This window comes from Nonomuraea sp. NPDC050663, assembly GCF_044456985.1.
GTDB lineage: Bacteria > Actinomycetota > Actinomycetes > Streptosporangiales > Streptosporangiaceae > Nonomuraea.
This window is the reverse complement of record NZ_JBITGL010000025.1, coordinates 1-56,460: the sequence shown is the minus strand read 5'-3', so window position 1 is coordinate 56,460 and position 56,460 is coordinate 1. Positions and strand designations below refer to the sequence as shown.

52 protein-coding genes and 4 pseudogenes (1 of these 56 only partly in view) are annotated in these 56,460 nt (G+C 68.0%); 13 read left to right on the top strand and 43 right to left on the bottom strand.

From position 1 onward, the window contains the following. Positions 1–810 carry the 3' portion of an ATP-dependent nuclease gene (locus tag ACIBH1_RS44745; RefSeq protein ID WP_397320203.1) on the top strand. It extends 1,125 nt beyond the left edge of the window, so 810 of the gene's 1,935 nt are visible here — the last part of the coding sequence; its start codon lies beyond the left edge, outside the window; it ends in the stop codon at positions 808–810. 109 nt (positions 811–919) lie between these two features. Here the strand turns inward: ACIBH1_RS44745 and ssb are convergent. The 21 genes and pseudogenes from ssb to ACIBH1_RS44640 form a co-directional block, all read right to left on the bottom strand. Next, positions 920–1,419 (bottom strand): annotated as a pseudogene (gene ssb / locus ACIBH1_RS44740) (single-stranded DNA-binding protein). 162 nt (positions 1,420–1,581) lie between these two features. Beyond that, on the bottom strand, positions 1,582–1,905 hold the full coding sequence (locus ACIBH1_RS44735; protein ID WP_397320202.1) for a single-stranded DNA-binding protein: 324 nt from the start codon (positions 1,903–1,905) through the stop codon (positions 1,582–1,584). Between the two features lie 77 nt (positions 1,906–1,982). Further along, entirely contained in the window at positions 1,983–3,026 is a 1,044-nt protein-coding gene (locus ACIBH1_RS44730; RefSeq protein WP_397320200.1) for a hypothetical protein, read from the bottom strand. Beyond that, positions 3,023–3,883 carry a hypothetical protein gene (locus ACIBH1_RS44725; protein ID WP_397320199.1) on the bottom strand — a complete coding sequence of 287 codons (861 nt, stop codon included), beginning with the start codon at positions 3,881–3,883 and terminating at the stop codon, positions 3,023–3,025. The genes ACIBH1_RS44730 and ACIBH1_RS44725 overlap by 4 nt, the downstream gene beginning before the upstream one ends. A 159-nt stretch (positions 3,884–4,042) precedes the next feature. Continuing rightward, a complete protein-coding gene (locus ACIBH1_RS44720; protein WP_397320198.1) occupies positions 4,043–4,951 on the bottom strand; it encodes a hypothetical protein in 909 nt (302 codons plus the stop codon). Positions 4,952–5,022: 71 nt separating this feature from the next. Next, a complete protein-coding gene (locus tag ACIBH1_RS44715) occupies positions 5,023–5,430 on the bottom strand; it encodes a hypothetical protein (protein ID WP_397320197.1) in 408 nt (135 codons plus the stop codon). Positions 5,431–5,962: 532 nt separating this feature from the next. Then, positions 5,963–6,106, bottom strand: coding sequence for a hypothetical protein (locus ACIBH1_RS44710; RefSeq protein WP_397320196.1), 144 nt, complete (start codon positions 6,104–6,106; stop codon positions 5,963–5,965). A gap of 148 nt (positions 6,107–6,254) precedes the next feature. After that, positions 6,255–6,509, bottom strand: a complete 255-nt coding sequence (locus ACIBH1_RS44705; RefSeq protein ID WP_397320195.1) for a hypothetical protein — start codon at positions 6,507–6,509, stop codon at positions 6,255–6,257. Positions 6,510–6,885: 376 nt separating this feature from the next. Beyond that, a complete protein-coding gene (locus tag ACIBH1_RS44700) occupies positions 6,886–7,980 on the bottom strand; it encodes a DUF3560 domain-containing protein (protein ID WP_397320194.1) in 1,095 nt (364 codons plus the stop codon). Positions 7,981–8,115: 135 nt separating this feature from the next. Further along, a complete protein-coding gene (locus ACIBH1_RS44695; protein WP_397320193.1) occupies positions 8,116–8,538 on the bottom strand; it encodes a hypothetical protein in 423 nt (140 codons plus the stop codon). A gap of 278 nt (positions 8,539–8,816) precedes the next feature. Continuing rightward, positions 8,817–9,035, bottom strand: a complete 219-nt coding sequence (locus tag ACIBH1_RS44690) for a hypothetical protein (RefSeq protein WP_397320192.1) — start codon at positions 9,033–9,035, stop codon at positions 8,817–8,819. An 86-nt stretch (positions 9,036–9,121) separates the two neighbouring features. Continuing rightward, positions 9,122–10,408, bottom strand: a complete 1,287-nt coding sequence (locus ACIBH1_RS44685; protein WP_397320191.1) for a hypothetical protein — start codon at positions 10,406–10,408, stop codon at positions 9,122–9,124. Continuing rightward, positions 10,375–11,406: a hypothetical protein gene (locus ACIBH1_RS44680; RefSeq protein ID WP_397320190.1), complete on the bottom strand. Its 1,032-nt coding sequence runs from the start codon at positions 11,404–11,406 to the stop codon at positions 10,375–10,377. Before ACIBH1_RS44680 ends, ACIBH1_RS44685 begins: the two co-directional genes overlap by 34 nt. Beyond that, positions 11,403–11,978, bottom strand: a complete 576-nt coding sequence (locus ACIBH1_RS44675) for a hypothetical protein (RefSeq protein WP_397320189.1) — start codon at positions 11,976–11,978, stop codon at positions 11,403–11,405. The genes ACIBH1_RS44680 and ACIBH1_RS44675 overlap by 4 nt, the downstream gene beginning before the upstream one ends. Before the next feature lie 134 nt (positions 11,979–12,112). Continuing rightward, positions 12,113–12,610: a hypothetical protein gene (locus tag ACIBH1_RS44670; RefSeq protein WP_397320188.1), complete on the bottom strand. Its 498-nt coding sequence runs from the start codon at positions 12,608–12,610 to the stop codon at positions 12,113–12,115. Positions 12,611–12,629: 19 nt separating this feature from the next. Then, a complete protein-coding gene (locus ACIBH1_RS44665) occupies positions 12,630–13,763 on the bottom strand; it encodes a DUF932 domain-containing protein (protein ID WP_397320187.1) in 1,134 nt (377 codons plus the stop codon). Between the two features lie 192 nt (positions 13,764–13,955). Further along, positions 13,956–14,288 (bottom strand): hypothetical protein, encoded by a 333-nt coding sequence (locus ACIBH1_RS44660; RefSeq protein WP_397320186.1) that lies wholly within the window; start codon positions 14,286–14,288, stop codon positions 13,956–13,958. 561 nt (positions 14,289–14,849) lie between these two features. Beyond that, entirely contained in the window at positions 14,850–15,182 is a 333-nt protein-coding gene (locus ACIBH1_RS44655) for a hypothetical protein (protein ID WP_397320186.1), read from the bottom strand. 17 nt (positions 15,183–15,199) lie between these two features. Continuing rightward, positions 15,200–17,176, bottom strand: a complete 1,977-nt coding sequence (locus tag ACIBH1_RS44650; protein WP_397320185.1) for a hypothetical protein — start codon at positions 17,174–17,176, stop codon at positions 15,200–15,202. A 156-nt stretch (positions 17,177–17,332) separates the two neighbouring features. Then, positions 17,333–17,740: a hypothetical protein gene (locus ACIBH1_RS44645; protein WP_397320184.1), complete on the bottom strand. Its 408-nt coding sequence runs from the start codon at positions 17,738–17,740 to the stop codon at positions 17,333–17,335. 154 nt (positions 17,741–17,894) lie between these two features. Continuing rightward, positions 17,895–18,380: a hypothetical protein gene (locus tag ACIBH1_RS44640; protein ID WP_397320183.1), complete on the bottom strand. Its 486-nt coding sequence runs from the start codon at positions 18,378–18,380 to the stop codon at positions 17,895–17,897. A gap of 547 nt (positions 18,381–18,927) precedes the next feature. Between ACIBH1_RS44640 and ACIBH1_RS44635 the strand changes: the two genes are divergently transcribed. Continuing rightward, on the top strand, positions 18,928–19,326 hold the full coding sequence (locus ACIBH1_RS44635; protein ID WP_397320182.1) for a recombinase family protein: 399 nt from the start codon (positions 18,928–18,930) through the stop codon (positions 19,324–19,326). A gap of 124 nt (positions 19,327–19,450) precedes the next feature. On the opposite strand, the gene ACIBH1_RS44630 is transcribed toward ACIBH1_RS44635, so the two are convergent. Then, the gene (locus tag ACIBH1_RS44630) at positions 19,451–21,604 is read right to left on the bottom strand and encodes a hypothetical protein (protein ID WP_397320181.1); all 2,154 of its coding nucleotides are present in this window, start codon (positions 21,602–21,604) and stop codon (positions 19,451–19,453) included. A 117-nt stretch (positions 21,605–21,721) separates the two neighbouring features. Beyond that, a pseudogene (locus tag ACIBH1_RS44625) lies at positions 21,722–22,162 on the bottom strand (IS630 family transposase); the annotation flags it as partial. Between ACIBH1_RS44625 and ACIBH1_RS44620 the strand changes: the two are divergent. Beyond that, positions 22,067–22,339, top strand: coding sequence for a hypothetical protein (locus tag ACIBH1_RS44620; protein ID WP_397320180.1), 273 nt, complete (start codon positions 22,067–22,069; stop codon positions 22,337–22,339). The pseudogene ACIBH1_RS44625 and the gene ACIBH1_RS44620 overlap by 96 nt on opposite strands. Before the next feature lie 560 nt (positions 22,340–22,899). Here ACIBH1_RS44620 and ACIBH1_RS44615 read toward each other — a convergent pair. The 6 genes from ACIBH1_RS44615 to ACIBH1_RS44590 all read right to left on the bottom strand — a co-directional run bounded on the left by ACIBH1_RS44615 (position 22,900) and on the right by ACIBH1_RS44590 (position 35,762). Then, complete coding sequence (locus ACIBH1_RS44615) at positions 22,900–23,130, bottom strand: hypothetical protein (protein ID WP_397320179.1); 231 nt, start codon at positions 23,128–23,130, stop codon at positions 22,900–22,902. Beyond that, complete coding sequence (locus ACIBH1_RS44610) at positions 23,130–23,387, bottom strand: hypothetical protein (protein WP_397320178.1); 258 nt, start codon at positions 23,385–23,387, stop codon at positions 23,130–23,132. The genes ACIBH1_RS44615 and ACIBH1_RS44610 overlap by 1 nt, the downstream gene beginning before the upstream one ends. 1,139 nt (positions 23,388–24,526) lie before the next feature. Next, positions 24,527–25,051 (bottom strand): DUF4265 domain-containing protein, encoded by a 525-nt coding sequence (locus tag ACIBH1_RS44605; protein ID WP_397320177.1) that lies wholly within the window; start codon positions 25,049–25,051, stop codon positions 24,527–24,529. 402 nt (positions 25,052–25,453) lie between these two features. Continuing rightward, entirely contained in the window at positions 25,454–25,723 is a 270-nt protein-coding gene (locus ACIBH1_RS44600) for a hypothetical protein (RefSeq protein WP_397320176.1), read from the bottom strand. Between the two features lie 14 nt (positions 25,724–25,737). Continuing rightward, positions 25,738–31,923: an RHS repeat-associated core domain-containing protein gene (locus tag ACIBH1_RS44595; protein ID WP_397320175.1), complete on the bottom strand. Its 6,186-nt coding sequence runs from the start codon at positions 31,921–31,923 to the stop codon at positions 25,738–25,740. 467 nt (positions 31,924–32,390) lie between these two features. Continuing rightward, positions 32,391–35,762, bottom strand: a complete 3,372-nt coding sequence (locus ACIBH1_RS44590) for a DNRLRE domain-containing protein (protein ID WP_397320174.1) — start codon at positions 35,760–35,762, stop codon at positions 32,391–32,393. Between the two features lie 417 nt (positions 35,763–36,179). Between ACIBH1_RS44590 and ACIBH1_RS44585 the strand changes: the two genes are divergently transcribed. The 3 genes from ACIBH1_RS44585 to ACIBH1_RS44575 all read left to right on the top strand — a co-directional run bounded on the left by ACIBH1_RS44585 (position 36,180) and on the right by ACIBH1_RS44575 (position 38,608). Continuing rightward, entirely contained in the window at positions 36,180–36,935 is a 756-nt protein-coding gene (locus tag ACIBH1_RS44585) for a hypothetical protein (RefSeq protein WP_397320173.1), read from the top strand. Between the two features lie 53 nt (positions 36,936–36,988). Beyond that, positions 36,989–37,798 (top strand): hypothetical protein, encoded by an 810-nt coding sequence (locus tag ACIBH1_RS44580; protein ID WP_397320172.1) that lies wholly within the window; start codon positions 36,989–36,991, stop codon positions 37,796–37,798. 234 nt (positions 37,799–38,032) lie between these two features. Then, the gene (locus ACIBH1_RS44575; protein WP_397320171.1) at positions 38,033–38,608 is read left to right on the top strand and encodes a class F sortase; all 576 of its coding nucleotides are present in this window, start codon (positions 38,033–38,035) and stop codon (positions 38,606–38,608) included. Between the two features lie 50 nt (positions 38,609–38,658). On the opposite strand, the gene ACIBH1_RS44570 is transcribed toward ACIBH1_RS44575, so the two are convergent. After that, a complete protein-coding gene (locus ACIBH1_RS44570; protein ID WP_397320170.1) occupies positions 38,659–38,907 on the bottom strand; it encodes a hypothetical protein in 249 nt (82 codons plus the stop codon). Then, entirely contained in the window at positions 38,904–39,212 is a 309-nt protein-coding gene (locus ACIBH1_RS44565) for a DUF6247 family protein (RefSeq protein ID WP_397320169.1), read from the bottom strand. The genes ACIBH1_RS44570 and ACIBH1_RS44565 overlap by 4 nt, the downstream gene beginning before the upstream one ends. A gap of 199 nt (positions 39,213–39,411) precedes the next feature. On the opposite strand from ACIBH1_RS44565, the pseudogene yidD reads away from it, so the two are divergent. Both yidD and yidC read left to right on the top strand, forming a co-directional pair. Beyond that, positions 39,412–39,598 (top strand): annotated as a pseudogene (gene yidD / locus ACIBH1_RS44560) (membrane protein insertion efficiency factor YidD); the annotation flags it as partial. Between the two features lie 112 nt (positions 39,599–39,710). Then, entirely contained in the window at positions 39,711–40,544 is an 834-nt protein-coding gene (gene yidC, locus ACIBH1_RS44555) for a membrane protein insertase YidC (RefSeq protein ID WP_397320168.1), read from the top strand. Between the two features lie 394 nt (positions 40,545–40,938). On the opposite strand, the gene ACIBH1_RS44550 is transcribed toward yidC, so the two are convergent. Then, entirely contained in the window at positions 40,939–41,097 is a 159-nt protein-coding gene (locus tag ACIBH1_RS44550; RefSeq protein WP_397320167.1) for a hypothetical protein, read from the bottom strand. A gap of 209 nt (positions 41,098–41,306) precedes the next feature. On the opposite strand from ACIBH1_RS44550, the gene ACIBH1_RS44545 reads away from it, so the two are divergent. Then, a complete protein-coding gene (locus tag ACIBH1_RS44545; protein ID WP_397320166.1) occupies positions 41,307–41,777 on the top strand; it encodes a hypothetical protein in 471 nt (156 codons plus the stop codon). 262 nt (positions 41,778–42,039) lie between these two features. On the opposite strand, the gene ACIBH1_RS44540 is transcribed toward ACIBH1_RS44545, so the two are convergent. Continuing rightward, positions 42,040–42,468: a hypothetical protein gene (locus ACIBH1_RS44540; RefSeq protein ID WP_397320165.1), complete on the bottom strand. Its 429-nt coding sequence runs from the start codon at positions 42,466–42,468 to the stop codon at positions 42,040–42,042. A gap of 1 nt (position 42,469) precedes the next feature. Beyond that, entirely contained in the window at positions 42,470–43,729 is a 1,260-nt protein-coding gene (locus ACIBH1_RS44535; RefSeq protein WP_397320164.1) for a hypothetical protein, read from the bottom strand. Between ACIBH1_RS44535 and ACIBH1_RS44530 the strand changes: the two genes are divergently transcribed. Further along, positions 43,728–44,120, top strand: coding sequence for a hypothetical protein (locus ACIBH1_RS44530; protein ID WP_397320163.1), 393 nt, complete (start codon positions 43,728–43,730; stop codon positions 44,118–44,120). The genes ACIBH1_RS44535 and ACIBH1_RS44530 overlap by 2 nt on opposite strands. Here the strand turns inward: ACIBH1_RS44530 and ACIBH1_RS44525 are convergent. Next, positions 44,087–44,332: a hypothetical protein gene (locus ACIBH1_RS44525; protein ID WP_397320162.1), complete on the bottom strand. Its 246-nt coding sequence runs from the start codon at positions 44,330–44,332 to the stop codon at positions 44,087–44,089. The genes ACIBH1_RS44530 and ACIBH1_RS44525 overlap by 34 nt on opposite strands. After that, entirely contained in the window at positions 44,329–44,664 is a 336-nt protein-coding gene (locus ACIBH1_RS44520) for a hypothetical protein (RefSeq protein WP_397320161.1), read from the bottom strand. The genes ACIBH1_RS44525 and ACIBH1_RS44520 overlap by 4 nt, the downstream gene beginning before the upstream one ends. Positions 44,665–44,918: 254 nt before the next feature. Between ACIBH1_RS44520 and ACIBH1_RS44515 the strand changes: the two genes are divergently transcribed. Both ACIBH1_RS44515 and ACIBH1_RS44510 read left to right on the top strand, forming a co-directional pair. Further along, positions 44,919–45,692, top strand: coding sequence for a GntR family transcriptional regulator (locus ACIBH1_RS44515; RefSeq protein ID WP_397320160.1), 774 nt, complete (start codon positions 44,919–44,921; stop codon positions 45,690–45,692). A 172-nt stretch (positions 45,693–45,864) separates the two neighbouring features. Further along, positions 45,865–48,093, top strand: a complete 2,229-nt coding sequence (locus tag ACIBH1_RS44510) for a hypothetical protein (RefSeq protein WP_397320159.1) — start codon at positions 45,865–45,867, stop codon at positions 48,091–48,093. Positions 48,094–48,103: 10 nt separating this feature from the next. On the opposite strand, the gene ACIBH1_RS44505 is transcribed toward ACIBH1_RS44510, so the two are convergent. Together ACIBH1_RS44505 and ACIBH1_RS44500 are read right to left on the bottom strand one after the other, a co-directional pair. Continuing rightward, positions 48,104–48,286, bottom strand: a complete 183-nt coding sequence (locus tag ACIBH1_RS44505; RefSeq protein WP_397320158.1) for a hypothetical protein — start codon at positions 48,284–48,286, stop codon at positions 48,104–48,106. A 56-nt stretch (positions 48,287–48,342) separates the two neighbouring features. Continuing rightward, positions 48,343–48,555, bottom strand: coding sequence for a hypothetical protein (locus ACIBH1_RS44500; protein WP_397320157.1), 213 nt, complete (start codon positions 48,553–48,555; stop codon positions 48,343–48,345). A 103-nt stretch (positions 48,556–48,658) separates the two neighbouring features. On the opposite strand from ACIBH1_RS44500, the gene ACIBH1_RS44495 reads away from it, so the two are divergent. Next, positions 48,659–52,231: an NACHT domain-containing protein gene (locus ACIBH1_RS44495; RefSeq protein WP_397320156.1), complete on the top strand. Its 3,573-nt coding sequence runs from the start codon at positions 48,659–48,661 to the stop codon at positions 52,229–52,231. Between the two features lie 215 nt (positions 52,232–52,446). Here ACIBH1_RS44495 and ACIBH1_RS44490 read toward each other — a convergent pair whose 3' ends face one another. The 5 genes and pseudogenes from ACIBH1_RS44490 to ACIBH1_RS44470 all read right to left on the bottom strand — a co-directional run bounded on the left by ACIBH1_RS44490 (position 52,447) and on the right by ACIBH1_RS44470 (position 55,925). Continuing rightward, on the bottom strand, positions 52,447–52,620 hold the full coding sequence (locus tag ACIBH1_RS44490) for a hypothetical protein (protein ID WP_397320155.1): 174 nt from the start codon (positions 52,618–52,620) through the stop codon (positions 52,447–52,449). 788 nt (positions 52,621–53,408) lie between these two features. Further along, positions 53,409–53,560: pseudogene (locus ACIBH1_RS44485) on the bottom strand (TerC family protein); the annotation flags it as partial. Between the two features lie 61 nt (positions 53,561–53,621). Then, entirely contained in the window at positions 53,622–53,897 is a 276-nt protein-coding gene (locus tag ACIBH1_RS44480) for a hypothetical protein (protein WP_397320154.1), read from the bottom strand. Between the two features lie 52 nt (positions 53,898–53,949). After that, complete coding sequence (locus ACIBH1_RS44475; RefSeq protein WP_397320153.1) at positions 53,950–54,093, bottom strand: hypothetical protein; 144 nt, start codon at positions 54,091–54,093, stop codon at positions 53,950–53,952. Beyond that, positions 54,093–55,925 carry a peptidoglycan-binding protein gene (locus ACIBH1_RS44470; RefSeq protein WP_397320152.1) on the bottom strand — a complete coding sequence of 611 codons (1,833 nt, stop codon included), beginning with the start codon at positions 55,923–55,925 and terminating at the stop codon, positions 54,093–54,095. The genes ACIBH1_RS44475 and ACIBH1_RS44470 overlap by 1 nt, the downstream gene beginning before the upstream one ends. Positions 55,926–56,460: the final 535 nt, after the last annotated feature.

Here is a 56,460-nt window from a genome sequence, read left to right as displayed (position 1 = left end):
GATGAGCGCCTGGCATCCCGGCACCAGGTCCTCTACACCACGCACTCGCCGTTCATGGTCTCGTCCGACCACCTGCACCGCGTGCGCACCGTCGTCGACCATGACAAGGTCGGCACGAAGATATCCTCCGAGATCTTTGAGGCCGACGACGACACCGTCTTCCCTTTGCTGACCGCCATGGGCATCGAGATGAGCCAGACGCTGTTCGTCGGCGAGCACACGCTGCTCCTCGAAGGCCCGAGCGACCTGATCTATCTCGACGTCCTGTCCGACCTGGCCCAAGGCCAGGGGCAGGACGGGCTCGATCCCCGCTGGGTGAAGACGCCGATTGGCGGCTCCGGCAAGTTGTCCACCTTCGTCACCTTGCTCGGCGCGAACAAGCTCCACGTCGCTGTCCTAGTCGACTCCAGCACCAAGGACGTCGGGGCCGTCCAGCGCCTGCGGGCCAACGGCCAGCTCGCCGCCAACGGCCTCGTCGAGATCAGGGAGTTCACCGGCACCGCCGACGCCGACATCGAAGACCTCTTCGATCCGGACTTCTACCTCACTCTGGTCAACCAAGCCTACGACCAGCAGCTGACGAGCCCAATCACCACTGCGGACCTTAACCCCCGCGACCCTCGCATCGTCCGGCAGGTCGAGGACTACTTCCGTCAGAACAACATCGCTGGCGGCAAGCTGGACCACTTCAAGCCGGCGGCCGTCCTGCTCCGTCAGCAGAAGGACATCCTGGCTCAGCACCCGATCGATCAGGCCACCCTCGGCCGCGCGGCACAATTGTTCACCCGGCTAAACAAGCTCCTGCCCTGACATCCGGGGCCGGGGGCCGCGGCCCCCGGAAGGCGGTGTTCTATCGCGCGGCCGCTGCTTCATTCGGAAACGGGTCTGGGCCCGCACAGCGGGCCCAGACCCTGGATGATCAGAACGTCGGTTCCTGCCCGCCGAAACCCGTACCGGCACCAGCCATGGCCAGCTCCTGGTGCTCCTCGCCCTCGCCGTTCCATGGGTCGGAGGCGTTATCCCAGGATTCGGCCGGGTGCGGAACCTTCTCCCGCGTGACCCGGTTGACCATGGCGGTCGCGAACTTCAGCGAGACACCAGCGTCTTCGACGATAACCTCGATGACCCACCGTTTGACCCCCTGCTTGTCCTCATAGCTGCGCTGCTGGAGACGTCCAGTGACCAGCACGCGGGTTCCTTGGAGGCTGACTCGGCGATGTGCTCGGCGAGTTCACGGAAGGCGGAGCACCGCATGAACACGGTGTCGCCGTCGGCCATCTTGCCGGTCGCCTTGTTGAGCACGCGGCGAGTGGACGCCACGGTGAAGGCCGCGATGACGGTGCCCTGCTCACTTAATTTGAGCTCGGGGTCGTCGACCAGGTTGCCAACGATGGTGATAGTGGTGTCTCCGATGGCCATGCTGAAGCTCCTTCGCGAGCTGACAGGAATAGGGATTGATCGAAAGAAGATCGCGAATCCGAGAGGCGTGAATGATCACAGGGACGCGGGTCCTGCAGGAGGAAGTTGGTCCGCCTGCGTTGAAGACATGTCCGCGACGCATCGCCGCAGGACCACACGTGATCAGTTCAAAGAACTCTGCATAATGACCGTCTCGGCGGCGTTTTCGCCCTGGTCGCGCCAGATGTTGCAGGTCAGGAAGAGGCTGTCGCCGTCCTTCCAGTCATTGGTGGCGCGGTCGAAGAAGCGGGGGTTGGACGCGACGCGGATGCGGGCGACGGCGGTGCCGGCCAGGGTGTCCTGGGCGAGGCGAAGGACAACCTTGAGATCGTCAACGGCGGTGACGGCCAACGGCTCGATCGTCTGGTCGCCGTCGTTGGGGGCGCTGGCGGCGGCGATGGCCAGGACCTGGTCGGTGGTCAGCCTCATCGGGGCGAGATGGATCATGGCTTGAGTCCTTTCGAACCAGTGGTCAGGGGAAGGCTCGGCTCGCCACATCAGCGAGCCGGGGACGAAGGAAGGGGTCAGGCGGCGGCCTCGGCGGCCCGGGCGGTGGGGATCTCGCCTCGACGGCAGCCGAACGGGGAGCAGCCGGGCGGGTCGTCGTCGAAGTCGTCGAGGTCGACCAGGCGGCCATCGATGGTGCTGTCCAGGCGCGGGGCGGCGGTCAGGTCGAGCTCGCCTTGACGTTCGCGCCATTCGCCCCGGGTGATGCGTTCGAGGTTGGCGTCGGCGAGCGGGACCCGGCTGCGGTGCACGAAGGCCTGGCCGCGCAGCGGGGTGGGGGAGCCGGGGTGGCCGTGCCGGATGCGTTCGTCGAACTCGCACGCATCGGCCCACTCGGCGGGCTGGCCTGCTTTCATGGCCCGCCAGCGGGCGTTGCCGCTCAGCGGGCAGCCCACGCACGCCGATTTGGCGACGTCGGGGCGGCCGTGCTTGGCCAGCAGGTGCTGGCAGCCCTGCCGGGTCAGGCCCATGGTGATGAGGGGTGTGTCGTATTCGGCGTAGGCGGGGGCGTCGTCGTTGATGCGTTCGGCTCGGGTGGGTTCGTCGTGGCTGAAGCCGATGATCTGGGTGGCTCGGCGGCCTGCGGGGACGCGTCCGACCTTGCCGTCGGCGTGGATGCGGGCGCCGAGCGAGGCCCTGACAAGCCGCTCGATGGGGCGGACCTTTCGGTCGCGGGTGCAGGCACGCCGGATGACGGAGTGGGCGCCGCCGGGGTGGAGGACGTGCAGGGGCAGCGAGAGGTAGGGGCCGTCGGTGCGCAGGGCGTCGTCGCGGACGTTGCCGGCGCTGACACTGATGAGCGGGACATCGATGGGCTGGGCGAGTTCGCGCTCGATCCAGGCGAGGTTGTCGTAGACGGCTGCTGGTTCCCAGCCGGTGTCGGCGAAGACCATCGCGTCGGGGCGTTCGATCTGTTCCAGGGCCGCCATCAGGGCCAGGGCTGTGGATTGCACGCCGGCGCCGATGTTGAGGAACAGCAACCGGCGGCGGGCAGCGGTGTCGCGCAGGCGTTCCAGGGTGCTGGCGGAGCCGCTCATCCCTGCGGGAGCGGTGCTGGTCATCGGGGTTCACCATCGGCGGCCGCGGGAGTCGTCGACGGATCGGGCTGCTCGGCGACATTGCTGGGTGCGGCGCCGAGTGCAGCGCCGGGTTGGCCACCGGGTTCGACGGCAGTCGGTGATACGGCCGCCGCTGCGGGAGCGGAGGAGGGGGAGGGTGCGCGGTAGGGGTAGGGGTGGGAGAGGAGACGGCGCAGCCTGAGCAGTTCAGCGCGCTGGAGGGCGAGGTGCTGCTCGGCCTCGGCGAGGGCTTGTTCGGCGGCTTCGATGCGGCGGTGCTGCTGGCCGATGAGGTTGCCGGTGGCGATGGCGTGGCGGGCGGCGGCCAGGCGGAGCTGGTCGGCGCCGGGCCGTTGCAGCCAGTGCACGGCCAGGACCGCCAGGATGGCGGCCGCCAACCGGCCCGTGCCGTACGGCACTTCGACGACTTCGCTCGCGGTCGCCGGGTCCTGGCGCCAGATGGTCGCCCCCAGGGTGTAGGGCGTGCTGGTGCTGCCGCCGGATTGGGCGGCGGCCAGGTCGACGAAGCTGTGGCAGACCAGGGTGACGGTCGAGTAGAGCACCGGCCGGTTGGCGCGGTGCCGGGCGTCGTGGAAGTGAGCTGGGGGCAGGTCGCCGTAGCTGACCTTCACGCGGGTGATCGCGGCGGGGTCGGGGTTGTCGGGGAAGTCGGGTTCGATGATGAACACCCCGCGCACGCGCAGGCCGTTGACCTGGCAGCGCAGGCGGCCGGTGGCCAGGTCGGGGCGGGCTCGGACCTCGAGCGTTCCGTACGGGCCCGCGTTGAGGGTGAAGGTCTCACACGCGGAGGGGCTGGACGGGCCGGAAGGGCTGGTTGAGCTGAGGGGAGTCGATGCCATGGGGAAGGGGTCCTTCGAACAGGAGAAGGCCACCCCGGGCGCGCAGGCTCGGGGTGGCCTTGAACGGGTTCCTCACTGGGGCTTGCCGGGTGAGGAGGGACGGATCAGGTGGCCGGGATCGGCGGGATCAAGTGGGATCGGGTGGGATCGGCGCGCTGCTCAGGCCGCGTTGGCGGGATCCCCGTCGCCGGGGTGGCGTCGGTTCGCGGTGGTGCTGGTGTAGGTGATCCCGAGGTCGGGATGAAGCCGGATTGTGGTGGCGCAGGCGAGGCAGGCGAAGCGTTCGCGTTCGAACACGGTCTGCTGGAGCTCGATCGCCACGGTGCTGTCGTCGAGGAGGGTCAGGCCGTTGCGGCGGGTGGCGGTGTCGATCTCGGCGATGGTGTCGGCCTGGCCGCAGCGGGGGCAGATCAGCTGCGCGGCCTGGACGGTGGCCAGCGGCGGCAGGCCGGAGGTCAGGGCGCGCATGCGGATGAGGGCTTGGCTGGGGCCGTAGCGGGTGAGCAGCGCGGTGACGGCTTGGCTGATGTCTTGGTGGTAGGGCTGCAGTTCGGCCAGGTGGTCGGTGTCGAGGCCGGCGTGGTCGACGTAGGCGTCGATGCCGGCGCGGCCGATGGTCGTGGTGGCCGCGTCGAGCAGCAGCTGGTTGCGGTAGGTGATGAGGTCATGAAGGACGGCGCGGACGTGGTCGCGGCTGGAGCGTTCGTCCTGGTCGGTGACGCTGGTCATGGGCAGGTGCTCGGTGGCCAGGCGGAGCACTCCGGCCTGCGCGATGAGGATGAAGGTCCAGTTGTTGTCGTCGCTGGTGTCGGCCAGGGCGAGCGTCGACAGCGGGTTGCCGCCCTGGCTGCCCGGTCGCTGGCCGGGGTGCCAGCCGGGTCGCTGGCCGGAATTCTGGCCCGGGCGGGACGGGGGTGGGGTGTCGAGAGCCTGCTGAGCCTCGGCGAGCAGGTTCGCCAGGTCGGCGAAGTCTTCGATGGTGATGTCGCCGACGCGGGCGAAGATCGCCTCCCATTGCGGGCCGGTGAGCTGGATGGGGCTGATGTCGAGGGGGTGGCCGGTGAACATGCTGATCTCCAGAGGGGTCGCGAAAGGCGGGGACGGAGGATGGTTCGAGCCCCTGCGGTTGTGTGGGGTGGTCAGCGGGTGGGGAAGCTGGGGGCCGCGATCGTGATGCGTGTGCGCATCCGGCGGGGTCCGATGACCCAGGCGAACTTGTGTTTGCCGCTGTGCGGGACCTGCCGGGCGCCGGCTTCCCGCAGTGCTTGGGTGAGCCAGTCGCGGCGGGTTTGGCCGCAGCGTCTGGGGGTGGCGCCGGAGGCGATGAGCAGCCGCTCGGTGGAGCCCGCGGAGCGTTCGCCGGTGCGGATCTTCTGCAGCCCGCGCTCGGACAGGACGGTCGCGTCGGGGAGCATCCATTCCAGGCGAGGTCTGGTGCGGCCGAGGTGGAGGCCGTTGTGGGCGCGGTAGATGGTGCCGCGGTGACCGGGGAAGATCATCTGTCCGTCGGCGGCGAACCGGGCGACGGGGTCGGCGTAGGCGAGCACGCCGCGGATGCCCTGGGCGGCGGCGAGCCGGAAGAGCTCGCCGAGCGTCCAGGTTTCGGCGTTGGCCGGGACCTCGTCCAGCAGGACGAACGGCCCAAGACGACCGATTGCACGCCGGGTTCCAGGCTGGGCAGGACGTTGGTGAGGCTGGCGTAGCTGGTGGGTCCGTAGAAGGCGGCCGCGCCGACCAGCCGCGCAACGGCAGGATCGGCTGGGCCGGCTGGGTCGGCGTGATCGTAGAGGCCGAACATGGAGTGGGTGATCCCGCGCAGGCGGGTGCGGGGAACCGACCCGCTGTAGTGGTGGCGGGTGATGAACGCCTTGCCGGCGGCTTCGTCGACGGGCTCGACCGAGTACCGCTCTTTGCGGAAGGCGCCGGCTCGGGCGATCTGCCAGCTGAAGGAGCGATCACGCCAGCGCTGGCACCGGGTGGAGTCCGGGTCGAACTCCAAGGCCTGCTGGATGAAGCGGCGCGGTTGCCCGGACCGGGGCGCGGCTGTCGGCGCGGCTGTCGGCGGCTTGGGGTGGGGTGTCATGTCGCGTGGCTGTCGGCCAGCGCGGTGAGGGCGTGGATGAGCGCGGCGCGGCGGCGGGCGCCCAGTTGCGGGATGTCGCGCAGCGTCTCGGGCGTGTAGGAGGCGAGGCCTTCCAGGGTGGAGATGCCGTGGTCGGCCAACGGCTTGAGAACGAACCGGGACAGGGTTTGGCAGGGCGGTCGTGAGCGGGGTGGACAGGGGCAGCCCGGTGACGGCGATGAGGTCGGCCAGGGAGGTGGTCGCCGTTTCGTGGTCGAGCATCTCGGTGGCTTCGATCCAGCCGCGACCTCACTCGGCGACCTGGTCGCGGGCGTGCTGGCGGGGTGCTGCGCAGCCGGGAGCGGCGTCTGTGGTCGGTGCGCAGAGCGTGCACGGGCTGCCAGGGGTGTAGATGATGAAGGGGCCGTCGTGGCTGTGGCGGGCCAGGTAGGCGTAGCCGTGGTCGGGCAGCGGCTGCAGGTGCTCGGCGCGGTAGTCGCAGCCGGTGTAGTACTCGATCTCGGTGACCCGGTAGCACCTGTTGCGTGTGTAGCCCTGGAGCACGGCCAGGTGTGGCGGTCCGTCGCGATCGACCAGGACGGGTTCGCCGCGGTGCAGGTGCAGGGGGCGAGGTCGGCGGTGGCGACGCGGAGCAGGGCCTCCTCGTCGTCGAGCAGGACCGAGATGGCCTGGTGGGAGCCGTCGTCGGCGTCGTGGATCAGCCAGGCGATGCCGAGAGTGCCGTCGCTGACGCCGTACGGGGCGCCGGTGGTGATGCGGACGCGGTCGTGTTGGCGGATGGTCATGATGGCCATCGGGGAAGTCCCTTTCGTGAGGTGCGGCGAGGGTGCGGCGATGAGGCCCCGGGGGGGCGGGCTGCGACGCGCCGAGGCCGGCCGGGGCGTCGGCGCGGCCGGGCAGCCCGCGCCGGACGTGAAGGTCAGGAGGGCGGCTCGGCGTTCAGGAGTTCGGCCATGTCGATCGCGCTGCGGCGACCCTGGAGCTGGTGGTAGGGCAGCCGCTCGGTGCGGGTGGACGGCTGCCCGTCCTGGTCACGGGCGTTGGCCCGGCTCATGACCTGCTGGCCGGGCTCCAGGTGGCCCCAGGCGATGGTCACCGTCTTGGAGTTGGCTCGCGTCACTTCGAACCAGGTCCCGAGGAACAGGGCGTAGTCGCCCGCGGCGAAGTCGGCCTGTCGCCAGATCTTGACGCCGTCGGCTTCGGCCTGGTCGACGGTCTCCTTCCAATAGGCGATCTTGCCGGTCAGGATCTGCTGGTCGGTGAGCAGCTGGTCGCGGTAGCTGCCGGTGGCGGGCTGGGGCCGCAGCAGCGGACGGCCGTCGACCATGACCGCCTGGCCGTCGTCGTCGGTGGCCAGCTGCGGATGAGCGGTGCCGTCCAGCTGGCGGGTGACGCGGGCCAGCTGCGCCTGCAGCCGCTCGATGCGGCGCACGGTGGTGTTGGGGTGGTTGCGGTGGCGTTCCAGATGCTCGGCGGCGCGGTGGCGGGCGACCCAGTAGCGGGCCTTGTCGCTTTCGGCGAAAGCCTTGCGGGTGTGCCGATCGCTGCGCTCGTAGGCGTTCTCGTGGGCTCGCTGGCTGTGGTGGCCTGCCAGGATCGGCTGGTCGGGTGGATAGCCGGCGATGGCCTTGGCGGCCTTGTCGTGGTGGGTTTCGGCTCGCCGGTGGGCGTTGATGGCGCGGGTGCGGTAGGCGGCGGCCCGGGCTTGCGCGCGCTGGTTGAGCTCGGCTTCGGCCTGGTGCGGTGATCGGGTGCCGGTGTCCAGCTTGGTGTGGAAGGCCAAGCCTTCGGCGCGCAGCCGCTGTTCGATCTCAGCGATGCGGGCCTGGTGCTTGGAGGGGTGCTGGTCGCGCGAGCGGGGCAGGTACCACGCTCCGGTGGCGTCGTTGTAGGTGATGTGGTCGGACCAGCGCAGGCCCAGGCCGCCGCGGCGGCGGCCGAACAGGTGCGCGTGGTGGGGTTCGGTGCCGACGACGATGAGGCCGTAGGCGGGGGAGGCGTGAATGGTGATCATCGGGGTGTCTCCGGACGCGGACGTGACAGGGCCCGGCCCTGCGTGAAGTGCAGGCCGGGCCACGGGGAGGACAGCAGGAAGGGACCGCAGGCAGGTAGGCGGGCAGCGCGCCAGGGCGACGGGTCGGCGGGGGCGTCAGCGGAGGCTCAGGCCGGTGGTGGGGGCGGTCAGGTCGACCATGTCGAGGCAGCGCGTGATCAGGGACGGGTGTCCGTCGGGGATCAGCTCGCTGTAGAGCTCTTCATGGAGATCCAGGTAGGTGTGCAGGACGGCGGGGTCGCCTGCAGCCCAATCGGGCACCGGGCCGGTGAAGGTCAGGCAGTGCCGTACCTCTTCGACGACGTACAGCTCCGCGGTGACCTCGACGGTCGGGGCGGGCACGTCGGTCGGGTACGGGCAGGCGCGGGCCTGGCCGGGGGCGTGCTGGTGGGGGGTGGCCAGCGGCTGCCTGCAGGTGTGGCAGCGGGCAGTGCGAGGCGGGCCGATGAACTCGGGCCGAGTGGCGGGCGGCTGAATGGCCGTGTCGCTGGCCGTGTCGCTGGGAGTGTCGCTGGTCATGTCGGTACGTGCCTTCCTACGGAGCGAGGGCGCCCAGCTGCCAGGAGGGCGCGCTCGGCGTGGTGATGGCCAGGCATTGCAGGGCGGCTTGCAGCCGGGCGTCCCACAGCATCTGGTGGGTGATCAGGTCGGTGAGCGGTAGGTCGGCGAGGCCTTCGTGGGCGGTCCGCGTGGTCTCGTGAGCGGCCAGGACCCAATGCGGGGCGGGGTGGCTGCCGTAGGCGACGAACCGGATCTGCCAGCGGTCGGTGACGGCCTGGTGGATGCGGGTCAGCCGGTCATGGATGTCGTCTGACTGGGTGCGGAGGCGGGCAGCGGACAGCGGGCTGAGGCGGATGGCGGCCTGGTCGTCGAAGGTGAGCTCGGGGGTGGTCCGGGTCGTACCAGGTCAGGTCGGGGTGGCCGGCCGCGGTGGTGGGCAGGTGCCAGCGGCCGGGGCCGCCCAGGTCGATGCCGTAGCTGAGAACGGCGATGCCGTCGAGGGCGCGGATCATCACAGGTGCTCCTTCCGGAGAACGGGGTGAAGCGGGGTAAGCGGGGTGGGCCGCAGGAGGCCGTGACCTGGCAGAGGTCGAGCGGGTCATCAACTCCCGTCGAGTTCGTCGGGGTCGTCGGGGTCGATGACGACGACCTCGACGCTGAAGTCGTCACCGTCGACGGCGAATCCGGTGGCCTGACTGTCCAGGAGTCTGGCCAGGAACGGCTGGAGCGTGTGGACGTCGGCGCGGCGCAGCGAGGTTGCGGTGGCTGCGGTGAACGCGGCGTGCAGGTCGGCCGTGGTGCTCGGCCACGCCCGGATGATGTCGGCGCGCAGACGCTCGGCCAGGCGCTCGGCGGCGTCACCAGAGGCGCCGGAGACACCGGCGGGGGTCGTGGCATCGGCGACGGCCTGGGTGCCGTGCTGGGTGCTGTGCTGGCGGGTCTGTTTGAGGCTCTGGCCGACGAGGTTGAGCACGGCCGCCAGGTGGTCGGTGAGGTGCCCGGCGCGCTTGGCCTGCCACCACAGTGCCCGCACGTCGTCGTCGGTACGGCAGGCGGCCAGCTGGGCCAGGTAGTCAGGCCGGACCGGACCGGATGCGGGGTCTTGCGCGCCGGCAGAGTCCTTGGGCGCGAGCCCCGGTGTGCCGCCCGCGCCGCCCGTGCCGCCTGGTGCGTTGGTGGGTGTGGTGGTGGCGGGGAGTTCGGGGGTTGCCGGCCGGCCGGGCGGCAGTTCGGACGCGGGGGGCTTGGCGAGGGCAGCCGAGGGGCTGCCGGACAGGACCTGGCGCGGTGTCTGGCCTTCGATCGACAGGTGCGGCACGACGAAGGTGACCGGCTTGCCGTCCTGCAGTGTGGTGCCCTTGACGATGGTCAGCTGGGCTTCGGTGTAGCGGCCGAGCTGCTCGGCCATGGCGACGCGCTGGGGCAGGTTGGCCGCGGCGGTCCAGCTCTTGGTGGCCAGCAGCCACAGACCGAGGCTGGGCACGTCCGCCAGCAGGACCGACAAACGGGTCTTGATCTCGCAACGCTGATGGTTGGCGGCCTTGCACAGGCACGGCCGCCCGGATTTCCACTCGATGGTGTCGCCATCGCAGCGGCGCACCCAGGTGGTGAGCCCGCCTTGCGGGACGATCACTTGGAGGCTGGTGGCGGGGGTGATGACCTGCCAGCGGTCGCTGCCTCGGGTCATCGGGACGACGGTTCCGCCGTACAGGTCGGCGACGGCTTCGATCATCGTCTTGGAAGGGCTGGACAGGCGGAAGGTGAACAACTTCACCGGAAGCACGCCGTCGCCGTGGGGGATGCTGTCACCGAGCCGGATGTGGCCGTCGGGCAGGTTGGCGCGCTGTTCACGCTTCATGCGCGCCCAGAGGTTGGGGTGGACAGGCATGTGAGGTCGGCCTCCTTCCAGAAGTGATCGCCGACGGCGTCGGCGGTGGGGGGCTGGACGGGCTTGATGCCGCGCAGGTTCTGCCGGTGCAGGTAAGTGGCGACCGGGAGCAGGCAGCGGAAGGCGGCGTAGGCGTCTGCGTCGGCGGGCACGGGGATGAACCCGTAGGCGCCGGTGGCGCGCAGATTGAGGATCGCGGCGCCGGCGAAGACCGGGACCGGGTACTCGTGTCCGGCGTGGTGGCCTTCGGCTGCGCCGTAGCGGCACTCGGGCGGGCAGGCCAGGGCGGTGGTGGCGTTGCGCAGCGCGGCCAGTTGCAGAGGTTGTTCGGGCCACAGGCTGGAGGCCGGGTGCTTGGTGGAGGTTTTCAGGTCTACCAGCCACAGCCCCGGCAGGGTGGGCAGCGGGTGGGGAGGCAGCTTCTTGGGCCGGAACCTGGGCACCAGCGGAGAGAAGGGGTTGTCGAAGCGCAGGGTGACCCACAGGTCGCTGGTGCCGGCGTAGCCGATCTCCCGGTTGAGCATCGTGGTCTCGGCGACCAGGACGTCGGTGGCGAGGTCGACGCGGAAGTCGGACAGCCAGGCGCGGTAGGCGGCCAGGAAGGGTTCAGCTTCGGGGTCGTGGGGGACAGGCGCGCCGAGGTTGACCGCTTGGGCCAGACGGTGCACGCGGCTGCCGAGTTCGCGGCGGCGCTCCCATTCCTCGCGGTAGGAGAGCTTGGCCCGGGTGACGAAGCCGGCGAGCTCGTCGGGGTCGTCGGCGGCGCGCACGGCTTCGGGCAGGTGCTGGGCGAACCAGGTCGCGGTGTAGAAGGCGGCTGCGGGGGCCAGAGCGTGCTTGGCCAGGCTGGACAGGGCGTTGGTCACGGAGATGAGCGGCCGCCCGGGGTGGGCGGGGTCGCCGTAGAAGCGGCCGTGGGCGGTGGCGACGGCGCGCTGCGGGGCGGATTCGTCGTCGAGTTCGGCGGTGTTCGGCATGGGCGCCGGGGGCGGGGTCATCGGCTGGTGTAGGGGCAGACGGGCTCGTCCTGGCAGACGTCGCTGTCAGGTCGCGGCTGGCCGGGCGGCGTCGGCGGCCCGTAGACCAGGTGTTCGTCGACCACGACACGCAGCAGGTCGTCGGCGCCGGGCTGGTAGATGTCGTAGGTGTCGATGGTGACCATCGGGCCGCCGTCGAGCGCCTGGTGGACATGGACGACGATCTGCCGGGTTTCGACCCGGCCGACTGGCCAGCCGTGACTGTCGACGATGCGGGAGGCCTCGACCGGGTCGAGGAGCGGTGGCCGCAGGGGACGGCCTGTCCGGGTGAGCACGTCGGCGACGTGGGCGAGGATCTCGGGTCGCCAGTCGCAGTGCTCGCCGCCGAGGATCGCACGAATGGCGTCCAGGGCCTGGTCGTCGGTCAGGCGATCGGCATGGCCGCCAGCGCGGGTGGGATGCGGCGGCGCGTCAGCGGCCGCCGGTACAGACGGGGGACCGGGCCGGGCACCGGGCTGAGTACCGTGCTGGGGGTCGTGCTGGGGGTCGTGCTGGGGCTGGCTGGGTGTGGTCAGGTCGGACAGACACACCACGAATACCTCCAGAGGTCGAGGATCAGGCGTCAGGGGATCGGGGGCATGGACGGGACCCCGCAGCCGTGCGTGGAGTGGGCTGCGGGGTTGAACAGCAGGAGTTGGGTCTGTACGGCAGGTGCGGTATCAGGGAGTCAGAAGGGAGGCTCCGCGCCAGGTTCGGGTTCGGGGCCGCGCTCGTTTGGGCTGGCGGTGCCGCGCAGGATCACGCTGATGGCGTTGAGCTGGACCTGTGCGTCCGCGGTCACCGTGTGGCTGGCGAGCGGGAGCAGGTCCTCGGCTCGAACCCAGAACGGCTGGTCGGGCAGGAAGGGCGGGGACGCCTGGCCGGGTAGGAATAGGTGGGCCGTGTCGGCGTTACCGCTGGTCTGGCTGGTCTCGGTCTGGTTGGTCTCGGGATGGCTGGCGCGGTCGAGGCGGTAGATCACGTGGACGCGGTACAGGTAGCCGGTCCAGCTCTGGCCGCCGATCTGGACGAGCTCGGTGTCACGTTCGGCGATGACGCACGGGCGAGGGGTGGCGTCGCCGGTCCACCAAGCCTGGTCACCGATGTGCAGAAGCGTGTTCCAGCGGGCGTCCTGGATCGGGTTGGACTCCTGGCCGGGCTCGTCCGGGTCGATGCAGTCCATCATCAGTCGATCAAGTCCGCCGTCAGACGCCGGCGGCGGCCAGCTGCAGCGCCTGGAGCGCGTCGGCTTCCATCGCGTAGCGGGCGTCGGGGTTGGGCAGGGTCTGGGCGACGCTGGTGACGGCGTGCATGACGCCGCCGGCGGTGAGCTGGCCGCCGCGGATGAAGTGAGCCAGGATCTCGTCCTGGGTTTCCTGGCTGTAGGCCAGCTTCTTGGCGACGCGCTCGATGGTGGCGGGGGCATGAGTGGCCAGGGCACCGGCCTGCTGCTCCATCTCGGTGATCTTCGCTTCGACGTAGGAGCGCGACAGGAACGTCGTCACGGCGTCACGGGTCTTGGCGGCGATCAGCTCGAGATTCTTGCGCTGGGTGTCGTGGCTCCACTGGATCTGGCCTTCGTCCAGGCGGCCGCCGAGGTGGACGTTGCGCAGCGCGTCAGCGGTGAAGGTGGCGCCGTTGTCGCACACGCTGAAGATCAGGCGCGGGGTCACGGAGAAGGCGCCGCAGCCGGTCTCGGAGTTGCTGACGACGAACCCGGCGAAGACGAGCGGGTTGGCGGTGCCTTCGGCGCCGGTGAAGGGGGAGCGGTAACCGGACATCAGGCGGGGGGCGTGCACGGCGATCTGCTCGCAGGCGATGCGCACGTACATGCGCCGCTCGGTCAGGTCGCATCCGGCGATGTTGACCGGCACCTCAGCGGTGCGGATGCCATCCAGGATGGAGGTGAGTACGTCGAGGTTGTCGATGATGCGGTAGGAGTCCGACAGCAGCGCTCGGGCGACGCCGTTGCCGTCCTCGCCGCGCAGGGTGCGGATCAGGAAGCGGCGGGGGTCGTCGGCGAGCCAGCCGTTGAGGTTGGCGTCGTAGAGGGCGAGGCGCTCCTCGCGCAGGCGGCGCAGGTAGGTTCGGGGGATCTTGAGCTTCTCGGCCAAGCCGTCGTCGCAGACGGCGGTGGGCCGGAACATGCCGGACTGGCTGACTCCGTCTGGGGTGAGGAGCGGGGCGTCGAAGGGCAGGATCAGCTGGCCGTGCTGGGCGTGGATGTGGCTGGCGGGCAGGACCAAGTCGATCTGGCGGGCGCGCTGGGCGCGCAGCAGGTCGACCAGGTCCTCGAGGTTGGCGTTGCGGGTGGTCAGGGCGGGCATGGTGGCGGTCATGCGAGGAACACCTTTCGTCGCGTCATCGGGGCGCCGGTAGTCGGCGGGCTGCCCGGGTTGCCCGGGGTTGCCGGGTTCGGGGATGTCGGAGGGGCTGGCTGGACGGCGGAAGGCCCGGCGCGCCGTCTGGTGAGGGCGGCGGCCGGGCCTTCGCGCGGCGTGCTCAGTGGGCTGGTTGGTCAGGTGGCCTGGTCATGGGGTCTGGTCAGCCGGGGGACTCCTGGTGGGGAACCGGGCATCGATGTCGGCCAGGTCGAGGACGGCGGCGATGTCTACGTGGCGTTCCAGCCAGAAGGTGACCTCACCCCGGGCGCCCGCCCAGCCGATGAATCCGGCGGGGTCGTCGGCTGGGGTGCGGATGAGGTAGCCGATGCCGCCGTGGGCGGCGATGGGGCCGAGCTGGTTGCCGGCGCGGATGACGAGGGATCGTCGCCGGCCTGGCTGGCCGGTGCGCGGCCACCAGTCGCGGATGATCATTCCGGGTTGGAGTTCCCAGGCCTGGATCAGGCCACGTCGTGGGCACATGGTGGGCTCGTGAAGGGTCAGGCCGCATGGGCGGCGTGGTCCATGTCGACCGTCTCGGCGCCAGCAGGCTCGGCGTCGACGGCCTCGGTGTCGGCAGGCTCGGCGTCGGCAGGCCGCCCGGCCCTGGGCTCATCAGTGGCGTCTGGGCCGATCGGGTCGTCGTCTGGACCCTCCGGATCGCTGGGGCTGCTCGGGTTGTGCTGCTCCGGCTCGAACTCCTGCAGCTCGTCGAGGCTGTCGACGTTGCCGACGTTGTCGTGGTCATCGTCGGCTTCGTCCAGCTCGACGGGCGCGCTGGGCGCGCAGCAGGTCGACCAGGTCCTCGAGGTTGGCGTTGCGGGTGGTCAGGGCGGGCATGGTGGCGGTCATGCGAGGAACACCTTTCGTCGCGTCATCGGGGCGCCGGTAGTCGGCGGGCTGCCCGGGTTGCCCGGGGTTGCCGGGTTCGGGGATGTCGGAGGGGCTGGCTGGACGGCGGAAGGCCCGGCGCGCCGTCTGGTGAGGGCGGCGGCCGGGCCTTCGCGCGGCGTGCTCAGTGGGCTGGTTGGTCAGGTGGCCTGGTCATGGGGTCTGGTCAGCCGGGGGACTCCTGGTGGGGAACCGGGCATCGATGTCGGCCAGGTCGAGGACGGCGGCGATGTCTACGTGGCGTTCCAGCCAGAAGGTGACCTCACCCCGGGCGCCCGCCCAGCCGATGAATCCGGCGGGGTCGTCGGCTGGGGTGCGGATGAGGTAGCCGATGCCGCCGTGGGCGGCGATGGGGCCGAGCTGGTTGCCGGCGCGGATGACGAGGGATCGTCGCCGGCCTGGCTGGCCGGTGCGCGGCCACCAGTCGCGGATGATCATTCCGGGTTGGAGTTCCCAGGCCTGGATCAGGCCACGTCGTGGGCACATGGTGGGCTCGTGAAGGGTCAGGCCGCATGGGCGGCGTGGTCCATGTCGACCGTCTCGGCGCCAGCAGGCTCGGCGTCGACGGCCTCGGTGTCGGCAGGCTCGGCGTCGGCAGGCCGCCCGGCCCTGGGCTCATCAGTGGCGTCTGGGCCGATCGGGTCGTCGTCTGGACCCTCCGGATCGCTGGGGCTGCTCGGGTTGTGCTGCTCCGGCTCGAACTCCTGCAGCTCGTCGAGGCTGTCGACGTTGCCGACGTTGTCGTGGTCATCGTCGGCTTCGTCCAGCTCGACGGCTTCGTCGATCTCGTCGTGGTCGATCTCGCCGTGGTCGACGCTCTCGGCGTCGGCTGCGGCGTCGCCGCGATAGGGCGTGCCCTCGATGAGGGCCTGCTCGATCGGGGCAGGCCGGTGCGGGGCGAGAGACTTGGGGTTGGCCTCGTGCCGCTCGGCCAGTTCGGCGCCGATGTCGGAGGTGAGGAAGCGCAGCCACAGGGTGGCGTCCTCGAAGCTGCAGGGGCTGTGGCGGTCGCGCCGCCAGGTGTTCTTGCAGTCGTCGCTGGCCTCGCTGAGCTGGTGCTCGAAGGTCACGGCGATGATGTGGAACTGCAGCATGACGAGTCTGCCGGCGGAGGCGCTCTGCAGTGCGGCCTGAAGGTCGGTGGGGCCGCCGAGCTTGCGATACAGCGGGCTGGAGGATGCGCCGACGAGTTTGTCGCGCAGGGCCTGGGGCGGCCGGTGCAGCATCTGGGTGACGAACCGCTGGACCGCCTTGGGCGGGGTCTTGAGCGCGCACAGCTCAGCGAGCCAGCGCTGCCGTACGGTCGCGGCCGCGGGCCAGGCCAGCCGTCCTTCGATGACGAGCTTGCGGGAGGGCCCTTCAGCGAGGGCCGTAGGGCTGCTGCCGCTGGTCGTGGGGGCGGGCCGGGGCGCGTAGCCGTGTTCGGCAGGAGTGGTGCAGTAGTAGCGCGGCTTGGCCTTGTCCCAGCTGAGGAAGTAGGCGCCGTGCCCGGGGCAGGAGCGGTGCGCGATCGGGTCGGGGTCGAACTCGTCGACCAGGCGGGCCAGGGTGTCCAGCTCGCGGGCCTCGTCCGGCTCGCTGTCGGTGATCGGCACGCCCGCCTCGCTCAGCTCGGTGACGATCCGCTGGTGTTCGGCTGCGATGGCTCGTTCGGCTTTGACGCGTTCGATCGCGTATTCGAGCGTGCAGTTGTAGACGGTGTTCAGCTTGTGGGTGATGGCTTTCTGGGCCTCTGGGTCGTCGTCGAACTCGGCCCACATGGCGCGCTCGAGGAGGGTGAACTCGTAGTCCATCTCCTTCAGGTGCTGCTTGGTTTCGGGGGAGAGCTTGCCGGCGGCGATCCCGGCGTTGATCTCCTCGCGGGTGCGGCCGGTCTTCTTGCGGATGGCAGTACGGCTGGCGCCTGCGTCGAGGGCCAGCGCCATCGCGGTGGCCTCTTCCTCCGGGGTGAAGGGGCGGCGCATCTCGCGGTCGTTTTCGACGATCTGGTTGATGAGGTGCCCGGGGTGGAGGGGATCGATGGTGTGGTCGATCAGGCACTCCAGGGTCGTCTTGGCGGTGAGGTCGGCGCCGGCCAGGCGCCGGTTGCCCTTGACCACCCACCAGCGCGCTTCGGGCTTGTCTTCGGGCCGCTCGGCGTCCTCGGGCATGGGCACGACGGTGATGAGGACCTGCTGCTCGGTCTTGAGTGAGGCCAGGAATCGGTGGGACAGGTCGTAGTTGTCGCTCTCGCGCACGTTGAGGGGGTGGTGGGTCAGGTGCGCGACCGGGATCTCGGCCAGGATCTTGCCCTGGGGCGCGACCAGCACGACGTCAGTCGCCGCTGCGACGTCAGGGCCCGCTGCGGTGTCAGGGCTGCTGGTGTCGGTGCTGGGCTGCTCGTGTTCGGTTTCGGAGGGCTGGGCGGCCTGGTCGGGCTCGGGGTGCTCGGCGAGCTCGGTGGGCTCGGCCGGGACGGTGTCGGTCAAGGCATCGGACATGGCAGGAGGACCTCTCGTGATCAGTTGAGGTGAGTGATGGGGGAGCCTGGGCCCGGGGTCGTAGCCGGGTCTGCCGGTCGGGTACGGCACGGCAGCACCTGGAGCTCAGTTGGGAGCGATGGGCGGTGGCCCGGTGCGGTGGCCCGGTTCGGTAGGTCAGTGCGTGTCGTCGGCGAGCGCCTGGTCGGCGTCGGCGGCCTGGAGCATGAGCGCGGTGACGCTCTCGTCCGCGGGTGGGACCGGGGCCATGACGCCGTCGTGCCAGTCGGACAGGACCTGGAGCAGGCTGCGTGGATCCGGGCTCTCGCCCAGGGCTGCGGCCAGCAGGAGGGCTGCGCGGTAGACCAGGCGGCGTGCCCGGATGACGGGGTGGTCGGCCAGCGGGGTGTCCGGGCGCAGGCCGACAGCGACGTTGAGGGCGCCGAGCATGCACAGGCCGCAACGCTCGGCCGGAATGCCGGAAGCGTGCTGGTCGATGTCGTACCAGTTGCCAACGTGACGGCCGTTGACGGCAAGGATCTGGACGGCGCGCCGCAGCACCGCCCCCGGCGTCGACGGAGGCATCGGAGGAGGCATCGACGAGGCTGGGGTGGGCTCGGGCGTGATCGGGGGAACAGGCTCTGGCTGGTGTGCGGGGTCGGCCATGACGAAGGGGTTCCTTCCAGAACGGACGCGAAAGCCCGCCCTCGGTGACCGGAGGGCGGGCCTGTGCACGGGGTTACGAGGCGGCGTGGCGTCGCGTGGTGGCGGGTGACGTGTCGCCCGCGTGGTGGATCACGACCTGGTCGCCATGGGCACGGCGGGGGGTGGTGCCCGGCGGCGGCCAGGCGGTCGGGGCCTTGGCGGCGACCACCTCGCGAGTGCACAGGCCGAGTGAGCTGGCCGTGATGACGGTGCGGACGCGGATGGCCTCCTTGCCGTCGCGGTCCTTGCCCGTGAAGTAGCGGGAGTCCAGGTCAATTGCCTGACCGGTGACCAGGTCGCCCTGCTTGTAGGTGTCGTGGGCGCGGATGGCGGCGGTGCCGTGCTGGACGATCTCGTAGCGGCGGATCTGGGTCTGGAACCCGCCGTTGCGGCCTTCGCGCGGAGCGACGACGACCTCGATCACGGCCGACCACTTGGCGAGCATCGTGTCCTTGGGCGGGAAGAAGGTGGGGGCGTAGAGGATGCGGCCGGTGAAGCTGAGTTGAAGGTCGAATGCCATGACGTCTCCTGCACGGCTGGACACCCGTTGTCCTCGGGGGTCGCGACGGTATGGGTGCCGGGGGTGCCATGCGGGTCGTCGTGGCGTCCGCAGGGCTTGCTCCCGGTAGCGGCAGACAGAGCGCTGCCGGGCATGAGGCAGCCGCAATTCCGGTGGTGCCGGGTTGTTCAAGATGTTTTGCGCCAGCAAAAGATCTTGAACAACCCGGCACGAGCCCCTCAAGGGATCTGGAGGCAGGCGGGGCGAGAACCCGGATTGCGGCTGCCTGCCCGGTGGCGCAGAGTCGGCCGCCGGGAGTGAGCCAGCGGACCCCTCGTCCAGGCCGGCGGTCCCTGTCCCGCGGCGATGGCGTCGGGATCGGTGACGGCTCGGTGGCTCCGGCAGGAGATGGCGGCGCCAGGGAAGAGTGCAGGTCTGACCGTTCGTCGGGCGGTCGACGGAGTTCGACTCACGATCATCCGAGGCTGGAATCGAATGGGTGTGCGAGTGTTTCGGCTATACTGATGAGTAATGACCCACCGGCCGACGATCCGCATCCCGCCGGCTGATGTGGGCGCGTAGTGCGATCCAGCGCTCGTTGGAATGGTGTCCCTTGCTGAGCCACGCCTTCAGCTGTCGGCGACATCCTCGGAGTGGCCGAACTGGCCCGCTACGGCCGCTCCCTGGCCGACCTCATCACCATGGTCGGCGAGTACGGCGTCGCGAGATCGGCTTCACCTCGTTACACGAGAAGCTCGCCCCCCTCGGACGGCTGGTCTTCCGCGTCTTCTCCGCCCTTGCGGAGTTCATCCGTGCACTCATCGTGGCTGGCACCCGCGAGGGCCTGGCCGCTGCGAAAACCCGCGGTCGCACGGGCGGCCGTCCCTCCGTCGTCAATGCTGAGCTGCTGAAGGCAACCCACGACCTGCTTCCCGGCCCCCGCCGGTCGGTGACCTCGATCGCCTAACTGCCTGGGGTGGGCGGCGCGAGGGATCGGCCGTGGGGCGTTCGTGGTGCTCGGGACCCGAGCCAAGAGGATACGCGGGCAGCGGCGCGCTCGAATGTGCGGTCGTTCTTCACCCACCATTCGGTCATGCCTCAACGACGGGGCTGGCCGGCGCATCCCAGGCCGCCAAGCCCCACGTCAGCCTGACACTGGAGATCACTCTCCACGCCATGGCGGTGTCCAGCGCCAGGGCCTGCCTCGCCGCCGCGAGGTCGTCGAACAGGCGTGGATTGCTGGCGCGGGTGGCGCTCAGGGTGCCGTTGAAGACTTCCTCCAAGGTCAGGCAGAAGTAGGTGTAGGCGGCGAACTCGGCGGACGGTTCGGCGAGCGGTTGCTCCAGCACGGCCTGGAGCACCTCGGCGACTGGATGGTTCAGCCCTCGGTAGGCGAGTGTGAACAGACAGTCGAGCGCCTCCGGATGCGGGGGGCGAGCCTCGGGCAGCTCGATGACCGCCCTCGCCTTGCCGCGGAGCTCCTCACGGATGACGGCCGAGCAGGCCTCCTGGAAGACGTCCGCGCTGCCGTACGGCAGAGCACCCGCTGCCCTGATGACGCTTCTCGCCGCCCGGATGAGGTCGCGCGACAACCCGCCGGACAGGCAGTGGCAGAAGGCGATGTACGGCTCGGTCAGGCCTACGACCCGCCGGTTCAGCAAGCGCAAGGATTCCTCATAGGCGAGAGGGCCGACACGGATGATCTCGTCGAAGGAGCTGTCGAAGGCGTCGCGGAAGGGCAGCCCCCGGCGTTCGAAGGCGTTCATGGCATCATCCGAGACCGAGATTAGGAAGTAGGTGCGCGGCACCCCGAAGATACCCTTGATCTCGTTGAGAAACCGTTCCGCGCTGTCGGTGGATGCGATCTTGTCGAGTTCGTCGATGCCGATGTAGATCTTCCCCCGCGGTCCCAGGCAGGCGGCGACGTCACCGGCGTAGACGCGGAAGGCGGCGACGATCTCGGGGTAGCTCAACGGCTGTTCCGCCCGCGTACGGCTACGGCTGCCCTGGCCCTCCACCCAGGCGGGCAGCTTCAGCGTGCCGGACCAGCCGGAGGTGTAGGTCTGCAGGTAGCGGATCTGTGCCAGATGCCTACGGCCTCGCTCGATCAGGCGCCCTTCAGGGCTTCTGCGCCATGCGTGGCGATGACGGACGGCGCGCACGGTCGAGTGGATCACGCCGACGCCGATGACGAGGGCTGCCAGGAGATTCGGGAAGGAGATCGCGGCGAACAGCGTCTCGACAGGGCCTTCCAGCGTTTGCGCCAACGGGCTGAGGTCGGGCGCGACGGCACCCAGCACGTTTTCTCCCACGGCCAGCGGCAACCACGGCCACATGATGACCGCCTCGGCCAGCAGCCAGTACAGGACGACCAGACGGGCGAACCCGAGCGCGAACCCCATCCCGCCAGTGATGGTGATGTGCCGCACCGTGGCGCCGCAGAAGGTCGAGAACAGATGCAGGACGAAGTCACGGGGGGCGTACTCGACCGGGGCGGAGACGAGGCATCGCAGGTCCGGGGAGCCGGGGGACTCCTCGCAGAAGCGGCGAATGAGCGTGGACTTGCCCGACCCGCGCGGGCCCGCGATACCGATGCTGGCGCCGGTCAGCTGCGAACGGAGGGCGTCCAGGGCGCGTGCGACCACCGTCGGCACATGGTAGGCGCTGTCGAACGCCTCGCTGATGCCTTGGCTGGTGGTCACCATGAAGCTGTGGTCGAACCGATCCTGGCGAAGTGCGTTGATCGCGGCTCGCGCCTGGGCGACGAGTTCTTCCTCGAGCGCGTCTCGCAGATCCTCGTCCCGCCCGAAGGTCACGGGGTTGCGGATCAGTGGCCTGATGCGGGCGTGCATCCGCTCCAGTGCGGGGATCGCCGCGGGTTTCGTGCTTAACCATGCACCCAGCAGGCACAGAGCCGCGATGCACCCTGCGGGCAGACCGATGCCCCAAGGCGAAAGCAGTCCCAGCAGCACCACCAGGACGGCACCACTGATCATGACGAGCGCGGCGAGTACGAGACGGGAAGCAGTCCTGCCCGCCTCGATGCTGAGCCGAAGACCGTCCATGTACTCGTCCGAGGAGATACGGAAGATGTCGCGTGTCTCGACGTAGTCGTCACGCTGTGGCGCCACGGCGTTCAGGACGTTCGCTGCACCGCGGAGCAACTCGGCCCGGACGTGCAGTGGTCTCAACGAGACACGGTCGAAGCTGTCGCGGATCTCGGGGTCCTTCAAGGTGGCCGACACGGCTCGGTGATAGAGGTCGTGTAACACGCTGTCGGCTTGGAATGGATCACTGCTCAGCACAAGAGCACCGTGCGTGAGATTCACTCGTCGGTCAACCACTCCCAATTTCAGCCCGGAACGGGCGTCCACACCGGGACATAGGTCATCGCCAACGGAGTAGCAGCCGTGGAAGTAGGTGACGCCGTGGGTGCGGTGGTAGGTGGCCGGCAGCCGGTCCGGTTCGCCTTGAGGGGCCCAGCCCGTCCCAGCGGTAGGGCGGATGCCGAGCGGGCCGAACTCGTCGAAGGCGAAGGTGCGCTCGGGCCGCTGCGTCAGCGCGTACTCGATCGGGTCGAGTTTGGTCTCGAAGTCGGGGTCCAGGGACTCTTTCCAGGTCTTGGTGCGCTGGAAGGTGATGCCGCGGCGGTGCAGAAGGGTGCGTAAGGCTTCCCGGCCGATCGTGATAGTGCGGCCGGGCAGGCGGTGCAGATAGTCGAGCAGTTTGCGGATGGACCAGCGGGTGAAGGGCTGGCCGAGCTTGGTGGGTCGGGTGGTGGCCGTCTGCGCGACGAAGGTTTCGAGTCCAGCCAGCGATTAGGCCGGCATCGCTGGGTGATCGGACGCACGATGTCCTGGCTGACCGGCTACCGGCGCCGCACCATCCGCTACGAACGCGACGGCGGCATCTACCTGGCCTTTCTCGGACTCGCTGCCGCACTGTGCTGTTACAAGCGATTCATCCGGCTCACCACATAGGACACGGTCTTAGCACAAGCCCTGTCTGCTTAGACGCCAATCGATCGATCGAGGAGGCACAGGAGTAGCTGAACCAGAACGGAGTAAGCAATATCGGCACGAACCATTACAGGAGAGATGATGCGCCCAGAACATGCGACCAAGAAACCCTGCTCCGATGGGCGCGCGCCAGAGTTCGAGTGGAACTGAGCCACCCGGCTCACGTCTAGCGGGAATCGGTCCCGATCTTCAACCGGCGGGCCATCCATGAGAGCGCTGGGGCCGCTCGTGGCCGATTCCTACAAGACCGCTCGACTTGATCCACTTTAAGGTCGCCGACATGGAAACGTTCGCCATGATCGCCACACTGACCTTCCTCCTGGACCGAACCAGGAAAGGCCGCGCAACTTCCCGCCCACCACGCTGCGCCACCCCAGGCGACCACAAACCGTTACCCCGACCGCTACCTCGTCGCCGAACTGACGACAGTTGAATAGGCGAGCCTGCCGGTGGGCGCTGACACAAGACGAGTAGCGCTATGCCTGAGCGACCGTGTTCCTGGCCCTCCTCGTGCGTCGATGTCAGGCTGGCTCGATCGCAACGAGGTAGACATCAAGGTCGTGTTCGGTGAAGACGATAATGTGTCTCCCGACCTGTAGTGTCCACAAACCGTCCTGCCCAGGCTCGGCGTCGTCGGGGATTCCCTGGCGGGCCAGCCGGACGATCGCTCGGGCGATGTTGGCTTGCGCCTGGTCGTCCAGCATGTCGTAGGCCTGTGCTGCCAGGCGTTCCCATTCGATGTGGAAGGACATCAGCGGGTGGTGGGAATGGCGCGAAGTTCGTCTTTGATCGCGTCGGGCAGGCCGGTTCGCTCGATGAAGTCTTCGACGTTCATCCGCTCGGTCTGTCCTCGTTCCCTGGCGAGCAGGAATCTGGCGTGGAGCGCGGCTCGGCGCATTCGCTGGAACTCTTCCAGGGGGACCACGACGGCGGCCTGACCTCCGAGGTGGATCACATCGTGCTGGTCAGCGTCAGGGAACGGCTCGTTGTCCAGCGCGTGCTCGCTCATAGCCACTAGTTTAGTCGCACCGGGTCAGGCTTCTGTGCGCCAGAGCGTCACTTGCGGGGGAGCCACATCGGCCATCCGCGCGAACACCAGACCCGGTCCTGGTCGGATCTGCCCCTGGCGGATCGCCGCCGGCGTCATCAGCACCCTCGATTTGGGCTGGCCATGCTATGCCGTGATGGTGGTCGATCTCGCTTACGGGAGTCCGCCGGCCGGTGGCGGACGCCACGCGGGTCGCCCACAACCCGGAGGGCTGCGCCATTAGGATCCTGCACCGGTGAGAGCCGATAGCAGACGTGCATTAGTAACCATACAGAAGCTGAATTCTGTATGGTATAGGCGCTGTTAGGCAGCGATCCCGCGGCGTGTATGGGGCGAAGAAAACTACAAGGTCCGTGAGCAGGTTGCCCCGTACTTGTCGGACTCGCCGATCGACACCTCGTACAGCACCCGCGTGCCCGCTGCCATCGTCTTCACGGCCGTCCTTCTACGGCGGGCCATGACTGCAGACACGACCGCGATGACTCGCAAACCGATCGTTGGCCCCCCGACGTCCGTACGTTCCTGCTGAGCGCGGCCCGTCCTGAGAAGTTCGGCGTACCGAACAGACAGTGCTGGTCGTCGGCCGAACGCTCTCTGGAGTCGTACGTCCGGTTCTGACCGCGGAATCGCCGTCGAGTGGGATATGCAAGCCGTCCTGGGCGTGGCTTGATGGTTGCACGGTGCGCTGTCATGAACCCACCGATACCGCGTGGGCCAGGATCGCCGTTACTGCCGACCGATCCCGGCCGAGGCGGCCGCTGGAGAGATCATCGCCAGGTCAACAACGGCGTCGTGGGAAGATCCGCACCGGAGCCGACTGGCGCGGCGTGCCCGAATGCTACGGCGCTGGCAGACCCTCTGCCAGCGCTTCCGCCGCTGATCTCCCCCGGCGCGCAGCGGGACACCCTCGACCCGACCAGGCCACGTGATCGCCGACAGGGCTACTTCACCGGCACCGGCTACGCCATCCCCGAATGCAGCGGTCAACTGGCCGCCCATGCTCGACGAGGTCACCGAGGTGCGGCTTCGACGCCCGTGACCGGAACGTGGTCACGATCGTCCGCCTGATCCTCTGGCTTAACCACGATCCACAAAGCACCCTAGCCAGTTTCAGGTTTGCCGTGTGAAGGCGTGAAGGATTCATCGTCAGCCCACTCCCAGAAAGCATGTCCGCGCTGTACATGTCCTGCCACGACAGAAAACAGGCTCTCCAGCACCGCATGGCTGGGTACATCTATTGCCACGTGGCGATTGCCGCTCCATTCCGCCAGGAGCGTAGCGTCCTCGATGTCTTTCTCGAGTTTCTTCGTAACGCGCCTTAGATCCTTCGACTCTAGGGATTCGCGGAAGAAAAGGCGTAGAACCCGTCGACCAGATGGCCGCACTATCGCATGAATCTCTGAGCCGTCGGGAGAGATCGACACAATGTCACCTAGCGCAAGGCCATATGCCCTGAAGGGGATGCATGCGACTTCGTAAGCGTCGCCGCCAAGAGGCGTCAGCCACATTTGCTCAAAACTTCCCGGAAAGCCGAAGGGCTCGAGGTTTACCCGCGCAATGTAATTCTGCGGGCCCGCCATCGCCGGGACCTTATGAACGATGTACTCTGCGCCAAGGTAAGCCATCGATGACTGCCTTTCGTGAGCCTGCCTGACAAGTCTGTGCGTTTCCGCTGCTGACCCGCTGAGGTCGACGAGCGTCGGACGACAGCGGTAATACCTGGCCGCTACCGGCTAGACATCTCCGAGTCGACGCGTTTCATATAGCCCGCCCATAGCTTGTACAGCGCAGCCTCCCCTGCAGGTTCTCCATCAGGAGCAGGTCTTGCTGAGAGTGTGCGACTTTGAGTATCTGTGGGTCGGCAAATGTCCGTGTCGTACTCCTTGCGCTAGCGTTGACCGCAGCCGTTCCGGTGCTTGATTTTGATCAAGCACACACATGCATTGGTCCGAGGGAGGAGCCCCTCGGACCACCCGACCTGATTACCCCAAGGCCTGGTTGACGGGTTTGAGAGGAGAGATCCCGACTTACATTTGCATGCGTGAACTTGCACTTACCGGAAAGATGCCCGAAAGTAGCCCGCCATCATCGACCGAAACGGTTACTCGCAACTGCCGCGCCCCTTCATCTTCCCAGAAGGCGGTAGTCCGCACCAGCCATTTCCTTCCGTTCGACTCTATAATTGTTTCGAGGATGGATTCGCCATCTGGAAGAATCTCGAGGAGAGTTTCCGGAGATACGGATTCCCATTCTGCGAGCCTTGCCAGGGCGACCTCTCGTGCCGCTTTGCGATTCATTGCCTACCTTGAAGCTATTTCTTCAGCGGGATTCGCCAGACTCCACCACTGCCCTTTTGGTCAACCTTCCACCAGTTGAATTGGAGATGCTTTCGGGGGCCGATCCAGCGGAACGGGTGGACCTTCTTGTCCTTACCGAACCTCCAGCCGTATTTCGCGCCCTTGTATACGATCGATGGGTTGGCGCCCTTGCGCAGAGTGTAGTTGCCGATGTGTCGAGCCAAGGCTTTCGCGCCGGCAGCTGCTGCGGACCCTACGCTTCCACCCACCGGTATCAGGCTGGTCAAGATTGCGACATCATTGGTTTCGACCACATGATCCCGCTTCTCGAGGTCTCGAAAACGATACTCCTCGTTATAGCGCCAGTCGTCATATTCCTCGAGCATTTTTCGGAGGTGGTTATGCTTCTTCCATTTCCCCCAAGTTTTTGCACCCTTACTCTTTTTAGTGTGCTTGAATTTGCCGGTCTTGTACTTTTTGACCTTCTTCGTGCCCGAGTGCTGAACGTGGTAGGTGGACTGCCCGGTCTTCTTGTTTTTAACGACTTTCTTGACGACGGAGCCGTCACTGTTGTGTTGGACGCCCTTGGTCTGCTTGTGCTTCTTGGTCGTGGTGTCGAAGGCATCGTTCTTGCCAGAGCAGTCGTCGGCACATGCGACGAGCAGGCCCGTAGGGTCGCTCCAGGTAACCGGGTTGCTGTTGGCGTAGGCGTATCCGTGGAGTTGCTGTGGGTCGAAGGGTGTGACGATGGGGTCGACGCTGATGAACCGGCCTGTGGTGGGCTCGTATTCGCGGGCGCCGATGTGGGTGAGGCCGGTGGTGGGGTCCTTGGTGCCGCCGACGAAGCCTTGCTGGCCGGGCCAGGTGGACGGGTCGGTGCCCCGAGGTGCGCCGAACGGGGTGGTTCTGCGGGTGGTGGTGGTGTAGGTGGTGGCGTGGACGGAGATTTGGGCGGTGCCGTGGTGGTCGTCCATCAGGTAGGAGACGGTGCCGCCTTGGCGCACCGCGATGGTGTCGCCGTTGTGGTCGTAGTAGCGGGTGCCCTTGATCGCGTTGGTGGTCTTGTCCAGGCTTAGTTCGGTGCCGGATGGCAGGTAGAGGGTTGTGGTGTTCGGTTCGCGGCGGATCAGGCGGTTGCCGTCAGCGTCGTAGACGAAGGAGGTGGTGGCGCCGTTCTCGGTGACGGCCTCGAGGTGTCCTTCGACGTCCCAGGTCAGGGTTTGCGCCTTGGGGCCGAGGGTGCGTCCGGTGGTGTTGCCGCCCTGGTCGTAGGTGTAGGTGTCGCTTTGGTTTCCGGCTGGGCCGGTGGTGTCGACCTGGCGTAGCGTGTGGGGCTGGGGCTGCCCGGCGGCTGGGTAGGTGTAGGTGCGGGTGGTGTCGGCCGCGCCGCCGATGCCGTGCTGGATCTCCTTGGTGCGGTTGCCGGTGGTGTCGTAGCTGTAGGAGTGCCAGTAAGGTGCCGGCCCGGCACTGCTTGCCTGGGCGGGGTCGGCGGCGCAGGTGCCGGTCTGGGTCCAGGCTTCGGTCAGGCGGCGCAGGTAGTCGTAGCCGAAGCATTGGGTCTCCGGCGCGGTGCCTGCCGCGGTGGGGGTGTCGGTGATGGACAGGATGTTGCCGGCCGCGTCGTAGCTGTAGCCGTACTGGGCGTCGGTGCCGGTGGTGGCTTCGCGGGTGAGAGTGGCGCTCTGAAGCCGGTTGGTGCCTTCCTCGTAGCCGAATGACTGCCAGGTCTTCTTGTAGGTGCTGCCTTGGGCCAGGGTGTATTGCAGGACCTGGCCGTTCTTGGCGTAGGTCGTACCGGCCACATACGGCTTGATGCCGCTCAGCGTGGTGGGTAGGCCGACCTCGTTGTAGCCGTAGGTGAGCGTCTCGGCCGGGGGCAGGTTGCCCTTGCCCGGCATCACGTGAGTGGCTGGGCTACCGTCGGCGTTGTAGGTGTTGGTGTAGGTATAGGTGCCGGCCAGTGCTCCTTCGCTGGCGGGGATAGTCTCGCTGATGCCGGTGGCCCGGTAGGCGTCGTCGTAGCCGGTGACCGAGCTGGTGTAGGCGTGGCCTCCGGCATACCGCGTGGCAGAGGTGGGCAGGCCCTTGGCGAGGGTGTCGTAGACCCACTCGGAAAGCTTCGGCCCGTCGGCCGCGTCCTGGTGCCGGGCGGTCGGTCGGCCGAGCGCGTCGTAGACGGTCACGGTCGTCTTGCCGCGGCCGTCGGTGGTCGAGACCGGCCTGTCCAGCACGTCGTAGGTGCTGGTGGAGGTACCTGCATCGGGGTCTTCGACTTTGACCCTGTTGCCACGCACGTCGTAGTGGTACTTCCAGGTGTTGCCGGCCGAGTCGGTCACCTGGACGAGCTCACCGCCGGGATTGTAGGCGTAGGTGGTGGCGTCGTAGGCGCCGCTCGGGCTGTCACCCTTGTACTGGCGCACCTCGGTGGTTTGGCCGTCGACGTCCACGATCGTGGAGGTGGCCGTCGAGCCGGCGGGCGGGTCGACGTCGACGCGGTCACCGCCATAGCTGGTGGTGGTACGCCACTTCTCCACGGCCTTGGCCTGGAACGCCTCGACGGTGGGTCGGCCCAGCCCGTCGTAGGTGGCCACGGTCTGGCCGGGCACCTGGTAGGACGGCACCGATAGCAGCGTGGTGGTGGGGCCGGAGTCGTTGTTGAAGTACGGGGCGGTCTGCCGCTGAACCAAGCCGCGGTCGTCGTAGAGAGTGTCGGTGATCACGCGGCCGCCACCCGGAGCCTGAGCCTGAGCCTGACGGGGACGGAACAGAGTGTCCATCAGCTGGGTGCCGACGATCTGGCTCCCGTCAGGGCCGAGCGTCTTCGTAGTGACCACCGACGGCGCGTCGTTGCGGATCAGATAGTCGTACTCGAGGTTCGGCGTCTGGGACCGCGTCCGGCCCGGCTGCCACACCTTGAGCAGGCGGCCGAGCGCGTCATAGTCAGCCTGCGATTGCTTGCCGTTGGCATCGGTGACGCTGACCGCCAGTTCGCGCCGTCCATCCAACTGGGTGGTGGTGGCGTGGCCGGCGGCATTGGTGGTGGTGATCGCGGTCAGCGGCCCGCCTGTGGCCGGCGTGTAGCTGGTGGTGATCTTGTTGTTGGCCGCGTCGGTCACCTCCAGCACACGGCCGTAGGCGTCGTAGCTCATTCGGGCGTCGGTGGTGTAGGTCGCCTGGCCGTCCGTCCAGCCGGACAGGCTCAGCTCGGCGGTGACATTTCCGGCGGTGGGAGCCTCCCCGGCCTGACCGCCGTCGAACGCCGTCACATCGTCGGATATGACGTCCTTGGGCCGCTCAACGCTCTGATCGCAAGCCTTGGCGACGGTCTCCTCTCGGCTGATCAGCTCGAGAATGCCGACCGTGGTGTTGCGGCCGTAGGTGTAGCGGGTGCACTGCTCGTCACCGCTCACCCCGACGTCGCCTAGACGGTTGGTTTCGGTGACCATGCCGTAGCCGTCGAAGGTGTTGGAAGACTCTGTACGGCGCCAGCCGCGCCCGCCGTCCAGCGCGACCCGCTCCCTGGTCTTGGCTGTGCCAAGCAGGTGCGCGGTGCGGCCGGCGGCGTCGGTCGCCGTAGCCGCGCCCATCCATGGCGTGTAGATCGCGCCGTCGGTCGCGGTTCCGTCGAGGTAGGAGATCTCTTCGCGCAGGAACCCGTTGTAGCGCCAGTGGTCATCGATCGCGACGCCTTCGGAGTCGCTCGTCTTGACATCGCGCTTGCCTCCAGCGGCGGTGCGGTCGTCGTCCATACCGCGAAAGAAGGTGTACTCGGAGACGGTCTGGGTGCCGCCGTCCTTGCCTTCGCTGACGCGGACCTTCTCATAGCCGCGCCACTGTGACCAGGTGCGCTGCTCGGCGGGGGTCATCGGGTCGTCGTCGTAGTGCCAGGCCGGGTCGCCCACGTAGGTGTAGGTGGTGGGTTCTTGCAGTCCGCCGGCGGTGCGGTCCTCCTCCACGATGGAGTCGACCACGTATTTGTGGAACCAGTCCTTTTCCAGCACTCCATCGTTGTTGGAGTCCCAGAAGACCGGGAAGCAGCGCTTGGTGTTGCTGTCCTCGGCCGGCTTGGCGGCGCCTGCGGCGCAGTCGGCGGCGGCGTAGTTGACCGACAGCAGACCGCCGGTTTCGGAGGTGATGCTGTTGATGCGCCATTTGGTCATCGACGGGCGGCCTGAGACGACGTCGACCCGGTTGGTGCGGGGCACGCCTTCAAAGGTCAGCTTGGGCAGGGCCGTGCTGGCGGCGCCGTTCTTGCCGGTGTGCTGCACGGAGTCCAGCCACAGGGCGGGCTTGGTGCCGTCCTCGGTGGCGGGGAAGGTGTGGGTCAGCGTCCATTCGTCGACGTCGCTGTGGGCGTCACCGGAGCGGACCTGGGCAGTGACCTTGGCCAGCCGCTTGGTGGTGAAGAACGTCGGTGTGATGTTGGTGGCGCAGCTGGTGGTGCTGGCACATTCCTGGTCGATGGGCACGTCCGGCCAGGACGCCGCGTTGGCCACGGTGCGCTGGGCGGGGTCACAGGTGACGGTCCCGTTCGGGATGCACCGTTCCGCCTCGGTGAACACCATCCGCATTGGAGCAGAGGTGGTGTGCTCGCTGCCCTTGCGGGTGCCGTACTCGATGCGCGACAGATAGCCGCCGCGGGTGTAGGCGACGCTGGCGCTGTTGTTGTCCTTGCCGTACCGGTTGATCTCGGGCGTGTAGACGTAGGTCATCGTGTTCCCGTTGGGGTCCACGACGTAGTCCAGGTTCCACCGCCAGGCCTGCTCGCAGGCTGATGCGGCGAAGGTAGCCGCATAGCAGGGCTCGCCGCTGTGGTTGCCGAACACCGGAACGTTCCAGGTGGAGTTCGTCGCCGCGGTGTCGCCGGCATACCGCTTGGTGAGGCCGAAGTAGTACTGGGTGCCGTCGGTGTCGGTCAGGCGCCAGTATTCGCCATCGTTGTCGCCGTTGGCGGCGCCGGTGAGGCGTTCGATCTTCGAGCCGTCGTCGTTCTTGAACCGCCACAGGCCGGTGGTTTTGTCCCGGACCAGTTCGCCCGCGCCGCCGCCGAAGACCAGGGTGGCGTTGTCGCTGCGCCAGCACAGGTCACCGCTGAGGTGGCTGGTGTTGTTGCCGTCCTTGGTGTCCTGGATGCAGGGCACGTATTTGCGTTCGACGTAGCCGGCGGCCGCCACTTCAAAGCCTTCACCGGCCCAGGAGGGCTGGTTGTTGGTGGCGGCGGTGCGGCCGTCGATGTTGCCGGACGAGTAGCTGAGCGAAGCGGCCGGTTCAGGGCCGCCCAGGCTGGGCGGCGCAGCCAGGGGGTAGGTCCAGGAGAATTCGCCGGACTGCTCGCCGACCTGCCAGGACGCCGACGGTGACAGCGGGGTGGCGCTCCAGTCGCCGGTCGCGCCCTTCGGCGCGGCAGCCGCGGCCAGGAGCACACTGCTGGTTGGCGCCCCTGTGGCGGTCTTGGCCTGCGGAGAGACGGTGGTCTGCTCTGCAGCGGGCAGAGTGACCTGGGCGGTCAGCGTCTGCGCCGCAGTGTCGTTGCCGCTGCTGTCGACCGCCGTGGGCGCGCAGGCGGCCTTCGCCTCACTCGGCGAGGCGCCGTCTAGGGCGCATTCGGGCACCTGAACCAGGCGCAGGCGCTGCGCCCAGTCGCCGCCGAAAGCACCGGCGAAAGCGGAGTAGTCCAGGTCGACTTGCACGGTTCCGGCCTGGTCGGCGTTATCGGTGCGGCTCAGGCGCAGCAGCACACCGGAGATGCCGGCTTTGGTGGCTGCGTCCTGGTCCAGCACCTCGACCCGGACCGTGCTCGGCACCTGCCCGGCAGCCGCCTCCGAGGTGGCGCCGGAGGTGGCGGTACGGGCCTTGCCCGGGGCGTTTTCACTCCTCGATGGCGGCGCGCTGACGCGCACGGGAATGCCGTCGACCGACGTGCTCAGGGTGCGCGCCGTTCCCGCGTCGGCATCGGTTGATGGGCTGGCGGTGGGGGCCTGCGCGGGGACGACCGTCAGGTCGGCGCTGCCCGCTTTCGGCCAGATGACCGGGTCCGGGACTGTGATGGCCTTCTTGGCCACTTCCCGGCTGGCCGGATCCTTGATATGCCCCGGCTTTCCTTCCACCGAGCGTTGCCTTTGCAGCGCCGGACGGGTGTTCTCCGCCGTCGCCATGGCTGCGGGAACCGAGGGGGCCATGGAGGCAGCGAGAGTCACCGCCAATCCTGCCGCCAGGGTGCCGACCGAAAGCCGACTTGCCCTCCAACGACTGATGCCCATCTATACCTCTGTGGGGTTTATGCATGAAACGGACGAGCCGAAACGGTAACGACGGAGAGTAAAGAAAGTCCAATTGTTACCTAAAAAATGATCTTTACTACATTTGTCGGCTATGTACGATCATGCGTAGCTGGGCAGACGCCGTCAGCGTGGAGGCCACGCGCAGGCAACTCACGACCTCATCCAGCCACAGGAGGCCGGTAGACACCCGCCTCCGCTGTCGTGCGAACGGAGCCTCGTTCCGGCGTCGTAAACCGGTCAGTTGCGGTCAGCGGTCGGGTTTGAACGCTGACGCAGCGATGCAGGAGGACGCTGGCTCCCGGTCAGCGTGACCACCGGCGCGGACGAGCGCCGGTGGTCACGCGCTCTGCGAAGAGATCGGTAGAGGATCTCCCCGTGTGGGACTACTGGGCGTCGGCGGCGATCTCCTCGCTCGTCTGAACCCGCTGGTAGGTGATGAGCTCATCGATCACGCCGGGCCAGAAGGCCGTGTTGAGGCCACCGGTTTGGGCGCGCCCGACCGCCAGCGGCCCGTTCGCGGTCGAGGCCGTGATCACTGGGGCTTCTTTGGCAAGGGTCCCGTTGACATACAGGCGTGCCGTCTGTGTGGCAGCGTCGTAGACACCGGCCAGGTGCACCAGGGCCGCCGGGTCGACCGGCGCAGTCGCGGTGAGCCGGGGTCCAGCCAGGCCAGCGGGCGCGAACAGCCAGCCACCGACTGAGGCGTCGTAGCCGAGGACGAAGCCGCTGTGGCTGGCGCCGTCCTGGCTGACTGCGGCCGCCTCCGCCGCGGTGCTGGACAGCCGGACCCAGGCGCTGACGCTGTAGCTGGCGTCAGTTCGCACTGCGGGGCGCGCCGTCTGGGCGTACGCATCGGTGCCGTTCAGCAGTAGGCCGCCACTGCCGTTCTTGCCCTCCCAGCTCCACTCCGTGCCGCCGTGCAACGTGGCGTCGTTGCCGTTATTGGAGTTGTCCAGCGTGGTGGTGCCGTCGAGCTCCTCAAAGCCCAGGCCCAGGGTGTGCTTCTCCAGCGCTTCGGACGCCTGGAAGCTGTAAGCGGCTACCGGCGAGCGCTGGCCTGCGGCGTCCATGCCTACGACGTAGAGCGTGCGGAGGTTGTTGTCGGCCGCTACGTAGGAGATCGTCACCGGCTCGCCGGGTGCCGATGCTCGGGCCTCGGTCTGGGGTTCGGGGTTGTCGACGTCCCAGAGGTAGGCGACGAAGGGCTGGTCTGCGGCGGAGATGGTGAACATGCCCGGCACGCCGATCTTTACGCCCGGCTCGCCTGCGGGGAAATCGGACGAGGTGATCTGCGGCCGTACGGCGGGAGCGGCTCCCGGGACGGTGAAGCTGCGCCAGGCGCTGAACGGCCCGTAGGTGCCGCCGGTGTCCTTGCCGCGAACCCGCCAGGTGATTGTTGATCCTTCCGGCAGTGAGTTCTCCGGGATCGTGACTGTGTGCAGGCCCTGGGTCGCGAGTTTGGTCTCTTCGACCTTGATCCGCTCGCTGCCGTTCCACCACTCGAACTGAGCCGCCATCGAGCCGGTCTCCTGGGCGTCACGGATATCGGCGATCAGTTTGGGGGCTGTGGAGGCCATCTCCCCACCGTCGGCCACGTCCGGTTCGGTGGACAGCGCCGTAGGCTTGTCGGGAATGAGGACCGTCGCAGACTGCCAGTCCGAGTAGTCCGAGGTCGCGGAGGCCGAGTAGGAGCGGACCCTCCAGCGGATCTTCCAGCCGTCCTTGAGCAGATCGGTGGGCAAGCTGGCCGAGGCCTTCGCGCCGGAGGCGGCCTTGGTGCCGTAGCCCTGCCAGATCAGTCCGGTGCCATGCGCTGTGTCCGCTGGGTCATGCTCGACCTGGAAGTAGGTCGACAGGGTGCCGCCGCTCCCGTCGGAGACAGTCGCCCGCAGGGTGGGGTTCGGCGATCCCGTGGTGAACACGCCCGGTAGATCCCACTTGGGGGAGATGTCGAAATTGGCGACACTCGGGGTGGTGGCCGGAACGAGCTTCCACAGTTGGTTGGCGCCGCCGTCGGCGGTGGCCTGAAGCACGTCTGCGTGGTCGCTGGTGGAAGAGTTGGGGAGCTCGACGACCTTGCCACTGTGTTTGGCCCGCAAGAAACCGTAGCCGCTGCCGACGTTTTGCGGGTAAAAGCGCATGTGCTCGTAGGCGCCGTCGGCCCACTGGGAGATCACGGCACCGTCAGCGGTGCTGGCTCCGGAGACATGCATGGCCTTACCGCTTTTGCGGTTGAACAGCTTGTAGGTGCCGTCACCTTGCGAGACCAGCTTCCACACCATGTACGGGTACGGCATGGAGGTGTCGGTGAGCTGGTCGATGGGCGCACCGTTGTCCATCGAGCCGCCGTTGACCTTGAGCGCCTTGCCACTGCTCTTGTTGACGATCTTGTAAGAGCCGTTGTTCACCAGACCGGACAGGTTGGTGATGCTGTAGGTCACCGACAGGGTCGGCCTGTTGGAGGTGGCGTTGGCGGAGGTGTACTCGCGGTTGTTGGTGTACTGGGTCTCGAACTGGTCCTTGAGCGAGAACCCGTAGTTGGCCGTGCCGCCCGCCCATGCCTTGACGATGTCGACAACGTCGAAGGAGTTCCAGCCGGTGGCGTTGCCCGTGCCGACGGCCGCGCCGGTGTCGGTCTGGGAGGGCAGGTTGCTCCACGTGGTGGTGGAGGAGTCCCAGGCCTCGGTGGTGCGCCGGGCCGTGACGGCCATGTAGCCGCTGCTGCTGGCGGTTTCGCTGTACAGCTTCAGTGTGGCGGCGGAGACGCTGGTCCGGGCGATGTTGCTGGTGTTGAACTTGATGTAGGCGCGCGCGCGCGGGCTGGAGGCGTCCGGGTTCGCTTTGACCTTCAGCTGCGTCGACCCGGCGTGGGCGCCGGTGCCGTTGCCGACCCAGGTGTCTGTGCTGATCGTCAGGCTGGTGGTGGGGTCGATGGTGACCGGGTAGGTCGTGTCCGGATCGGACAGGAAGGCCTGGTCGGGGGTCAGAGTCAGCTCGGTGCGGCCATCCACGGTCCGCACGTCGGCCTCGACCGGCACCTGCTCGTCCCCGACGGGCTCGGTGGCCTCGGCCTGGTGGGGCGTGGAGGAGTCCCACATCTGCGGCGCCGGGGCGGCGGCGACGACCTCGCCGGCGTCCTGGCCGCTGGTGCTGGTGAGCTCCAGTCCGCCGGTGGCGGTCTCGGCCAGTTTCAGACCGTCGGTCTGGACGGGCATGCGCAGGTGCAGCTCTCCGGCCGGCCGCTCGCGCACCACGACGTCGTGCCGGAATCCGGTCGGCAGGACGGTGACCACCAGGTCGGCCGCCGGTCCGGCGGCGTCGGCGAAGGTGGCGACGTTGCCCTCCACGCTGGGGACGGGTAGCGCGGTGGGCCAGCTGAGGCTGAAGGTGCGGCCTTCCTCATCGCGCATCGTGACCGCGGGGCCGCTGCCGCCGGCGGAGACTTCGACGTCGGCTTTGGCCGCCTTCGGCTTGAGCAGCCCGTCCTGCGGCGTCAGCGTCGGGTCGATGTCCACCCACTGCCCGTCTCGCTGGATGCGGGCCGGGCCGCTGGTGATGGTGTCGGTGAAGGTGCCGTCCGGGTTGGCGACCGTGGAGTTGGTCTCCGTGGTCAAGCCGGAAACCGGCACCGCGTCACCCTGCTCGGCGGCCAACGCCGAAGCGGCCTCACGGGTGAGCGCGCCGAACGGTCCGGCGCTCGGCGTCACGGCCGCGGCGGCGTTGCCGACACCTGCCGTGCCCGCCGCGAGCGGCACCAGGGCGAGCGCGAGCAGGCCCAGGGCAGGCCGCCTCCACCATCGCCGCAAAGATCTACTCATGGTTTACCTGCACATGAAAAGTTGGATAAATCGGACATAAGGGTATGCCTGTAGGCGAGTGGCCTCGCCCGCCCGTGGCGTTGTCGCCGCAGGTCAGGGCTTCGTCGGTGATGCGCAAGGCTGGTGGCCCAGAAGGCGTGACGCGTCAGAGATGAATCTTCCTGTACCTTACTCACGGTTTGTCCGTTATGTCCGCATGGGGGTTGGGTGGTGGCGTCAGCAGCAGGACCTGCGCACCGGTCCTCAACGTCATCCCCTGGAGCGGCGGCCCACCGCAGTGCCCGCGGTCGATCACCGGAGATCGCCTGGGACAGTCCAGATGCGGGCCGGCCTGCCAGCCCTGTCTGCCGGCCCGTGGGGGCCGACCGGCCGGCGTCGGGCCGGGCACGTGGAGCGGCGAGCTGGCTGCTGGGGCGGTTGCTGATCGGGTTCGCCGTCACCTTCGCTTTGGCCGGCACACTCGCGGTCCTCATCACCGCGCAGCCGATGCCGGCCGGTGCCGAGACGGTCGAGCCTGGCTCGGGAGGCTGGATCGAGCCCGACCCCGGCCCCTCCGACGAGGTCAGCGAAACCGCTTCGGCCAGGCCGACTCCCACCGTCACCGTGACCACCACGCTGCCGCCTGCCCAGCCGACGAAGAAGCCCTTCCCGCCTCCGCCAGCGCCGATGGCCGGGCAGAATCCATCTGTTCAGCAGGCGCCGGCCTCCACCGCGGCTTCCGCAGCTCCCCCGGCCCTTGTACCTACCGCCACGCCGGTCGTGCCTCCGGCGCTCAGCACGCCGACGCCCAGCTCGTCAGCCGAGCCGCTGACCCTGCCCACGGCGGCACCCCCGCCTCCCGCCCTCTCGGCGCCGGCCGTGCCCACGGCCCATGTGGACGTTCAGGAAGCCGCCGCCAGCGAACCGGTGGACGAGATCAGCGACAGCCTGGCCCTCGGCGTGCCCGCCCTGCTGCTCATCCTGGCGGTCATCGCCGGTCTCATCTACGTCGACAGCCGCACCCGCCTGCCTCGCCCAGCTGGCCCGACCGCGGCCTGGCTGGGCCATCCGCGGGGCCTGAACCGTGCCCCTCCGCGAGAACGACACATCGGCCAGCATCGCGGCCTGTGACCTCTGCCCTGCCCGAAAATCCACGCCTGAGCCCCTGTCCTCGAAAGGCCCCCGTGAACTCCGCCATCCGCCCCCGTCTGATGCCCACGCTGATCGCCGCCGGTGCGAGCTGCTGGCTGCTGGCCAGCCCGCTGGCAAGCGCCGCCCTGGCCGATCCCGGCACCCCCGTGAGCGTCAGCTACACCTGCAAGCCCCCGCTCGGCACCGGCACTCCCAAGCCCATGCAGGTCACCGTCACGCTGCCAGCCGCCGGGCAGGTCAACAAGGCGCTGGCGATCGAGTGGGACCTCGACACCGGACTCACCACCCCCGATGCTCTGGCCGCCGGTACTGTCTCCCAGCGCGGCGTCCTCAAGCTGACCGGCACCAGTCAGGACACGGTGAGCACGGCTTCCGCCACCAACGCCGCCATCGCCGCCGGCCAGCCGATCAAGCTGGCCGCGATGAAGGGCACCTACACCCCCGCCACCGCCGGCACCCTCACCGTGCTGCCCGGGGAGGTCACCCTGGTCATCAACAACAACGGCTCCACTCAGGAAACCCTCTGCACCCCCGACCCGGCCGCAGCCCAGCTGGCTGCCATCACCATCAGCGCCACCAGCGCCACGCCCTCGGCCAGCGCGAGCACCTCACCTACCACGAGCCCGTCGAACTCGCCCACCCCCACGGCGACCCGGACCGTCACCGCCACCCCAAGCGATGATGACGCTGCAGCGGTGATCACCCCCAAGGGGGCGGCCCCCACCGGCGGCGGCGGACTGGCCGAGACGGATCTGCTGCCCTACGCCATCGCCAGCGGCCTGACGCTGCTTGCGGCCGGCATCGGCCTGGAAATGCGTCGCAAGCGCGTCCACGGCCTGTAACACCAACCGAGCAGCCAAGCGTCTCCGTTGCACCCCTCACAACCGGCTCCGCACCAGCCTCGATGGGACTGGGCCAAGACTCCAGGCCCTGGCCCGCACGTCCCCGACGTCAATCCGCCTCCGCCTCCGCTTTCCGCGCCCGCCCCGCATCTGCGACCCGCCCTCCAGCTCGGGCCGCTGAGCTGGATCCTCCTCCTGGCCGCCCTAGTGGCAGCCCTCGGCGTGCCCCTGGCCATGACCGCCCGCATCCTTACCGAGCCGCCCTCCGCCCGGCCTCCCTCCGTAGCGATCCGGCCATGGGCCATCCCCGCCCCCGCCCAGCCCCTCCCCGCTGTGCCTTCTCAGGCGCCCGCAGCCAGCCGGCCCGCACAGCCCGTCCAGATCGTTATCCCCGCGATCGGCGTGTCCGCGCCCATCACCTCGGTCGGCCTCGACAGCGACGGCGTCGTCCAGGCGCCTTCGTTGTCCGAGCCCAACCTCACCGGCTGGTACCGGCACGGGCCGCGCCCAGGCGAGAACGGTCCCGCCGTCATCCTCGGACACCTGGACACCGTCTCCGGACCGGCTGTCTTCGCCCGGCTGGGCGAGCTCCAGGCCAACGATCCCATCATCATCACCACCGCCGACGGCAGCCAGGAGACGTTCATCGTCACATCCCGCGAGCAGGTGGCGAAAAACGCCTTTCCCACCAGCCGCGTGTACGGGCCCGTCTCCGCCCCGGCCCTTCGGCTGATCACATGTGGGGGCGACTTCGATCACGCCAAACGCAGCTACAACGACAACATCATCATCTACGCAAGCCATCGATAACGGAGTTCCGCGCCCAGCTCAACTGCCGCCACGACGAGTCCACCAGGGCGTCAGCCAGTCCAGAGCACCATGAAGATGCTGAGGAACTCCGCCTGTTCGTCGACATAGAAGTGCATGAGGCCGCGACCATCCCCATACGTCGTCTCGCGATAGTCGGTCCGGCCGGGGTAGAGCGGCCAGGCATCCCACGGGTCCCGAATGAGCTCACCGGTTCGAACCGCCAGCGCAGTCAACGCTTCGTCCGGGAGGTCCTTCATCATCTCCAGGGCCTGCGGGCCGAGCTCGAAACCGTAGCTCATGCCCTCCGCCGGGAGTCGGCGACCAGCTGAGCGAAGGCGGGGAACGACTGCTCTGCCGGCACCCGCTCGGTGCTCTCGGCAGCGTCCGCTGCGGCCTGATCAAAGCCGGGGTGGCTGTAGGCCTGCGAGCGCATCCACCACAGGTGCAGCAGTTCTGGCACCTGGTGATACTCAGCCGGGTCGCTCGATGCCGTGGCGAGAGCGGATCGGTAGTCGGCTAGGAATCGGGCGTGCCACTTCGCGGGCAGCCGTTCCAGGATCGCCGATGGGTCCTGTCGGGGGTCGTACACCGGCTGAGCGCTCATGACCTCCACGGTAACCGCATCGTGGTGACCTTCGTCCTTCCGCAGACAAAACGGGGCGGCAGGGCTGCAAGAATCTCAGGTATTTCAGTTCCAGAGGAGGTCCTGAGGCAGGGGCTGCCCTGCCCCGTCGTCCATGCAAGCAAGTATGATCAGTAGCCCTGATCGGCCTCCTTGCGGGAACTGGGTGCGATGATCATGCCCACGCCTCGGTCCATGCTGCCGCTTCTACCCCCTCGTGCAGCGCATACGGACTGGAAGCGATATCCGTACACGGTGCCCTGAAGGGCACCTGGCTGACCGTCCGGCGCATCGGGCGCTGCCACCCTTTCCATCCTGGAGGCCTCGACCCGGTGCCCCCACGGTCCCACGAAACGCAAGGGAGCTAGCTCGGTGGAGTTCAGCTGGCTGAATTGGCTCTACGTAGCCATCGCTCAAGTCATCACCTGGATTCACCAGGCTTACAGCACGTTCATCAACCCCGACAGTGGCCTGAACTGGGTGTTGACGATCGTCACGCTGACCGTGTTCATGCGGCTGCTGATCTTCCCGCTCTTCCTCAAGCAGATGCGCTCGTCGAAGAAGATCCAGGAGCTCGCTCCCCAGGCTCAGGAACTCCGCAAGCGGTACAAGAACGACAAGCAGCGGATGAACCAGGAGGTCATGGCGCTGTACCAGGGCGCCGGAGCCAACCCCCTGGGCGGCTGTCTCCCGATCCTGGCGCAGTTCCCGATCTTCATCTCGATGTTCACGGTGCTCAACGCCATTGCGGATGTGAACCGTACGAACGTCTTCGGCATGCCGCCGGAGGTCGTCGCCAGCGCGCGTGAGGCGCATGTCTTCAGCGCCGGCATCTCCGAGACCTTCTGGTCCACCAACAGCGTGACCAGCAAGATCATCATCGGCTTCTTCGTCGCCGTCAGCTCGCTGACCACCTTCCTCACCGTCAGGCAGAGCGTCACCCGCTCCATGGCCCAGATGCCTGACAACCCCATGGCGCAGCAGCAGAAGATCCTGATGTACATCAGCCCGCTGTTCGCCATCTTCAGCCTGAACTTCCCGCTCGGCCTCATCCTCTACTGGGTCACCACCAACCTGTGGACCCTCGGCCAGCAGCACTGGTACTACACCCGGCACCCGATGCCCCAGTTCGACGACAAGGGCCGCCTCATCCCGCACCAGCCGAAGCCCGGCCTGCTGTCCAAGTTCAGGAAGAGCGAGCCCGTCGTCGAGGAAGCCCCTCCGGCCGCCGCCGCTCCCGAGGAGCCCAAGGTCGTCCGCAACCAGCCGTCCAGGCAGACCCGTAGTAAGCGCTCGGGCAGCAAGAAGTCCTAGACTCTGCGCTAGATGTACTTGGTCATGAGCTTGGTGTCAGTTGGCTGATGGGTGGCTGGCTTTCGCTGATCGCCGCGGCACTCACCCTGGCCAGCATCCTGATCAACCGCCGATTGCACTACCCAAAGCGCCTCGCCGACAGTCTGCCCGGTTCCTCACCGGGCAGTCATCGACCGGGTCCGCTCGCCCACCCCGCGGCCGCGGTGCATACCCCCTCGTGGGCAGACACGGGCGCGACCGAGCGAGGCTCGTGTTCCGCGGGGATAGCTCCATGCCCAGGGCCGTGACAAGCCGTCTCTCCTGCAAGTCATCAGGCGCTTACAGAACAAAAATCTGGAAAGCGAGCGTGTCAACGACGACCGCGACGCGGCGGCTCCGGCACAACCATCGGCCGTCACCACAACACATCGCAGTCATCGCTCCCGAACCACGTCCGCATCGTGAACCCGTCGAAGAAGCCGACCGTCACCCTGCGCGCGTACCGCTCCACGACCCACACCAGCTCTTCGGCCGGTGGCCCCGTCGAGGCCTTCTCCTCGTAGTTGAACCTCATCCACCCCTGACCAGCCACCCCCAACCTCCTGGTTCTCGTGCAAGCCGCCAGCAAGCCGCCCAGTGCACGATGGAGACATGCCCCGAGCACGCCGCCTCCCTCGGTTACTTCAACAACTGCTCGGCGCCCGCCGTAAACCGCGGCGCCGACCACCGCGTGTTCGGATGAATCCTAGGCACCCGCGACCCACCGCCCGGACCACCATTCGGATGGCCGAACGAGCGAGGGCTCGCCGCGAACAGGGGAAGGCTCCCTCACGCGACCGGCCCGGACGAGCGCTCGCCGTATGGACCGCCATCGGCACCGTCCTCGCCGGGCTTGTCGCGGTGCCTGCCCTGCTGATTTCACTCAACGCGTTGCGCATCAGCGAGGAACAGCGCCTCGAAACGCACCGACAGTTCGCGCAACGAGTGACCCTCCCGGACGACATCGAGGATCAGTTCTTCGACAACACCGAGCTAACCATCAGCAACGCCAATACGATCCCGGTGGCCGTGGAAATGCTGATGCCCGGCCCAATCGGGCAACGCGCAGAGGTCATCTACGACACCAACGTCCCCGCCTGCGCCGAAGTCGCCTACCACTTCGAGCTCATCATGCCCTTCTCGTTTGGAGCGCCAGGCCAGTGGTCACAGAGAGTCGTCGCCTTAATCCCCTTGACGGGAATCGGTGGGAGCTGAACCCGCCGGGCGGCCAGGTTTCGGTCGTTGACAAAGACTGGTGGCAGAAAGAAGGCGCCGACATCAGGCGAGAAGACATGCGCGTCATCAAGAGCAAAGCTCTTACTGGGTGCGTGTGACTTGACCTGCGTCCTTTCCGTGATTACGGAGCGTCGGGTATGGTGGGCCACGCGCGCCCATGGGCGCACACGCGCCCGCGCGTTGGGCCCCGGTTTGCGGGGTGTTGCCGGTGTCGGCGGTGGCCGTCCGGCGTCCGTGTCGGTTACGGGGTGTGAGATTCGCCGGGCGTGGTCAGGGTCAACAGCTGGTGCTCGACGTCCCAGCCGTCGAAGTGTTCGTGACCCCCGTCGACCACGGTGTAGGCCCGCTCGAGGAACAGGCCGAGGCCGCTGTCGTGGCCGTCGCGGGTGAGCTTCCACACCAGGTAGCCGGGCTCTTCGTCGGGGTAGCCGACCAGATCCGGGCCGGGGGCGGGGCTCCGCCAGTCGACGGCGAGCACGACCTGGACCGTCATGCGCTCCAGCTCGTCGCGGCCGTACAGCAGCGGGCCGACGTCCTCGATCTCGACGGTGACGAACCACGGGTCGTGCGCCGCCCAGGAGAGCAGGCAGTCGACGGGTGCGCCGGTTGCCAGCTCGGTGATCGTGATCCGCTGCTCGATCGGGCGCGGAGCGTGCGTGAGCGTTGCCATGTCAGAGTCCTTCGTTGTCACGAGGGTCGTTGTCACGAGGGTCGTTGTCACGGGGGCCGTTGTCATCGCCGGTCGTCGCCGGGCCGTTGTCATCGGCGCTGCCATCGGTGTTGTCATCGGCGCCGGTGGCGGAGTTCTTGTCAGCGCCGTCACGCGGGATCCCAGCCCTTTCCAGGACCCGGTAGGCCGTGCGCGGGCTGATGGCGTACCTCTGCTGCAGGAGCGTCAGCAGCTCTGCCACGGACTCATCCGGAGCGTTGCCACGCCGCGTGATCAGCCAGTTGACACGTTCGTCGGTCGTGCCGCGTGGCATGCGCCCGTTGTCGCGGTCGGATGGCGAAGGGGCTGGCGGAGGTGCCGGACGGTTGTCAGCTGAGGCCTTGCCATTGACAGGCCGAGCGTTGCCACCGGCCTTGTCATCGGCGTTGCCACCGGTCTTGCCACCGCTCGTGTCACCAGCTTTGCCACCGTGCCCGTTGTCACGCGGCCCGTTGCCACTGCCGTTGCCACTGCCGTTGACAGGACTGTTGTCAGCGGGCGGAAGCTCGGGCCTGGGCGGCAGGGAAGAGCCGCCGAGGCCTCTGCCACCGCCCCGGCCGGACCCGTCCGAGGACATCAGCGCAGCGGCGGAGTGGTCGACGACGCGCTGGTGGATCTCACCCGCGTTCACGCCCGCCAGCACGCCCATGTGGTGCTCGGCGAGCTTGCGCCGCTCCTCCGCCTGCGGGTCGAGCTTGGCCACCCACGGGGTGCGCGGGTCGGCGTCGACCAGGGCTTCGGTGTTGTACAAGGCGGCGATCTGCTGCAGCAGCTGCTCCTGCCGCTCGGGGTCGCTGGCCAGCTGGGCGTACTCCACCGCCCGATCCATCATCTTGTCGAGCTTGGCCATCGCCGCGCGGATCTTGCGCTCGGACGCCTCGCTCTTCCGGAGCCTGCGCACGTTCTTGGCGGCCAGGGCGACGCGGGTCAGGAGCCGGTAGGTGGCTACCTCGACCACGGTCCGGTCCTTCGGCTCGGCCAAGCCCAGCCGGACCAGGAGGCGTTCGGGGGTGAGCCGCCAGTTGATGCGGCCGGTCCCGCGGATGCGGTGCCGCTCGATGGCCATTCCGCGCTCCCACAGCCACGCGGCGACCAGCGGCGCGGCCAGGCGGAAGATGGCTTCGGCCACGCTGTGGGCGTCGAGCGACGACAGGACGGCGGTCAGCGCGGTCAGCGCCCACACGGCCATCCCGTCCAGGCCCGCGGAGTAGTTGTCGCGCATGTTCCTGCGCGCCCGGACGGCGCTGGTGACGATGGCGACCTCGATGAAGGCGAACAGCAGCAGCCGCAGCGGGCCGGTCGAGGCCGAGCACGTCGCCGGAGAAGCGCCACATGCCCTGCGCGGAGACGCCGGTGGCGATGGAGGCGGCCACGATGGTGAGCACGTCCTCGATCGGGCGCGGCACGACGTACCGCACGAAGGCCTTCGCCGCAGTCCGGCTCAGCGTCCGCAGCAGCCGTACCGCCAGGACCAGGGCGACGAGGCCGCCCACCGCGATCACCACGGCGGCGATGAGGTGGTCCTGCGCCCAGGCGCTGACGTCGGCGACCAGGTCGGCGATCGTCTGGATCATGGAGATCACCGCAGCCGCCCTTCGTGCATCTGCCGCTGAAGGTCCGACAGCGGGCAGTAGAGGTACGGCTGGTCACGGAAGACCAGCGCGGCCGAGCCGTCGTCGAGGGTGATGACCTTGTACGTCGTGCGCCGCTTGCGCACGACCACCACCACGGCGGCCACCACGACCAGGCCGACGACGACGACCGAGCCCGCGTTGGCGATCATCAGGTCGATCAGCAGGTCGAACGGGGTGTTCCGCGCGTTCACGCCGCCACCCCGCTCTCGCGCAGCAACCGGCGCCGGTCAGCGGGCGTGGTGGCGGCGATGATCCCGTAGAAGTCGGCCGGCTGCAGCAGGGACCGCTCCCAGCACATGCCGTTCTCCAGCAGGGGGCAGCCGCCGCACAGGAAAGCGGCGGCGATCTGGAGGTCAGCCTCGTTCGTGGTGACGGGGAACCAGTCGTCGGGGTTGGCGCCGGGCTGCTGGCAGTGGCCGAGGCCCTTGGACACGCCCCGGTTCAGGGTGGCCAGGCGCTGGCTGTCGGCTATGCCGTCGTCCTGGGCAGCGCCAGCAGCGTGGACGGCGCGGGATTTCCGCACCGTGGCAGCAGGTGCCATGATGTGGGGACCAGCCTTTCTCTTTTCGCGAGGGGAACGGGTTTGGGATATGCGGCCTTCGACGCCAGTGCTGGAATCACTGGAAAATGTCGGGGGCCGCATTTTTGCTTGGTTATCTATGACATGCTTCAATTTGTCTTACGTAAGACGAAGCATTGCCGATCAGGACCCTGGTGTCAACCCTTCCGCGCGGCCTGCGCCTTTTGCGGTACGTAAGACCATTAGGATCGTGACCCGTGAAGCCGACCGCCCGCAGCGCCTACCAGGAGGTGGCCGCCCTCATCCGCAGCCGGATCGAGGACGGCACATACCCGCGCGGTAGCCGACTGCCCACTGAAGAGCAGTGGGCCGACGAATTCGGCTACACCCGCGTCACCATCAACGCCGCCCTGCGCGTCCTGGCCAACGAAGGCCTCGTCATCCGCGCCCGCAAACGCGGCACCTTCGTCCGGCCGATCGACCCGATCGTGCGCCGCTCGGGCGCCCGCCACCTCAAGCAGGCCCGCGAGCGCGGCGGCGCACACGGCGCGTTCGACGCCGAGCTCGCCGAACGCGGCTACACCTACCGTCCGGCGGACACCGACATCCGGCGCGACCGGCCTCCTGCGCTCGTCGCCGAGCTGCTGGACGTCCCTGCCGACGAAGCCTCAACGGTCGTGCGCGACCGGCGCATGTCGATCATCTACGCCCACAACCAGCCAGCCGTGCCATACCAGATCGCCACCACCTGGATCCCGCTCGACATCGCCGGCGACACGGCGATCGAGCAGCAGGACACCGGAGTCGGCGGCATCTCGAGCCGCCTTGAAGAGCTCGGCTTCGAGCAGGTCCGCTTCCCCGAGCGCATCCGCACCCGGCCGCCCTCGAGCGCCGAGGCGCACTTCCTGGAGATCAGCGAGGAGCAGCTGGTCGACGAGATCCTGCACCGCGGCGTCACCGCCGAGGGCCGCGTTGTGAAGGTGACGATGTTCGTGATCCCGACGCACCTAGTGATCCACGAGATCGAGTAGCGCCAAGCCAGGAGAGACGCCAGGGCGTTCTCTTCCCCCAGATCGGTCGTGCCCCCTAGGCAGGGTGGTCGCCTTCGTGCGCTTGTGAGCCTGGCATCACAGTGCCGGCCAAAGTGGTCACGATTCGTGTGCAACCGCAGCCGAATGCCATGAAGACGGTCACGCTATGGGTGTGAACAGACGCAGGATCGGCTGGCGCATCCCGCTCGCCATGGTGGCCATCCTCGTCGCTGGCGCGCTGGCTTTCACGGTATGGCGAGCGTGGACACCCACCGCCGAGGTCAACCTCGCCGACGTCGCCGCCGTGGTCATAGCCGCCGCCACGGCGATCGTCCTGGTGTGGGTCTGGGCGTGGAGGCGTCGCACGGCCGCGAGCACCATCCCCTCTGTCGCCGACGTCGAGGCCGCCGCTGCTGTGCTGGCCGAACTGGTGGAGCGGCAGTGGCTCGCCGAAGCCCGCAACCGATCGTTGGACGACCCCGAACCGATCCCCATGCGCTGGCAGCTCACCAGCGACGAGGGTGTGATGAGCCACCCCCGTCTGATCACCGCCGCAGACAAGCTGACCTTCACCGCCCAAGCCGACGATATCGCCGCCCTGGCCCGCGACTTTCGCGCCCTGACCCGGTGCCGCCTGGTCATCACCGGCGGCGCGGGCATGGGCAAGACCAGCCTGGCGGTGCAACTGCTGCTGCAGCTGCTATCTACCCGCCAAAGCGACCAGGCCGCTACGGAGAACGAGATTGTGCCCGTGCCCGTGCTCCTGCCGCTCTCCGGCTGGGACACCCGCGTCCATCCCCATCTGCACAGCTGGCTTGCCGCCCGGCTGGCAGCCGACTACCCCGCCCTGAGAGCCCTGCAGCTGGGTGCCGGTGCCGCCACTGCGCTGGCCGAAGGCGGCTACATCCTGCCCATCCTGGACGGGCTGGATGAAATGCCCGACACCGCCCGCGCCGCCGTCATCACCGCGCTCAACATCTCTTTGACCGCCCGCGACCAGCTGATCCTCACCAGCCGCACGAAGGAGTTCAGCACCGCCGTGGGCGACGCTGGCCGGCCGCTGACCGCCGCCGCCGTCATCATCCCCAAGAGCCTTTCCCCCGAGGTGGCCGCCGACTACCTGGCCGCCTGCCTGCCCGCTGAGCCGCCACCCGCCTGGAGCGCGGTCCTGTCCGCGCTTCGGTCCCGCGCCGCTCCCGGCCTGACCGCGCTCGCCGCCACCCCCCTGGGACTGTGGCTGATCCGCGCCGTCTACCTGACCCCGAGAACAGACCCCGCCCCGCTGGCTGGCCCGATCGCCGAAGACGCCACGGCGCTGCGCGCCCACCTGCTCGACCACCTCATCGGCGCTCTGATCGCCACCCGCCCGCCCAGCACTGACCCAGCCCACCACTTCCGCCCCCGCCACCAGCTCGATCCCGGCACCACCCACCGCTACCTGAGCCACTTGGCCTGCACTTTTCCCCCGGACGCCACCCGAGACATCATGTGGTGGCACATCGCCCGCGCCACCCCTCACATCCGTCCCAAGATCGGGCTCACAGTCGGGCTCGCAGTCGGGCTCGCAGTCGGGCTCGCGGTCGAGGTCAAGAACAATCTCGTGTTCGGGTTCGCGGGCGGGCTCGTGTTCGGGCTCGCGGCCGGGCTCGTGTTCGGGTTCGCGGGCGGGCTCGTGTTCGGGCTCGCGGTCGGGCTCGTGAGGTCCTGGGCTGAAGAAGCCCCCGGCTACGCCAGTCTCCGTGAACCAGTCCTCCTTCTCCGCACCATCAAGAACAATCTCGTGTTCGGGCTCGCGGCCGGGGTCTCGGTCGCGCTCGTGTTCGGGGTCTCGGCTGGGGTCTTGGCTGGGGTTTCGGCTGGGGTTTCGGCTGGGGTTTCGGCTGGCGTCTTGGCCGGGGTCTCGGCCTGGGTCTTGGCCGGGTTGATCGAGTGGGCAGAGCGGCCGACCCTCACCTCAACCAGTACCCCCCGCTCCAGCTGGAGGTCTGACCGGAGGCTCACGCTTCTCCGCCTATTCGTGTTCGGGCTCGCGGGCGGGCTCGTGTTCGGGGTCGGGTACGGGCTCGTGTTCGGGCTCACGGTCGGGCTCGTGTTCGGGCTCACGGTCGGGCTCGTGTTCGGGCTCACGGTCGGGCTCGTGTTCGGGCTCACGGTCGGGCTCATGTCCGGTGAACACCATGCGTGGCTGGCATGCATCATCGCGATAGCGTGGCTGGCCGTAGCTCGGCGGCTTCCCTGGCGGCTCATGGATTTCCTCGACGACGTCCACCGTCTGGGCCTGCTGCGTGCCGTCGGGCCGATCTATCAATTCCGGCACGCCGCGCTGCACGATCACCTCGCCGCTTTAGGAACCCCCCAGCCGAGCACTGGTAGTCGCTCAGCCCAACGTGACAGGCCGTGAGCCGTGGCCATCAGGTGTCGACGCGGATACGCCAGATGCTGACCGTCTCGGCCTCGACGGTGTAGAGCACAAGCAGCCCGGCGATGGACAGCTCGTAGGCGTTCGGGATGCCACCGAAAGGGTGGGCGCCTAGCGGGGTGGGGTCGATGGCCAGCAGCTCGAAGATGGCCACAGCGTTCTCGCGAAGCATCACAGGGAGACGCTCAAGCTCTGCGTGGACTTCTTCGGCCGGGAGGACCCGGCGGCGGCTCACGCCGTCTTCGAGGAGAGCAGCAACCGCAGCGCGGCAGCCTTCCGGTGCACGACAGCAGGGTCGACGCCGTACCGCTCGGCCATCTGCTCCGCGGAGGTGAAGCCGCCCGCGTGCGCGGACATGCCGCCCGTCTCTGCGGACGTCTCGGTGCCCGCCCCGGCCATCCGCTCGGCGGCGATGCGCCAGTCCTCCCGCGTGTCGTGCTCCATATCTTCACTGTAGCGCGGGCCCTACAGGCGAGAGAAGCAGATGCTTTGCAACAGGTTCATCGCAGGGCGGGCCTATGAGCCGTTCGATTGTCATCGTGGAGGTATGACACCTCCCTTCGCTGGCGACGATTCGGCTCCGACACGTTCGGTTGTCGCGAAGGCCGCCCGTCGACGATTGTGGGGGTGGATACTACTGGCTCTGGCGGCGCTACTGCTGGTACTAACCCTGGTGCTGTTCCTGGCTGTGGAGCCGTCGCAGTCGCAGTCGGTTGTGCTGGACGTGCTGGATAAGAAGGCCAGCATCGTCAGCATGGTCCTCACCCTGATCTTTGGGGCGGCAGGGCTGTGGCTGCAGTCTCGTTCGGCGGCTGGTGAGCCGTCGCCTGGAGAGGCGGCCCAGATATCCACACGGCTTGGCCACTACAACGCTCGCCATGGCCCCATTCACGACCCGATGCCGAACGAGGATCGCGCTCCCAAGCGAGTAACCCGTCGTCGATACCTGCGGCGGGTGCGCCTGGAGATGAAGCAGATGGAGACCATCGGGCTGGTCACGCACGCTGACCTGGTCCTGCAGACCCGGCAGGTGTACGTCGACGTGGCCCTCCAACCTCGGGTCGTCACTGCTACCGTCAGGGACGCCGGCACCAGCCCGTACCCCGCACCGGCCGACGAAATCGTCGGCCGTCGGGCGCCACTGACGTCATTCCTCCGCGCGGGGCGTGTGCTGGTAGTGCTCGGCGCTGCGGGATCGGGCAAGACCACGTTGGCTCGCTTCACGGCGCTAGAGATGGCTGAGCAGCGGCTGTGGCCATGGCGGCGCGAGTTCTGGAGGGCTCACCGGATCCCTGTCCTACTGTACTTACGTGATCACAGCGAGGTCATCCTCGCGGACGAGCCGCCGAGCCTGGCGAGAGTCGCGGCCGAAGCACCATGGCTCCGCGGTGTAGTGAAGGCCGGTTGGCTGCAGCACCGACTCGAACGCGGCCGATGTGTAGTGCTGCTGGACGGCCTGGACGAGACAGCAGACGCACAAGACCGCAGGCATGTGGTCGCGTGGGTGCAGGAGCAGATCCGCCGCTATCCTGGCAACTCCTTTGTCCTGACATCACGCCCCTTGGGCTATGACGGCAATCGGCTGACCCATGCCGACGTCCTCCAAGTACAGCGCTTTGACAAACGCCAGATCCGAACCTTTCTACACGCGTGGTACCGAGCTATCAACCGCCGCGCCTACCAAGGCGTTAAGGGAGAGATCGACAGGCGGGCCGCCGAGTCCGCAGACAACCTCGTCGACCTCATCAGCGCGCGCATTGCGCTGCTCGAACTGGCAGCGAACCCGCTGCTTCTGACGATGATTGCCAACGTGCACCGGTATCGCGGCCAGTTGCCCGGTAGTCGTGTCGGCCTGTACGAGGAGATGTGCCAGGTACTTTTGCACCGGCGCCGGGACGCGAAGGGTCTCATCCGGCCCGATGAGCTGTCCGGTGAGAAGAAGGAGCGCATCGTTCAGGAGCTCGCCTGGTACATGATGCGCCATCGCCTTCGGGACATCTCAGTCGGTAAGGCATGTCAAGCGATCCAAACCGTTGTGAGCCGGACCGCCCCCGGCCTCACCCCGCGCGCCTTTTTGGAACAGGTCCACACCAGCGGCCTTCTCGTCGAACGTCAACATCGGTTCTACGGCTTCGCCCACCTCACACTGCAGGAATACCTCGCCGCCGCACTGGTCCCTAGCCATCATTCCCGCCAGCAGACACTGGCCGACAACGTCAGCGACACCTGGTGGCGCGAGACCACCCTGCTCTGGGCAGCCCGCGCAGACGCCAGCCCCATCGTCGAGGCATGCTTGGATGCGCCGACCGCCACCTCGCTCCACCTCGCCTATGCCTGCGCCAACGAAGCGCGGGAAATTGACCCCGCGCTCCGCGAACAACTTGACCTTTGCCTGAACAGCAGTCCTGCCGACCCCGACACTGCTCGCCTACTCGACGGAGTTGCCGCAGCACGCGTCCTGCACGACACCCACACCCTCCCTGATGAAGACGCCCAGATCTGCGTGAACCCTGTGAGTACCGGCCTGTGGAATCGCTATACCGCCCAGACCCCCACTCCGCGCCCCCTGCACGGGCCTACACCCGCCCCTGCCGCAGGGCTGTGGCCCGCCGATATCCAGGCATTTCTCACTTGGCTTAATAGCTTGTTCAATGACGGCACCACCTACCGCCTGCCCACCACAACCGAGGCCAGCCGCGCTTTTGCCGCCGGGTTATACGCCCAAACCGCCGCCATGTGGACCTCGGAAGGCCTGGACGTCAGGCTAACCGTGCCCGCCGGGGTTCCCCACCCACATCGCCCTACTCCGGAACACCTGAGTGCCTACCCCGACGTGATGCTTAACCATCTCCACTTACCTCTTCGGCTTACTCCACGTTCGCATCTCTGTCGCCGTCAACTCCTCGTCTATACCCGTCGCCGTGATCTCACCGTCCATGACCATCGGCTTCTCCACGCTCTGGACCTCCTTCTCGCGCTGGACCTCGCTCGAACCCTCGGCCTCGCCTTCGCCCGAGGTACCTCCGCCAGCGATTTCGCCCTTGTCATGGCTCGCGATCTGGCCCTCGACCTCGACCTCGACCGGGCCCGCGATCTCGCCCTTGTTCTGGCCCGCGTCCTCGACTTCGCCCTTGTCCTGGCCCGCGCGCGCGCCCTAGACGACGACCGCACCCTTGTCCGCGACCGCGCACGCATGGACCTCGACCGCGACCTTGCTCACGCCCTAGACCTTGCTCGCACCCTTGTCCGCGACCTCGATCCCGCCCTCGATCCCGCCCGCGACCCCGACCTCGCCCTCGCCCGCGCCCTCGATCGCGCCCTCGATCGCGCCGAAGGTCTCGACCTTGGCTTAGCCCTCGCCCGAGTAACCGACAACGACTGCGACCTCGCGCAGGCCATTGCTCTTGACCGTGCCCGCTTCGTCATCCGTTTCGGCGACCATGAACCCACCCTCGATCGCGCCCGAGATAACCTCAACCTTGCCCACGCTCTCGAGTTCATCCTCGACCGTGACCTAGATCTCGTCCTTCGCCCCACCATCGCGCTTGCCCGTGACCTCGCCTTTGCTCGCGCGCTGGCTGATGGCGACCTTGGATCCACGGATACTGCGGTGGTCGCATCACTATGCCTGGCGAGTGACGTCCTCGCTCAGGCCGCTGCACGTCATGCTGGGTCTATCCCTCGATTGTCGGGTCGCACCTATGGATTCCCTCGCCGACGCAATGACGAGGTGACACCTTTCTCGGCACTCTTCAACACGCTGGCGGTAGGGATCCGAAAGGGACACCCCGCTGACGACCCGCAGGCGGATCTGGAAGAGGCCTTCCTGATCGCGATGAGTCAAGGCCAGAGTGTGAAGGCGACCTCGATGATCGAAAGCGCGCTAACCTTGGCGAGTCCTCTTTGGGACCGACATCGACCAGTCCGCCAAGGAGACATGGCATTGGCCGCCGCCTGCATCCTGGCCGTCCTCACAGAGGTGGCGGATTCGCCGAATGACGCTTCAGTTCTTTCCGAACGACTGCGCGGCATTCTGAGCACGCTGGTCGCACTCACCCCAGGGGTTATCCCCGACGCTTCCGATGCCACGACTGGACATGTGATTTTGATGCGAGGCTAAGTTGTACCCGTCCAGTGTTCAGACTGTGGCGGTGGCCAGGCCGTCATCGGATCGACGGCGGAGACGGAAGCGCCGTATTGACGCCTCGGGAGCACAGAGCCCCGACCGCCTCCCGAAGGAGACGGCCGGGGCCTCATCATCTATGTGAGCCGGGTCAAACCCGGTGAGTCCGCGTCATGAGGGTCAAGGGCGACGCGAGCCCCGGCTGACCGAGGTCAGACCTTGATCGCCTTGAGGATGGCGATGATCGGGGACGGGTCAAACCCGCCCGAGATCAGCCAGGCCGCAAGAGGGATCGCGACCAGGACGGCCAGGCCACGCATGATCGCGTTGATGGCCTCGGTGGTGATCCCGCAAAATGGCGGGCGGGACGGGTCGTTGTTGGGCATCTTCTACCTCCCGGTAGGTCCGATGAATGATCGTCGGACCTCACGGCAACGCAGCCCCGAGCTGGAATTTTGTATCCAGCTGGCGACCGCAAACCCTTGACGGTGGTAGCCTGCCAGTGAGAGCTAGCATGTACTTAGTCGTCAAGGGAGCCCGTGAGGGTCCCACGTCGTGCTAAGAGCTACGAATCGAGGTTCGGCGAACCTGGGCGGCAACCCAGGCTTGTCGAACCTTTTTTCGTAGCCATAACCTTACTCACCTCGCCGACGCAACGCACGCACAACAGATGTGGGGGGCTTGGCGCGGCCGTGAGGCTCCTACTAGGAGAGAGCGTAGTCCAGGAAGCCGACGCGGCGGCTCAAGGCGACTTGACTTTCCCCAGCACTTTCGTAGCTGAGGACGGAAGTTCTGCACCATAGTCATCCCGTGCCGCAGCACTCTTCCCCCGCATGTCACCGACGCCCAGGTAAAGCAGCAGGTCAAGTGGGGGTGCAGCCCCCGCTTGAGCATTGGCATAGATCGGCCACCTCCTTGCCTTGTCGATCTTCCCTCGGGAACGCAGCGAGTACACCGCGCTCCGCTCCACATCGAGGAAGCACGCCTGGACAACGAAGAATGCCCCCTGCCTGGCACAAGGCCAGGCAGGGGGCGCAGCTGCGGATATGGCCGCGCGGACGGTACGGACCGTGCGCTCAATGTCGTGGCCCGACTTGTCGCACGCGGTGGGTGAGCAGGCCGAAGTTCATATTCAGGAGAGTCAGGGCGTCTCACTCCCGTAGAACTTCCGATCACCGAGCAGAAGGTAGAGCTCGCGCATGCCCATCAGGGCGAAGGCGTTGGCGGTGAAGGCCAGGTAGGGCCTCCCCTAGCCAGGCCAGAGATGGCCGGGATGGAGTCGAGCGCGAACAGCAGGTCGGTCATGCTGATCGCGACCATGACGAGGTTGTCCACAGAAAGGGAGTACTCGGTCAACCACCCGGCGAAGAACTCGCCGCCGTCGCTACTACAGGTCGTAGCGGCCCACGGGCACCAGCTGGGCGCCGGCGTTGTCGCGCGGGTCGGCGACGGGGGTCACCTTCCGCTGCGAAGTGAACCAGGCCCAGGCGAACAGGGCGCCGTCGAAGAGCTGCTCGACGCCCTTGTCGGACAGCTCCCACTCGGCCGGGATCCAGCCGAGCGCGATGCCGAGCCGGACCAGGCCCATCACGACCAGGGCGAGCGCGCCGCGGACCAGCAGCGGGTAGCGGACGGTGAACGGGGTCTTCGGTGCAGGATGCATGCCTCTCCTCCTCGGGAGATGACGAACCCCCGGCCGGGGGTGGCGCGGGGGGTCAGTTGGTTTCGTCGATCAGGCCCGGCACGCGGGCTGAGCAGTTGTGGTCTTCGGGTGGCAGGAAGTAGTCCCCCTCGGCCCTGAACTGCTCGCTGCAGCGGCAGGGGGCGTGCGGCAGCAGAAGTGCGTCGAGCGCCTCCATCAGGCGACCTTGAGCAGCGCCGCCCACGTCTTCGGCCCGCACTCGCCGTCCGACTTCAGCCCGGCCGCCTTCTGGAAGGCCTTCACGGCTTCCTCGAGCGGGGCGCCGAAGACGGTGTCGTCGATGTTGCCGGTCAGGCCGTAGCCGCGGGCGTGCAGGAGGTAGAAGAGGCTCTTGACGTGCCAGCCTTTCGAGCCGCGCACGAGCAGGGGCAGCTGTCTCACCATCACCTCCGTGGGGTTGGCCTCCGGCTCGGGGGCTTCGGGCTTCGGCTGGGGCTTGACCTTGGTGTAGGGCGGGTTCCAGAACCCGGCGATGACGTCGTGCGCCCGGACCCTGCGGCGGCAGGCGTCGCCGGTGTTGCCCTCGATCGTCTGGACGCGGCCGTCGCCCGCCACCACGGCGGTGCCCGCGCGCTCCAGCCACTCGACCGGCGTCCCGACGTCTTCGGAGTCGAGGGGGTCCTTCATCATGATCAGGACCCTGGTGAAGTCCTTCGGCATGCCGGTGCCGCTGGCAGACAAGCCGTCCCAGGTGATGCGGAAGATGCCGAGCCGCGAGTCGACGGCCGGCGTCGACGGATCCGGGGGCGGCGTCTCGTCGTCCGGGATCGTGATCGTCGCCGACGAAGCGGGGACGCCGAGCGTGCCCTGGTTGGTGGCGCGCACCGCGAACACCCACTGGGTGCGCGGCACCAGCGGCGAGAACGCCACGCTTGTGCCGGTCGTCGTGGCCAGGATGCGCATCGCGCCGGTGCCGGGCGGCGTCTGCCCGAGCAGCTGGTAGCCGTCCACCGTCAGGGCGGTGCCGTTGATGTCGGTGGTGACCCCGGTCCAGGACACGTTGATGACGCCGTGCGTGAAGCCCTCGTCGTCCTGGAAGGCCTGCGGGTTGACGATCAGCCCGGTCGGCGCGGCCGGAACGCGGTCCTTGGAGTCGGGCGCGGGCTCGCCGCCGTTGCCGCCGGTCGACACGCCGCCGCTGACGATCCCGGCCGCCTGCCGGGCGCGCCGGATGTCGGCCTCCAGGAAGCGGTCATTCAAGGTGAGGTTGCCGCCGACGACGCCGGAGGAGTCCACCGACAAGGTGACCTGACGCACCCGCAGGCTCTGCAGCTGCGCCTGGTCGCCGGGGGCGCGCACGAAGTCGCCGGCCCGATAGTCGGCCAGCGGCAGGAACCGCGCCCGGTACGGGGTGAGCTGGCGGGTCAGCTGCACCCGCTCCCCCGCCGCGCGCTCCAGCGCGATCTGCGCCAGGAAGCGGGCGGTGCCTTCGTCGGCGACGCCGCCCTGGGACTGGGCGGCCTCCCACCGGCCCCACGGCATCACCGCGGACGGGTTGGTCACCTCGACGTTCAGCGACTCCTCCCCCATCCCCAGAATGGAGGAGGCGGCGTCTTCCAAGGTGGCGTCGTCGGGGGCCTGGTCGATGTCGCGGCCCAGCCGCAGCTCGACCGGCGCGGCCCCGGCCGCGAGCTGGCGGGACAGCGCGGTGCCCTCGTTCCAGACGCGCAGGGTGCGGCCCTGCATCGCCCAGTCGCACACGCCCTGGTCGGCTAGGTTGATCAGCATGGCGAGCAGGTCGGTGCCGGGCTCGACGCCGATGGTCAGCTCGGCCTGCCACGGCTGGCCGGAAGAGTCGTGGGAGTCGGTGAAGTCGACCGCGAGACCGGGCAGCGTGCCGCGGCCTTGGGCTTCGTCATTGCTTCTCTCCTCCCCCGCGTGCATCTGGTCGACGGCGGCCTGCAGCATGGCGTTCTCGTAGATGAGCTGGTCGATCCTGCGCCGCAGCGCCGCGATGATTGCCTCGCTGGTCACTGGCAGCTCACGCACGAAGCCTCCCTCATCGGCCAAGCCGGTAACGATCAGGTATCCCCGTGCCTAGACAGGATCGCTAACGACTGGAATAGAAGGCATGGGGTTACTGCCACGCCGCCGAGTCGACCGCGCTGACCATCCCGCCGTTCCGGCAGATACGGGGCCTCCTCAATTACGCACTCCCCGCCCAGCCGCCTGGTGGATCGTGCCGATCACACTTCTGGTCGGGGGCGTAGTCGGCGGACTGGCTTGGCTTCTACTGGCTGCGGGATGGGGTGCGGCAGAAGCTGCGGCCCGGCAGGGTGCGATCCAGACCTCGCTGGCAGCAGGCGCCGGCGTTGGGGCTGCGGTGACGCTAATGCTGGCCTTCCGCCGTCAGCGCCATCAGGAGCACGCCGCGCACGTCAATGCCTACCTCTCCGAGCGCAGCGCCGCCCTGGCCGAAACGGTGGCTAAGAGCTCCTAACGCAATGAGGTCAGGCGTCGCCAGCAGATGAGGGCGCACGCAAGCTTGAGGAAGGCCTCGTGGATGTCGGCGCGGACCTCCCAG

Bases quoted from the DNA above. Each gene is read 5' to 3' on its own strand.
- ACIBH1_RS44735 (WP_397320202.1), bottom strand. From the start codon at position 1,905: ATGATCCATCTCGCCCCGATGAGGCTGACCACCGACCAGGTCCTGGCC.
- ACIBH1_RS44730 (WP_397320200.1), bottom strand. From the start codon at position 3,026: ATGACCAGCACCGCTCCCGCAGGGATGAGCGGCTCCGCCAGCACCCTG.
- ACIBH1_RS44725 (WP_397320199.1), bottom strand. From the start codon at position 3,883: ATGGCATCGACTCCCCTCAGCTCAACCAGCCCTTCCGGCCCGTCCAGC.
- ACIBH1_RS44720 (WP_397320198.1), bottom strand. From the start codon at position 4,951: ATGTTCACCGGCCACCCCCTCGACATCAGCCCCATCCAGCTCACCGGC.
- ACIBH1_RS44700 (WP_397320194.1), bottom strand. From the start codon at position 7,980: ATGATCACCATTCACGCCTCCCCCGCCTACGGCCTCATCGTCGTCGGC.
- ACIBH1_RS44695 (WP_397320193.1), bottom strand. From the start codon at position 8,538: ATGACCAGCGACACTCCCAGCGACACGGCCAGCGACACGGCCATTCAG.
- ACIBH1_RS44685 (WP_397320191.1), bottom strand. From the start codon at position 10,408: ATGCCTGTCCACCCCAACCTCTGGGCGCGCATGAAGCGTGAACAGCGC.
- ACIBH1_RS44680 (WP_397320190.1), bottom strand. From the start codon at position 11,406: ATGACCCCGCCCCCGGCGCCCATGCCGAACACCGCCGAACTCGACGAC.
- ACIBH1_RS44670 (WP_397320188.1), bottom strand. From the start codon at position 12,610: ATGATGGACTGCATCGACCCGGACGAGCCCGGCCAGGAGTCCAACCCG.
- ACIBH1_RS44665 (WP_397320187.1), bottom strand. From the start codon at position 13,763: ATGACCGCCACCATGCCCGCCCTGACCACCCGCAACGCCAACCTCGAG.
- ACIBH1_RS44660 (WP_397320186.1), bottom strand. From the start codon at position 14,288: ATGTGCCCACGACGTGGCCTGATCCAGGCCTGGGAACTCCAACCCGGA.
- ACIBH1_RS44655 (WP_397320186.1), bottom strand. From the start codon at position 15,182: ATGTGCCCACGACGTGGCCTGATCCAGGCCTGGGAACTCCAACCCGGA.
- ACIBH1_RS44650 (WP_397320185.1), bottom strand. From the start codon at position 17,176: ATGTCCGATGCCTTGACCGACACCGTCCCGGCCGAGCCCACCGAGCTC.
- ACIBH1_RS44645 (WP_397320184.1), bottom strand. From the start codon at position 17,740: ATGCCTCCGTCGACGCCGGGGGCGGTGCTGCGGCGCGCCGTCCAGATC.
- ACIBH1_RS44640 (WP_397320183.1), bottom strand. From the start codon at position 18,380: ATGGCATTCGACCTTCAACTCAGCTTCACCGGCCGCATCCTCTACGCC.
- ACIBH1_RS44635 (WP_397320182.1), top strand. From the start codon at position 18,928: ATGTGGGCGCGTAGTGCGATCCAGCGCTCGTTGGAATGGTGTCCCTTG.
- ACIBH1_RS44615 (WP_397320179.1), bottom strand. From the start codon at position 23,130: ATGTCCTTCCACATCGAATGGGAACGCCTGGCAGCACAGGCCTACGAC.
- ACIBH1_RS44610 (WP_397320178.1), bottom strand. From the start codon at position 23,387: ATGAGCGAGCACGCGCTGGACAACGAGCCGTTCCCTGACGCTGACCAG.
- ACIBH1_RS44605 (WP_397320177.1), bottom strand. From the start codon at position 25,051: ATGGCTTACCTTGGCGCAGAGTACATCGTTCATAAGGTCCCGGCGATG.
- ACIBH1_RS44600 (WP_397320176.1), bottom strand. From the start codon at position 25,723: ATGAATCGCAAAGCGGCACGAGAGGTCGCCCTGGCAAGGCTCGCAGAA.
- ACIBH1_RS44575 (WP_397320171.1), top strand. From the start codon at position 38,033: ATGACCGCCCGCATCCTTACCGAGCCGCCCTCCGCCCGGCCTCCCTCC.
- ACIBH1_RS44570 (WP_397320170.1), bottom strand. From the start codon at position 38,907: ATGAGCTACGGTTTCGAGCTCGGCCCGCAGGCCCTGGAGATGATGAAG.
- ACIBH1_RS44565 (WP_397320169.1), bottom strand. From the start codon at position 39,212: ATGAGCGCTCAGCCGGTGTACGACCCCCGACAGGACCCATCGGCGATC.
- ACIBH1_RS44550 (WP_397320167.1), bottom strand. From the start codon at position 41,097: ATGAGGTTCAACTACGAGGAGAAGGCCTCGACGGGGCCACCGGCCGAA.
- ACIBH1_RS44545 (WP_397320166.1), top strand. From the start codon at position 41,307: ATGGCCGAACGAGCGAGGGCTCGCCGCGAACAGGGGAAGGCTCCCTCA.
- ACIBH1_RS44540 (WP_397320165.1), bottom strand. From the start codon at position 42,468: ATGGCAACGCTCACGCACGCTCCGCGCCCGATCGAGCAGCGGATCACG.
- ACIBH1_RS44530 (WP_397320163.1), top strand. From the start codon at position 43,728: ATGTTCCTGCGCGCCCGGACGGCGCTGGTGACGATGGCGACCTCGATG.
- ACIBH1_RS44535 (WP_397320164.1), bottom strand. From the start codon at position 43,729: ATGCGCGACAACTACTCCGCGGGCCTGGACGGGATGGCCGTGTGGGCG.
- ACIBH1_RS44500 (WP_397320157.1), bottom strand. From the start codon at position 48,555: ATGGAGCACGACACGCGGGAGGACTGGCGCATCGCCGCCGAGCGGATG.
- ACIBH1_RS44495 (WP_397320156.1), top strand. From the start codon at position 48,659: ATGACACCTCCCTTCGCTGGCGACGATTCGGCTCCGACACGTTCGGTT.
- ACIBH1_RS44490 (WP_397320155.1), bottom strand. From the start codon at position 52,620: ATGCCCAACAACGACCCGTCCCGCCCGCCATTTTGCGGGATCACCACC.
- ACIBH1_RS44480 (WP_397320154.1), bottom strand. From the start codon at position 53,897: ATGCATCCTGCACCGAAGACCCCGTTCACCGTCCGCTACCCGCTGCTG.
- ACIBH1_RS44475 (WP_397320153.1), bottom strand. From the start codon at position 54,093: ATGGAGGCGCTCGACGCACTTCTGCTGCCGCACGCCCCCTGCCGCTGC.